The organism is Bacillus sp. 1A (genome assembly GCF_052682215.1).
In genome coordinates this window covers 3177757-3235290 of sequence record NZ_JBQYLZ010000001.1, presented here as the reverse complement: position 1 = coordinate 3235290, position 57534 = coordinate 3177757, and the positions used below count along the sequence as shown (strand labels likewise).

The window sequence follows — 57534 nt, the reverse complement described above, 5'->3', positions numbered from 1 at the left end:
ATTACTCCACCTAAAAATTTTAAAACTGCCATTGCGATTTCCATATTACTTCCTCCTCTTTGCTGTATTAAGATGTGTTGTATATTTATGCTTTCATTATAATAAGCTTTTGCATTTGCATCAATTCATTTTTATATGCAATATTTCATATTGGGGAAAAGCAACTTTTTCTGTCAGGGTGATGGTGATACTACTCTTCTTGACAATATTTCAATCCCTCTAAAAATATCGGAATTTTCTAATTATAAAAGGTTATGAACGAATCAACCTCGAATAATTGTAATACATATACATAAGGAGGTTGATCTATTTTGTTTCGTTCTTTTACTAATGGTTGCGTCGCCTTAGTGCAACGTTTCTTGCCAGAACCGTTTATTTTATCATGTTTATTAACTGTTTTTGTCATTTTCTTCGGCATGTTTGCGACTCACCAAACACCTGTGGAAATGATTAATCACTGGGGTAATGGCATTTGGGGACTACTCGCCTTTTCTATGCAAATGGCACTTGTACTCGTGACAGGATCTGCTTTAGCAAACGCGCCTCTCATTAAAAAAGAATTAACGAAAGCGGCAAAACTACCGAAAACGAATGGACAAGGTATTATTGCCATTTCAATCGTAAGTTTACTAGGAGCATACATAAACTGGGGATTTGGTATTGTTGTATCTGTTTTATATGCAAAAGAAGTGGCCAGGCATCTTGAAGGATTAGATTATAGACTAGCAATTGCTTCTTCTTACTCTGGATTTCTCATTTGGCATGCGGGGCTTTCTGCTTCTATTCCTCTTACGTTAGCAACTGGCGGTGAAACGTTAATTAAAACGACAGCTGGAAGTATTAAAGAAGCGATTCCAATAACAGAAACGTTATTCTCACCATACGCACTTGTACCAGTTATTATTTTTCTCGTTACGATGCCTCTCATTAATAAAGCGATGCATCCAGATGAAAAACATACGATAACTGTAGATCCTAGCGTATTCCATGAAGAAGCTGCCGCTCAAGAAGTAGGAAACAATACGTTCGCTGAAAAAATGGAAAATAGCATCATTATTACACTTTGCGTTGGCTTGTTAGGTCTCATTTATATTTTCAATTACTTTTATACGAAAGGCTTTAACCTTACTCTCGATATCGTTATTTTTATGTTATTAATTGCTGGGCTTATTTTCCATCGTACTCCGATTCAATATATACGCGCTTTTTCAGATTCTACAAAAAGTGCTTCTGGTATTTTACTTCAATTTCCGTTTTATGCAGGAATTATGGGAATGATGATTGGAGCTAATGGTGAAGGACTTTCACTTGGAGGAGCTATTTCGAATTTCTTTATTAGCATTTCAAACGAAACGACTTTCCCTCTCTTTACCTTTTTAAGTGCTGGCATCGTTAATATTTTCGTTCCATCTGGCGGCGGCCAATGGGCTGTACAAGCACCTATTATGATTCCAGCTGGTGCTGAACTTGGTGTACCTGCAGCAAAAACAGCAATGGCAATTGCGTGGGGCGATGCTTGGACGAATTTAATTCAACCATTCTGGGCATTACCGGCATTAGCGATAGCTGGTTTAGGTGCTCGTGATATTATGGGATTTTGCGTTGTGAACTTACTATATGCAGGATTCATCATTAGTCTATGTTTCTTATTTATTTAAACGAAAAGCTAGTTTTATGCTAGCTTTTTTACATAATAAATCACTTATTTCCCGTGCAATTTATCACGGTCTTCCACTCTATCTCCGTAAGATATAACGCCTCACATGCAAAAAAATCTTCACATACTTTTTCAATTAAATGTGGATTTTTCTTAAGGAAATTCCACTGTAACGCTTTAGGAAGAAAATATGTTTCATATTCTTTACTTCCTCTTACCACCTCATCAACTTCTCTTTCACAAATCCCTCTTATTAGATAATCATTTCTTAATTGAATCGTCATTTGTTGAAATGTTTCGCTACATTTTTTCAATTGAAGTAAACACGTAATATACGTTCGCAAAAGTTCGTTATCATACCCACAACAGTTTAGAATACGATCGATTTCATTCATAATGTACGAGCCTTTTCTTCTATTTGTACTAACCATTTTTCCCGCTTCTCTAGTTTACTCGTTTTCACTGATTGGAAAACTGACCGTTTTATATCGCGAATACCGCAAAAACGTAAAATACCTCTCTTCATCATAATCCAATCTGCTGATCGGTATAATAATGCGACGTACCATAAAGGCGAGTCCAACGTATTAATAACCCACGCTTTCTTTCCGTTCAATAATCCTTTCGGCAGGGCACCTTCATATTTATAAGCAAATCCAGCTACGAAAATGCGATCAATAAATCCTTTTAAAATAGCAGGCATCCCCCACCACCATATCGGATAGATGAAGAGAAGCGTATCTGCCTCTTCTACTAATTTTCTATATCGCGCTGTCTCTTCCTCATTTACTAAATCACGTCTTTTCTTCTCTTCATTAAATACAAGGACTGGATCAAATTGTTCCTTATATAAATCAAGTACCGTAACCGAATGATTTGTTTCTTGTAATCCTTTTTGCACATGCTTTAATATCGCCGCATTAAAACTGGAAGGACTAGGATGGGCGTATACAATTAGTGCATTCACTACATAACAACTCCCTCTATAAGTTAAAGTTTCCCCTTCTTTAACATCTTCTCTACAATTTGTACGTTTTTCGAACTTTGTAATAAACGATTTAATACGATAAGTAATTCTTCCTTGTCTAAATCTTTCAGTTTCTCTTTCAACGTACTCTCACCAGCATCTTGAATATCATAAACAACTGCCGCCATATGCTTACAATAATTCTCATATGGACACTCGCAGCTACTTTCTGTAAAATTTTCAAGATCAATCATTACTTCATAGTTTCCTGCATTTCCAGTAACAAAAGCAAAAACTTTCTTATCATGTATTTCAACCTCTTCTACATGTCCATCTTCATAATATTCGTATCCTCTATCTACAATGTATTTCGGAATCCATTTCGTTATATCATTTAGTAAGTAAGCGTACATAACAACACCTCTTCCTTTAATTCCCTTTTGACTTCCACAACCCCTGCATGTTATTCTAATAACTGTCAAATAGCAAGTCTATATGACAAAACGACTGACACCTATTCGGCGGAGGTGTCTCTTTTCATTTGCAGCCGATATGAAGTGCCTCTTTCAGGCACATTCAATCTTTGACACTACACACTCAACACCATTCCCTTGTATCAGGCTGCTTAAGCAGTCTTTTACTCTACATACTTCAAAAAAAAGAGAGCTTAGCTCCCTTTTCCCGCCTTATAAAATACCCCTTTTTCAGTATAGAGATATTCATCAGCTAATGTAATTTTCCCATCCAGTTTCAGTTCATCTAATAGTCTTGATAAATAAAATTGATGTAACATCTTTTTCGTGAATTTTCCTTCATGATGCGAAACGATATGTTCTTGAATATCTAACAATGATATTGGCTTATCTTGCTCTATCATATATTCATAAACTGTACTACGCAGTTTTACGTATTTTTCGAGTGTCACAGTACTTCGCAACCCCTTTCTTCTTAATATAAATTTTCGTAATCGGTTTTTTTGCAACAAAAAAACCTCTCCGATAAGAAGAAGTTACGTATATATCTTCGTCTTATCTCCCAGAACAAATATGTTCTGCTGGAATTAGCACCTGCATCGCGGTTGCTGGGTTTCATCGGGCCAGTCCCTCCACCTCTCTGGATAAGAAAATATTCACTTAATTCTTACTATACGTAATTTCATTCTAATTGTCAAATAAATATAACAAATTATATTTTGTTCCTTACTGTTCATACTATACATATATAAATATGCAAGGAGGATTATGAAATGCACGAAAATGCTCGCGGATATGTCCAAAATTCTTTTCAATCATTACAAGAAGCAAAACATTGTTTAGAAGAAGCGCTACAGACTGTTGAAAAAGATTTTAATCGCGCTCGTATTGAACAATCACTTTATGCGATCGAACAAGCTATTCAACGCTGTGATTACACGGTTCATATTTTAGAACAAGATTGAAAAAACTTCCCATCATAAGGTGGGAAGTTTTTTCAAATGGCATACTTCATAATTATTACCGTTATAATTAAAAAATATACAGAATTAGCAATTTCTAAAACCCCTACTTTTATAATAGAAATTTTTTTGCCATATAACATAATTGCTCGAATGACACTCGGTATAAAAATAAGAGAACACCACGGATTGATAGCAAATACAATGATTGTTAATATAATATGATACCCCCATGATATAAGACGATACTTCGGGTTATTTTTCTCGCGAATCATCGTTTTTACATAAAATGTACTTCCTAAAAAATATAAAAATGAAATAAGCGCAATAAATAATGCTGTTTTATCTATAAGTTTCATTGAAAAATAATAACTAACTAAACCACCAATACAGAAAACAATAATCGCACTAATATCATTTAGTAATGCTCTTTCATTTTTTTGACGAGCGTAATACATATTTACAATAAATAATGGAATCATGAATACTACGAATAAAAGAATGCGCCGTTCATATAATAGAGAAATCATTCCAAATACGAACGCGATGATAAAATATACAATTGCAGCATGTAAGTACTCTTTTTTTCGTTTTTGCTTTATGTACGTAAGAAATGGATACGTAGCTAAATAGATAAAGAACCAAGCTAAAAACAATGGAATATGATACATAGTAGGTTTCCCAAGTATGACACTTAATAGAAATGGTATAACGAGCATGGCCCATGCACCGTGTTGCTTCGGAATAACTAACTTCATTAACTATACACCTCCCTTATGAAAATAGTTCTCACCTACTATTATACAAATAAATTTATATAATAACGGGTATATATTGAATCTATTTTTTGACAATAAAAAATGCTCCTTACAATATGTAAGAAGCATGAAAGAGGCAAACGAATATGTAAGTCGCGACCCTACCTTATATGAGTATGCTTTTCTATGCCGTGTTATGCTTATCTAATATGCCATATTTCTTTTTAAATCTTGTAAGAATCGTAATCCAAGACGTACTAAATAATAGTAAGAAAACAACATTTGAAATTGCATGACTCAAATCGAAATAAAAACTTGCGATATAATACGAAACGACTGCTTCCCACGTTGCCTCACGTATGAAACCGAGAAGCCCCCATAAGTTCATAATCCAGCCAAATAAAAACCCAACAAATAATCCGTATAGAAGTCTTCCCCATAGCTTTTTCATTAAAAATGTATTACGTAATAATCCAGCTATAAAACCAATCATGCCCCAAGAAAACATTTGCCACGGCGTCCACGGACCTTGTCCTAAAAAGATGTTAGATACGATAGCCGCTGTTGCACCGATCATAAAACCAGTTTCACTCCCAAACACAATTGCAGAAACGATAATGACAAATGAAGTCGGTTGTACACTTGGTAAAATAGAAAATGGTACACGGCTAACTGCTGCAATTGCCGCTAACACAGCAACGAGCACAATTTCACGTGAAACAAAAGCCTTTCTTTCAAAGCGGATATAGAAAGGTAACATAATAACAACTAATAAAAACAAACTACTTAACATGTAATAACCGTCCATGATAAGTGTAGTAAAGAGTAATGTGCCTATTATTACTGCAAAAATACATATTATGAATGCAACATATCGTTTAGACACGCTTCGTACACATCCTCCCACGTTAATGCATATGGCAATTCTTTTCGAATGAATCGATTAATAGATGTTGTATAAAAGAAGTTTCCACTAAAAAATTCTTTCGGTGCATCATTCATAATAACTGCTCCGTCAAATAACATCATGCATTGATCAACGTATTTCGCTGCAAACTCAATATCATGCGTTGCCATTACAATTGTTGTACCTTCTTTTTGCAGCTTTCTAAATAGCTCTCCTACTCTTTCTTTTTTCCACGGATCTAATCCCTTTGTCGGTTCATCAAGTAACAATAAAGTCGGCTTTGATAATAACGTTGTACATAACGCAAGTAGTTGTTGCTCTCCCCCGCTACAATCATGCGGATGGCGTTCTTTAAGCGAATACAACCAAAACTTCTTCAACATATCTTCTGCTATTTCTTTTCCTTGTTCTCCGTATAACTCACGTGCACGTTCATACACTTCTTCCCACACTGTATCAAATGTAAAATGATAATACGGATGCTGTGATACATACCCGATCCTTTTAAATCGTTCTTTCGAATCAATTTTATGTATCACTTTCCCATTCCACTTTACTTTCCCTCTTCTCGCTTTTTGCAATCCCGCTAAAATCGTCAAAAGCGTGGACTTCCCGGTACCGTTTTTTCCAACGAGAGCTACCCATTTTCCTTTTTCAATCGATACGGTTAAGTCTTGTAAAATAAGTGGACTATTTTTTTCATATTGAAACGAAATATGCTCTGCACTTAAAATAACTTCGTGTTTTTCACTTTTTGCTACTGGCTCATTCACATATGATATCTCTGAAAAGTTATTCAGTTTCATTTGCGCTTCTCGCACTGTAAACGGAATATCTTCTACATTCCATTCTAAAAACAATCTTGGAATTTGCGGAATAAATGGACGGAACTTTTCAACTTCCCACATGTTCGCTATAACCGTTTTAGGGCTGCCATCATACACGATTTGACCATTATTCATACAAATAACGCGTGTTGCAAGTGGTATCACCTCATCTAAACGATGTTCACTTAAAACGATCGTAATTCCAAGTTCTTCATTAATACGTTTTAACAATCCTAAAAACTCTTTCGCAGCAATGGGATCTAACTGCGCCGTCGGTTCATCTAATAATAATAGTTTTGGCTGCATAACTAATACCGCAGCTAAATTGACGAGCTGCTTTTGCCCGCCAGATAACGTATGAACAGATTGGTGCAATAAATCTTGAAATCCTAAGAAGCTAATAAGCTCTGCTATTCGTTTTTGAATAATCTGTGATGGTAACCCGATATTTTCTAAAGAAAATGCTAATTCTTGAATGACCGTATCCATTACGAGCTGATTTTCTGGATTTTGAAATACCATACCAATTTCTTGTGCAGATAATAAATCAGGTACTTCCCCTAATAAAACGTCATCATAAAAAATTTCTCCTGAACGTGTACCGATTGGAAGTAATTCCTTTTTAAAATGTTTCAATAAAGTCGTCTTTCCAGAGCCTGACCCTCCAGCAAGTGCAATAAACTCTCCTTTTTGAATAGAAAGAGAAATATGCTGTAACGCATATTCGTTTTCATCAGTATATACAAATGATAAATTGTTTATTTCTGCATGCGCCACCATATCCATTCCTTTCCTTCCATTATAATTGGTAGACTAATAAACATCGTAAATACTCCAAACATCATTCCATCGTATTGCTGAAATAGAATAGATTCGACTTTCGGATAAATGATTAACTTTCCTCCGCCATACGTACTACATATAATAGCAATGATAAATAGAATACTTAAATAAATGAGCGTGTACCAATCTCGTCTTTCCATTCTATACCGAATATACGTCGTACGCTTCGTTACACCAAACCCACGCGCTTGCATAGAATCTGCTGTTTGCAGCGCATCTTCTAATGAACAAATTAATAATACTTGCAGCAACTGCATACCATTTTTCACTCTTTCAACAATTGAACCCGCATCTACTTGTACGCCTTTCGTTTTTTGGACGAGTGTTATTTTCTGTAATCGCCTCATAAACAAAGGAACAAACCTCACTGTAATCATCGTTAACAACGCTACTTTCGGTGAAATTCTAGAAAACAAATATAAAAATTTATGACTTGAAATAATATCATTATACGAAGCAAACGTAAACATAATCGCAACTAGTAATAATCCCATTACTACTCCAAACATAATCGCCTCAAGCTTAATACGGCTATCCCCTAACCAAAATAACGTAGTTCGACCTCTATGCGTTAATAATGAATTAAATAAAATGACCATAAAAAAGAAAACGATTGTGCTCGGTAACATCTTTCTTATCTTTTCACTATTCCCTTGCATTATATTGATTATGACGATTAATAGTATTGCCCCAATTAAAAAAAGAGGATGAAGACACATCATACATAGTATCATCACCCCGATATAATAGAAAAAATTCACAAAAGGATGTAAAGAAGAAAAACTTATTGTCATAGTCCTTTACCGAATGCCTTTCTTATTTTAATACAAACACCCACTCAATTGTATCGCCTGGCTTAACTGTTACTACACCAGCACTATGATTTGGAAAAGCACCATTCACACGATATTTCCATCCACTAGTAGCAGTAACATCTTTTTCATATAAATCATTAATCCCTTTTACATAAATATCACCTTTAGAGCCCATTGCATCCACATCTAAACCTGTACGCTGCAATACTTTATAAACAGTATCGCCTTCTTGTACATCCATTTTTTTCGCACCTAATAAGTACCCTTTATCACCTTTTACTGAGATAGTGACTTGTTTTGGTTTTGGTATTACTGGATCTGGCACTGGCACTGGCGGTACTGGATCTGGTACCGGTGTTGGTGGCGTTGGTACAGTTGCTTGTTGCTCTTTATTCGGATCAACCTTCTGCTCCTGCTTCGGTGTTTCTTTCGGCTGATTCACAACCTTCGCTTCTTCTTTTACTTCTGGTGTTTTCGGTTGTTGCTGTTGTTTCTCTTCTTGTGCTTTTTGCTGTTCTGGTTGCTTAGCAGCGGCAGGCTGTTCCTGAGGTTTCTCTTCTTTCTTTACTTCCGGTTGTGCCTGCGGCTTTTCTTCTTTCGGCTTCTCTTCTACTTTTTGTTCTTGCTTCTCTTTCTGCTCGTCTTGCTTATTTTGCTCTTGTTCAGCTTGTTTTTCCTCCGGCTTTTCTTCCGGTTTCGCTTCATCTTTTTTCTCTTCTTGTTTTGCTACCTCTTCTTGCTTTGGTTCTACTTTCTTCTCAGGCTTTACAGCTGCCTCTTCACATCCAGCAAGTAGCCCAAGTGAAAGCATTAAAGAAATGATCCATTTCATCTTACTCATGTTGTCTCTCACCTTTCATATTAAAAATTAGGAGCAAATGATTGCTCCTAATTTTTGTTAAGCTGCTTTACGTCTCCATAATACATATGCAGAAGCAATACATAATACACCCATACCTACTTCTGTAGCTGCACTATGAGAGGATGCTCCTGTTTTTGGTAACGTACTACCGTTTCCTGACTTTTTGCTTTTAACCGGTTCGTTATCAACAACAACTTTTAAATTATCATCTTTCGTTTCTTGTTGTACTTGTTTTTGTTCTTCTGGTTGCTCAGTAACTTCTTTTTCTACTACAACATTTTCTGAATCCACATTTGGTTTCTTATCGATTTCAGGAACAGATACATTTGACCAGTCATAAATCGATTTTTCAAGATCTTTAAACTGAAGTAGTGCTAATAACGCTTGCTCTGTAGCCATTCCGCTACCGTTTTGATCACTTGGTAACCATTTGAATTCACCATTTGGAAGTTGATATGACAGTAGATTTTGCACTGCCTTATGTAGACGGTTTTGATCTACATCTTTCACAAGTGATAGTCCAATAATTGCTTGCGCAACACTATTAGAATTTTCTTGTCCATCAGCAGAAAAACCACCGTTTTCTAGCTGTTCGTTATATAAATAGGCAACAGCCTTTTGCACAGCTGGTTTCACATCTTCTCGTTCTTGATAAGGAGCTAATGCTGATAAAACCATACCTGTTACATCAACGCTACTAGCACTGTCTTTACTACTTGCACTATCGTAAGTCCAGCCGCCATCTGTATGTTGCGCGTTTAAAAGCGCATCAACTAAAGCAACTCGATTCCATTTTGAATTCACTGGAACTTCATATTTCTTCGTATCAAATGCAAGTAATGCAAATGTATAACCTGTAACAGAATTCACTTTATCTGATTGGTACAATTTTTGAACTAAATTATGTTCGCCAACCTTTGTAGGGTCTGCTTGCATTGCATTCATCATAATAATCGTTCTAGCTAAATCTGTCGCTGAAAAACGGTTAATGCGCTTTTCTACTTTTTCAGTTACTGACTTAACATAATTTAATTTCGCCTCAATTGGAACATTCTTTCCAGAACGAGAAAGGCCTAAAGCTACCCAATCACTTTCAATTCCATCTTGTAACATCTTTTCAGATGTCTTAGAGATCGCGTCATTTACTTGCGCCGCTGGAACTTGAATGTTCTCTTGCTTTGGTTGTTCTACTTTTTCATCATTTGTTTTTGGTTCTTCTGGTTTTTCTTGTTTTGGATCATCTGTCTTTGGTTCTTCTGGTTTTTCTTGTTTTGGATCATCCGTTTTTGGTTCTTCTGGTTTTTCTTGTTTTGGATCATCTGTCTTTGGTTCTTCTACAGTTTTACAAGTACCAAATTTATCTAATGTTTGCTGTAATGTTTCCTGGCTCATATTGCTCCAGTCTGCAACAAAACGAAAGACAACAACATCTCCAGCATTTAATTTATAACTATCTGCTCCAACTTCTGCAGATTTATCATTTACATCATACAACCAGCCGCTTGTGTCCCCAGCCATTAAGCCGTCAATGCCTTTGACATACGTTCCAAAAGACATCGTCTCTGCTGTTACTTTGTCCCCCATGACTTTTTGCAGCAAACTTAAAGCTGTTTCCCCATCTGTAATTTGCTCTTCTTTCGGACATAACATAATGCCCTTTTGTGATTCACCAATAATTGCAAGTTTTGCTGTATTGCCTTCAGCAAACGTAATATGTACTGTATTCGCAAAAGAAACAAATACGAGTGTAACTGCCATTAACGACGTAAGCAGCCATTTTTTCAACATTGCCATCCCAAAATTTCCTCCCTTACTACTATTTACACAAAAAAAGGCCCTTCAAGGGCGTGCAATTGACACTCTTTTTTTGTAAGTGTCGAACAAACTGTGCAACACCTCCTACCCGCATCATTCGCGGCTATATTTGTATAGGAAAAATAATTTTGTTTATGAACGTATCATTGTGATAACATTCACTTTTTTAGGCAAAACTGACTTCCATTCAAGTTATCGTAAAACGATAAACCTATACATTCTGTTAATTATAAATTTCTGTATTATTTTACTATTGACAAAGAATTTTGTCCATGCTTTATCGGATTTATTTTCTAAGAATAGTAGTTTACTATCCTTTAACGATGCAAACTCTTCTCACTAATAATGACTCCATCTTCATCCGCATACACATATTCATTCGGCTTCCATTCTACTTGTCCAAATTGCAATGAAATATCACGCTCTCCTTTTCCCTCTTTTACACTTCTATTTGGCATCGTCCCTAACGCTAAAATACCAATATCAATATTCTTTAGTTCACTAGAATCACGAACATATCCATTTACAATAATCCCTGCTAGCTTTCTTTCCTCCGCAATAGCTGCCAAATTATCACCAAGTAACGCACAATTCGTAGATGCTCCGCCATCAACAACTAATACCGTTCCTTCTAGTAATGTTTGCAATCCTTCCTTCACTAATACATTATCATCCTTCACTTTTACCGTTGCAATTTTCCCGTGGAATTGTTCTTTCTTCCCAAAAGACCGAAAAGACTGGCGACATATTTGTAATTCCTTTTCAAACTCATCACATAGATCCGTAGTTTTCCACATCTTTTTCCCCTCTTTTCCCTATTCTTTCTATATAACATATTCTTTGATTATTTTCGTTTCCCTGTCTAACGTTGCAATAATTTGTATGTGCAGAAAAAGGACAGAAAAACTATTGCCTTAAAAAGCCACCTTTATTATAATCTATTTCACGGATAAATTTCAGAATATTAAAAATTAACTAAGTGAAAAAGGAGGGTTTTTATGCAATTACATACCAAGGTAAAAAAGCAGCCGAGTAAACGAAAGTTTAAAATGCCTGACGCGTACGTACTACTATTTTTTATTGCCTTACTTTGTGCCATTGCTACATACTTCGTTCCTGCTGGAGAATTTAAAAGAGTTACAAACGGTACTGTTACAACGACAATACCAGGAAGTTATCATTCTGTTCCACAATCGCCGGTAGGATTTGTTTCTTTTTTTACCGCTATTGAAAAAGGAATGACACTTGCTGCTCCTATCATCTTTTTAATTTTATTTACAGGTGGAGCTATTGCGATTCTTGAAAAAACAGGCGCTCTTGACGGTTTAATCTATCATGTAATTAACAAATTTCGTAATCAGCAATTACTTTTCATTTGCATTGTCGCCGCACTCTTTTCTATTCTCGGAACGACTGGTATTATCGTTAACTCAGTTATTGGCTTTATCCCCATCGGCATCATTGTTGCACGTACATTAAAATGGGACGCTATCGTCGGCGTAGCAATTATTTATTTAGGCACTTATGCTGGTTTTAATGCTACTATATTATCTCCCTCACCTTTAGGCATTTCACAAAAAATCGCAGAACTCCCGATGTTTTCAGGGATTGGTTTACGTACCGCAATCTATATCTCTTTTTTAATTGCCACTATTTTATATATTAATTGGTATGTAAAACGCTTAAAAAAATCGAATAAAGGAAGCATTCTCGGAGATAACTGGTTTCCAAGTAATGCTCTTTCAAGTGAGAAAGAAATAGAGAAAACAGAAGTTCCTTGGACAATACGTCATAAATTAATTTTACTCGTTTCAGCTTTATCATTAATTGTATTTTTAATTGGCGCTTTTCGTCTACATTGGACAGACGCCGAAATGACCGCTACTTTTATTTTCATAGCAATTACAGCGGGAATAATAGGCGGCATGAAAGCAAACGATATCGCTTCTACTTTTCTAGCAGGCTGCCAAAATCTCATATACGGTGCTTTGATCGTCGGAATGGCTCGTTGTATTTCAGTCATTTTAGAACAAGGCAAATTGCTTGATACAATCGTTAACCAACTCGCACAGTCTCTCGAAGGACAAAGCCCTGTATTTGGCGTTATCGGTATGTATGTAAGTAGTGCCGCATTACATTTTCTCATTTCATCAGGGACAGGTGAATCCGTTATTTTCATTCCGATATTAGCTCCATTAGCTGATTTCATGCACATTACACGCCAAGTTACAGTACAAGCTGTTATGCTCGGCGAAGGTGTAGTGAACTGCCTCAACCCAACTTCCGGTGTTTTAATGAGCGTTCTCGCAGCGAGCGGCATTTCTTACGGAAAATGGATTCGCTTCATGGCTCCACTTGCATTCATTTGGTTTATCATTGGACTTATTTTTCTTATTATTGGCGTGAATATTGAGTGGGGACCGTATTAAAAGACTCATATTATACTTTACTTAATAAAATATCGATTCTATTCTCCAATCCTATAAAAATCACTTATTCTAGTATAGATATAAACAGGGATTGATCATAGTGATCAATCCCTTCTCTCAAAGTAAAATACCTTTAAGTATGTTACTTCCAAATTTTATTTACCCATTCCGGATGATCAATAAAAGGATTACGATTATGTTGATATTTCGTAAAAATCACTTCATTACGCTTTCGCTCTAAATCATCTATAGGGTCTTGTTCATTCCATTTTAGTAAAACGGATAGTTTGCCCATGTATGGATCTTTATTGTTATTCACCTTTTCATTTAATTCTAAGTCTATTTCGCCGTTGTCTCCTTCATAACGAACAGCCATGTAAAATAGCATTCTAGCGATATCTCCTTTTACACTATCACGAGGTTCCCAAGAATCACTATCATATTTACATTCTGTCGCTTCCGAATGATTCACACCACCATTATCAAAATCCAGATTTCCACGTGAACTATTTACAGATACATCCGTCGCTCTTAAATGATGCAAATCTGTTCCAGCTCCTGCAGTCGTTCCAAAATCACCGTGAGATTTTGCCCAAACATGCTCTCGGTTCCAATTATCAACTCCTGAACCATTCGTAAGTTTCCCTTGCGAACGCCCAGTATATAAGAGTATCACATTGTTTTTATTATTTGGATCTTCATCAGTATCTCTTAGTGCTTCCCAAACCGCACTGTATGATAACTTTGTATGATCATCAATAATATTATGAAGTTCCTTCTTTAACTCTAAACCCGTTTTTCCTATTGCATTATTATAATATGTATCATCATAGCTTTTTACAGTAATCTCTTGTGGTGATGCAGAAGCTACTTCACCGTGTATGATATTTGTGAATGATAGAGATGCAGTACTTAAAATAAAAAATGAAGATAGTGTAACCATAGCAAGCTTTGTATTTCGAAATTTCATATACCCATTTCCCCTTTAAAATATAATTTAAAGCTATTAACTAAAAAATGCTTTCTAACCCCCAAAAACTTTTAGAAAGCCATACCCATCCTTTTCTTTTTATTTAATACAAAACTCTATTGAGTCTGTATTATTTCCACACTTTTTGTTTATCTACTTCTCAAGGAATATCCTTCTCTAGTAAAGATTATTAAAATATTCTTTTCAATTAAAAAGTAGTTTAATGTTAACTTTTGAACTACCCCCACTTAACACTCTAACGAGCTGTTTGAAGTGAGGGATTCCTACGAACACCAAGGTATCCCTCAGTTTTATGAGTAGGCAATCCCCGTAATCCCTACGGTTAGGAGCCTTATGGCCTCTTTTCTCAAATTTTCCGCTGCATTCACATCTCTATCATGATACATACCACAAGAAGGACACTTCCATTCACGCAGGTTCAGGCTTTTCACATCTTTATTTTTGTAGTCGCAATGCGAACAAGTTTGGGAACTAGCGAATGTTTTCGACACCACAATCACTTGTTTCCCATACCAGCATGCCTTATACAACAACATCGCTTTGAATTGTGACCATGATACTTCTTGAATCACTTTCGCTAGTTTGTGATTCTGTAACATATTCGATACTTGCAAATCTTCTATCCCAATCACATCGTGGTTTTTGATGATCCTTGTAGAGAGTTTTTGCAAGTAATCCGTTCTTGCATTTTTGATTCGTTCATGAATACGAGCGACTTTAATTCGCTGTTTATGCCAGTTCGCTCCGCCTTTTGTACGTCTAGATAGAATACGCTGGGCATGAGCGAGTTTCTTTTCTAATACCCGAGACCATTTTGGATTACCGAATACCTCACCCGTTGAAAGAATAGCAAAGTTTTTCACACCAACATCTATACCAACAGCGGAATCGGTCTTCGGCAATTCTTGTACTTCTGCTTCAGCAAGAATCGAGACAAAATATTTTCCACTTGGATTCCTTCTGACAGTAGCACTCAAAATTCGTCCTTCTACCTCACAACTTTTGACAAATTTGACAAGACCAAGTTTCGGTAACTTCAATTTATTATCTATAATCGCAATGTTTCCATTTGTATGTTTCGTTGTATAGGATTGGACTTTATTGTTCTTCGATTTAAACCGAGGTGCTTTGTTTTGTTTTTTGAAGAATCTTGCATACGAGTCAGCGAGGTTGTGAAGAGAAGATTGAAGAGCGATACTGTCCACTTCTTTTAGCCATACAAATTCTTTTTTGAGAGTAGGTAATTGCGAAGAACAAGTACCATAGGATAACCCTTTTCCTGTTTCTTTATATCTATCATTCCACTTTTCCAAAAAGTAGTTAAATACAAATCGTGAACAACCAATTGTTTTCGTAATAGCTATTTTTTGTTCTAAACTAGGATAGATCCGAAACTGATACGCTTTATGGATAAGCACCGCTTTTCACCTCACTTCCTTTTTTTATTTGTTCACAATCTTTTTCACGATATGTACGAGAACGATATCATGATATAGCAAAAAATACTAATCACGTATTATTTCTTCTTTTTTGTCGAAAGTCCTCTGTCCCTTTCAAAAAAAATATACAAATGAAAGAACTTTTACAATGAAACCATTTCGTAGATGTAAAAATGCCTCGGAGCTATAACATTTTCTTTCTATAGGAACGAACTGATTACGATACCGGTACCTCATACTGATTCTTCACCCAAAAGAACCTTTAGGTTTTTTCCTAACCGTCATTCAGCTCCCACCTACTCATTGGACCATGTCCTACCCATTCCTTGAGGTGGAAGTTTTCTGTCGGGAAATGATAAATTTCAATTTTTTTATACAATTATGCATATTTGATAAATCGTTCAAAAAACATTTTGAATAAAAATTAAGATGATAGTTCGACTTTTCCTTTTTCTATACTTGTCTTTATTTTTTGGTGTAAAACCCTTCTTCCTCTGTAGAATACGTACAAAAATAGATTGGATACCATGTAAGGCACCAATCTATTTTAATTAAAGAAACTGTGTCAATTCTTAGTTCACAACACATTGCGCAGTAATGATAACATTTTTATATTGAGACAGAACTACTACTATTTATTTGGTATCAAATCTATATACTTTTTAACTACTTCATATACATATTCTTGATTTGCCGCCGCTGTATTTGGATTGTATTTTCCGCCGTTTGTTTTATTGTTAGATAACACTCGAATCCCTAAAAATGGTACGTCATAAGCTTTTGCGATTTGCGCTGCGGCAGCACCTTCCATTTCTTCAACAGATGTACCGTATTTTGTATGGAACCATTTAATTCTATCAACTTCATTATTCCAAAGATCTGCTGAACCTATAGTCCCTTCAACCACTTTACCTTTTGTATATTTATCTTTTACCGCATTAGCTGCTGCAAGTAAATCCTTATCTCCCTCGTAGTATCGGATTTTCTCAGCATTTGGATCTTCTCCTGCACTTCCTTCAGAAGCCATTAAATCCATTGAAATCCATTTTGTCGGTTCAATCCCTTGATTCTCATCCATATCTGTTGTTTTTAATGAACCTATGTTTGCTACTTGTTTTCCTAAAACAATATCAAATACGTTTAAATTTGCATCGTGTCCACCTGATGTTCCTTGGTTAATAATCGCCTTAGGCTTATATTTTTCAATAGCCACTGCTGTAGCAGCTGCTGTATTTTCCATTCCTTTACCTGTTTTCGCTACGATTACAGGATAATTGTCGACAGTGCCTTTATAAAATACGAAAGTTCCAGACTTTTCTTCTTTCACATTTTTTAACCTTTTTGCAAACTTCTCAGCCTCTATCGGCATTGGCCCTTGAATTAAGATAGGTTGTTGATTACTTTTTGCCTCTACTACTTGTTTTGGACCCGCATTACACCCCGCAAGTATTGAGAATGACAATGCAACAGTAGTTACTAGGGCAGCACATTTTTTCAACGTATTCTTCTTCATAAATAATCTCCTCTTTCTCTTGTTGTTTTCTATACTCGATGCTTTTGGTCCAAACAAAAAAGTTCTAGAAATTGTAGAAGAATCTCTACTTTCTAGAACTACGGTAGTCAAAGTTAATTAAGCACATGCAAAATTATAAATCGGTAGCGTACATTACATAGCACGGCCGAATACTTTAACCCGTAGTCCAGTTCTTTCATTGGGAACTAGGTAGAAACGCTCGGACCATATTACCGAGTATATACGAGTGGTGATGTGTAAAATTATTATATTGGTAATATATCAAACTTTTAGTGTGTACGCAATCTAAAAGTGAACGTTTTAATTAAAAATATTTTTAATGTTCGTTTTTAAAAGACAAATTATTTTTTTCGTCCATTTCGAAGTGAAAAATACCGTCAAAAAATTATATTCTGAATACTCAACTAAATCCACCTACAACATTGGATTTCTCATCTTCGCTAGTCGCGTACAATTCAGCCATTGCGAAGTCTAACCCAACAACTGTTTCTACTTCTTTTCGTTCAGCCAGCATTTTATTATAAACAAAGCGTACACATCCGAACGTTTTACGTATGAGATGTGCTTGTTCTTCTGTTGGATACAAACGGAATTTGTACGCCTTATTATGGCTTTATCATATCCGTTCACCTCATTTTCCGCTTCATTTCCCATAAGCTATGACTGTGATCACACAACCTGAACATTACACAATTATTATCTACTTTCATTGTTATACCAAACTTTACCTCTTATAAGAATGATTATATCAAGGGCGAAATAAATAGGAAAACCCAATGTTTGGCTACACCAAACCGAAATTCATCTCCCACCTACCTCTAGACTATCGCCTTTCACACGCCCCAGGAAGGAGATTTCTTTCGGATAATACGTTAAAACTATGCAACTCTCTACCTAGTATTTCATCGTTATTTTATAATAATGACAAAAAGGATTGATTATAGTAATCAATCCTTTTCATTTTCATCTCTCAAAACTAAATCTCTGCATCTAATAAATTGTACTCATTGTCAAAAGAAGCATGGATTCTATGTCCACCAAATACATCTCCACCATTATATTCGCAATATATATCATTTTCTCTAATTACAATGTCCATAAGAGTAATAGATTGCTCAAATGTTTCTTTCGTCATATCATATTCTCCTGCATCTACAGCATCCCAATCTAAATGTTCATCATTCTCATCATATTCAGGCCAAAAATCATTTTTATATTCTATTAATTCTTCCGCTATAGCGACCTTAGCTTTTTTATCAAATTCCTCTAAACATACATAAAGCTTTTCTGCTCTTTTCATCATTTCATGTACATGTACAAGCTCTTTTCCAATATCCAATCCCCAATGTACTTTTCCTTCGTTTTGTTCATATGTATGAAAAGTTTCATTAAAGATAAACATTCCAATCAATTCACTTTTTATTGATTTTTCCATAATCTCAATTCCTTTCTATGCGAAAAAAAGAAACGATTATATTATAAGTAGTTATAGCCGTTGACTTTCATATTATATAAAACCTGCATTATAGAGAAAGTAAAACTTTAGTTGGATTGAAGTAAAGTGAATTAAGTATCCTATATTTCCCGCCTCTGCCAATAAAAACAACAAGCCCCTCCCGTTTGAAGAGAGGGTCAATCTTTATTTTGTTCTTCTAACAATTGAATAATCCTATCTAACTTTTGCTCAACTGGATCTTGCTTTTTACGATTACTAGTATGCCGAATTATGCGTATAATCCCGCCAATCAATACACCGATAATCAATGCAGTAATGGCATAATAAATACTGGTTCCTAAAGACATTATTCAGAACTCCTTTTTCCTTATTATACCATCAAAAAAAGTCATATGTTGCGTAATTTCGGTTGTATATGTTATTCATGTTAATACATTTCCACGCCTATTATTAACCCACAACGATCAATCGCTCTCCCTACTACATTCCTCTTATTCATCATATTTTGCTTAGAGAGTCTTACTTCCTGCATATTGCGAGATAAAACGCGTATCCATCCAATTTACAATTATTCCTTCTAACTCTAGATGAAGCGGCTTATGTGCACCTTCCGCATAAATCTTTTTAAATTCCAACGCTTTAAAATCACCTTCAAAATATTTTAAGGTATGATCCATATTTTTTATTACATGTACTTCAGAATCACCTTGCACATAATCACCAATTCGCTTCGCTTTTTCAGGATTCGCCTGAAAATCTTTATCACCAGCAATTGCTAGTACTGGACATGTTACTTGTTGTAAATCTTTATAAATATCATGCTGAAAATGCTCTCTATACCATTTTGCGTTCATCGGTTTAAAACCAATTTTAACAATATCTTTTTTTGAGTTTATCATTTTCTCTGTTGCTTTTTGTGCCTGCTTTTCTCCTCGTTTCTCAATATTGAGAAGACGCATTAACTTTCCTTTTATTCCTTTTTGCTCTTTTAACTCTTTATAAATAATCTCTCTTTGTCTTTTCGTAGCCTCTTCTAATGATTCCGCAGCTCCTGTAAGAAGTATGAGTCCATCAACTGGCGTTCTTGCGTTTACTACAGTTGCCAACATACCCCCTTCACTATGACCAACTAAAATGATATTTTCCGGATCAACAAATGGCTGTTCTTTTACATACGTAATCATAGCCTCTATGTCATTAACTAAATCCCACATTCCAGTCTTCTGAAATTCCCCTTCACTCTTTCCTACCCCGCGCTTATCAAAATGGAGGGTTACTACTCCATGCCTCGACATTACATGCGCTAAATCTTTATAAATATTCGATTCAAGCTTTAACGGTACAATCATTCCATCACGATCAATTTCTCCAGATCCAGCAATAATGACAACCGCAGCATACTTCCCGTCAGCTTTCGGTTTAGTAATCGTACCGCGCAAAGTAAATTCACTATTTATCGCTACTTCATATTCGTCAAAGGTCATTATTTTGTCACCCCTCTATTCTTTTATATCCAATTTAAATTTTAAACTTGCTATTATATTTTTGTACTCTCTTACATCTTTCATCGGAGCGAAAACTGGATTCTCAACAATACTTTGTAACATGCTTCGCTTTATAATCTCTTCATTTCTAACTGTTTTAGCACCGAGTGGAAATTCTGCAAACCATTCATTAATCGCATCAAAATAGGAATCGCCATGTAAATGCAGGCTATTTACTGTGAAACTAGCTGCACAAACTGTTGCGTATTTCTGCAACATTTCTAATGCTCTTTCAAAATTTCCTTGCATGCAATATACTTGTGCAGCAGCATAGTATACTTTCAAGGTCATATTGGGGTGTAATGTTTCTATTTCATATATATCTATTAACATGAAAGCTCTATTTAAGATTATCTCTACCTTTTCAGCGTTTGAAGCATTTACTACTACATAATTCGGTATTGTCGCAACGAGGTGTATTAAATGTTGGTACATACTAATTTGCATCATTTCATTCGCCTTCTCAGCATTTCCAAGCATTTGATACGCTTGTGCGATTAAATCCTCTTCTGGAAAGTTAGGTCGTATCGTTTCGCCAAGTAATTGAAGCACCTCATTTGGTCTATTGAGTATAAGATAGCAAGTTGCTTGAAACGATACCGCCTCTTTCACAAGAGAAACATCATCACTTTCTTCCTGCACCCTGCTAAAAAGAGACATTGCCTCTTCTAAAATTTTAATTCTTTTATCCGTATCCTTTGTTAACATATGGTGGTTAATAAAAAGTAGTCCCATTTGAAGTAATAATGGAAAACAAGAATAATATTTTTTAATTATTCCCCTGCACTCCATCATTACTTCATCAAATGGTTCTTCACTAAAAGCTTCCGCTAGTCTATGATATAAATCCCTAATATCTCCCTGTTCCATTTGTGGTGTATAACAGATTAGTTCATCTATACTTATATTAAAGTACGATGCTAACAGTGGTAAAAATGTAATATCCGGATAACTCTGCCCTGTCTCCCATTTGGAAACAGACGCCTTCGTAATACCGATATACGCTGCTAACTCTTCCTGCGTAATTCCCTTTTCTTTTCTCTTATCCGCAATTATTTTATGAATATGAATCTCTCTCACTGTATCACCTCTTACTTTTATTATATGTACTATATTCTATACAAAATATGGATTTAAAGTCGACTTTCGTTAACAAAATCAACTGTTAGGAAACATTTCTCTAAAATTAAAGGCAGGAACATATTTGTGATATGTTCCTGCCTTTTTATTGTGGGATACCGATACATAGCCATCTAGCTAAGAGTTTGAAGTGCTTCAAATCAAACATTTCATCTCACCACAGTTTTCTATGGGAATCCAGTAAACAGCTTATTTATATAGTTTTCGAAAGCGGAAGTTATTTTAAAATTCTATGTTTCGATTTTTTCTTTACCCTTACGGATAAACCACCATATCAAAGCCACAAATAGCACGAAAGACGGTATTATTTGAATAAAGAAAAATCCTTTCCAAAAATAAAGTGGATTATTATATGTAAATTCTGTTGACGCCTCATGTTTATAAGAAACAAACGAACCTTCCAAACAAGAAATTGGAATTGTAAGTACATTTATCGCTAAACAGATTATTATCAATGATAAATTTTTAGCCTTAATTTTTGGTGAAACAGATAAGAAAAATAAAAATATTGAAATACCGGATATAAGAAACAATGGTATTACATAAAAAATCAACATAATATCCCTCCATGATTTTAATTGTACCATCAGCAAAGACAATTTTGATAACCTCACATGAATAGGGTATTCATGTGAGGTTATCAAAACGTCTCATTATCGGTATCAATGGAAAGAGGAAACCATATTCTCACAAAGGAACCTTCTTTTTTTACATGGATCCATGTATTTTTTATACACTCCTATCCTATCTCAGTTTTAAAATTCTCGTTTGTTACTGAATTAGCTGAAAATCCACATAAAAATTTGCATACTCTTAACCTGGGAATTTTCTAAAAACCTGACGATATCCCTCTCATAAAATCTCCTTTTGTACAGAAATAATAGAGTTGCTATAAAATACCGTTCATGTTATTCAGCAATTGGTCCAGATTGCAGAGTGATTTTATTAATTGTTTCTTTAATACTGTGAAGAAATGTATTCAAGTCAACGTAGCAGTTTAGTTCAATGGAAAATGTTGTAATATTAATAAAATTTTAGAAATGTAGGGAGAAAAATGAATAGTATTAAAAGATTGATTCAAGTTATCTTAGTAAGTACATCATTCCTAATTCTTAGTGGCTGTTATTTCTCTAAAGATAAACTAAATCAACCCATAAAAGAGTATTTAAAAACGAACTATGAAATGCAAGGGGAGTTTTCTGTTATTCAGACAGATAATAATTGGTTTGGAGGGATTGGCCATCAAACTTATGTAGAAATTAAAAAGCCATATCGTGCTTATCCATTCCTAATGATTGAAAGAGATACTTTAAAAATTTCAGAAGATGATAGTGATGATATCTATCATGAACAATTCAAGGGTGCATATATTGAGCAACATCCAGAAGTAGTTCAAGTAATTGAACAGATCATAAAAAAAATATGGATTAGTGAAATATCCTAATAAATTTATTTCGGTAGAAAATGGTCCTGTTTATATATTTCCTTACGACAACCTTGAGTTTAATATAATTTATTCTCAAGAGCTACTTGATGATTTTAAAAAGACCCAAAAGATAGATACTACTAAACTTTTACCTACATTAATACCAAGTGACCCCCGACGTGAAAATTATAATGTCAGGTATTTAGGTGTAGTAAATTTTCTATTTAAATTCGACATGTCTAAAAATAAACATCCTATTCCAAAGGCCCAAGACCTAATTGAGGACTTTCAAAAAAGTGGAGTATTAACAAAAGGGATATACAACTTAGATATGTTAGTAGATGATTCAAATGGGGGATCGGAATATAATAATGTAGCTTTGTTTGAAGTCGATGAAGATGGTAAATACACTATAATTGCTACTCCTAAATACGGTGAGTTAGAGGATACTTACTTTTATGGTGATTATGCGGCAAAAAAAATATAAAATAGAACTTTAGGTTGAATTACTTAATTGGAATTGACTAAAAATACATGTGGTTCCACCCATATTAAATGTAGTGTAACGCTTTTAGAAAACCAGCAAATGTTTTTCTATGTAAAAAACCCCTATTTTGATTTTATAAAAAGGGGTGTTGGACTTTTTAAAAGACTTGGAGAAATGTATAGAATATACAATTCTCCAAATCCTAGCTAGTTGCATAAGAAAAATGAATTTTATTAACTTTTAAAGTGAAAGAGTTACAATAAAAATACTTCTAATAGGGGCACTATACCCTTATAGGAAAATTGAGGAGGTTTCTATTTGTGAAAAGATTTCTATTGTTTCTGAAAGGTTGTTTGTGGTTAAATATTTGCTTGCTACCTCTCTCTTTTTTTATAGGTGGGATGGCAACAGATTCTCCTGACAGTACTGAATTTGATTTTTGGAAAGGATTTCTCTTTATTCAAGGAATCCCCCTTATAGTATTTATTATTGGCTTCTTTATCTTAGTTGTAATAAATAATAAAAAATGTTAATTGATGTGCGCTCTAATCCGATTTTCCTAGTATTTGTTTTTGGCATCTGACATCGTAGATTTCATTGTTCGTAACAGTTCTTCTTTTGTTATCTTTTCTTGCACATTTTTAAAAGGACCACCTAAAGATTTACCATTTTGATCCTTAATCTCTAGTTCTGTTATCTTTTTATTATTCTCCTGAATGAGTTGAAATAGAGCATATAAACGATCTAATTCTACTGAATCCAATTGACTAAAGTCAATCTCGTTACTCATTTGCAAAGTTAATAATAATTCATTAGTTGGTTTTCCCTCATCTGGATTTTTATTATCTAAAATATATTGAAGAGGATTTTCCGTTTCAGATTCCACGTAGCCTAATTTTTTTATTTCTTCTAGAGTTGGTGTGAATTTCTTATATTCCTCAAATGTTTTTTTCCCATATTGGTATTCATCACCTACTAGATACGAATAGAGGAGACCTTGTACCTTTACTCGGAATTTTAGATATTTGTTATTTTTTTCTTGTACAGTATGGTAGGTATTACCACCATTACTTTCATTTATCAGGCTCCAATCTGTTACAACAACATCAATACCGTGTTTTTCTTTTATATATTCTTGTACCTCAGCTTCATTTTCTTGATTACAACCACTTAGACATAAGAAACATAAAACTAGCAATATTACATGTTTCAAACTTTTCATATAAGCACTCCCTACGTAAGAATTAATTCTTGAATGTGCAGCACACTACTAAACCTTCTTTTCCTTAGTCGTATACTTTAACTTTTATATAGTTTGAATCTTAAATCATTTAAGTTACTTAATCCCCTAAATATACCACTTAAAGTATTACCGTCTTAAAATATATAACTTATTTGTTTTTAGGTCTTTCTCAATTCTATAAGCCTATATTTCATTGGGCTCATATCTAAAACGTACATTTATACCATGATATCTATTTTACTATAAAATTCGATTAAATTGTTAAAATATCCCTTTTTGTTTTTTCATTTCCTAGTATAGGTGTTCCTTCTACTCAATGAGGGAATATTTATGGAAAGACATTATACAATTTCAAGTTATGCACCATCTATAAGCAGAGAAAACATAGATATAAACATAACACAACCAAAGTAGCATATACGAATAATCGCATTTAGAATCACTAATGATAATGTTATACTACTATCAACCAAGAAGAACCCAATAAACTATGATTAATCACTACATCCTCTTTCAAGGGTAGCACCCCATGCCCATCTAGCTAAGATTGGGTATTTCTTGAACCCCTATCAAACACTCTCCCGTCACTTGTCTATCTTTAAGAGTAACTCTGCTTGTTTATTTAAAGTCCTCGCACCGAGGCTTTGTCGTCCCCCCAAAGCCAAACAAATGATTCAATTTATCCAGTATGTAAATAAAAAGGATAATCAGCCCCATAATGGACTAACTATCCTATAACTTCTTATCTAAACTTAATAAAACTAAAACTTCTTTCCCTATGTATCATTATTTCGTTACCTCACCAAACTGCGCTCTCGTTACTTTCGCTAAGTCATCCACTTTCAGCTCAATTTGTATACCAATTTTCCCGCCACTTACAATCATCGTTTCAAGTAATTGGGCACTTTCATCGATACATGTAGAAAATAACTTTTTCATTCCGACTGGTGAACAACCACCGCGAATATATCCTGACACTTTCGTAATATCTTTAACAGGAATCATTTCAATCTTTTTTTCACTTACTGCTTTTGCGGCAGCTTTTAAATTTAGTTCCTCATCCACCGGAATAATAAACACATGATAATTTTTACTATTCCCTTGAGCGATTAACGTTTTATATACTTCTCTCACTTCTCGTCCAATTTTCTCGGCTACTGATACACCATCAATTTTTCCATCGTCTGGATCATATGTCATCATCGAATATTCAATTTTTTCTTTATCTAATATTCGCATCGCATTTGTTTTATCCTTTTTCATAGTGGTCTCCTTAAACGGTTATTTCATATTATTAAGTTTTATTATACACCCTTTTCCATTTCTCCTACATAACTTCACGTATATTTCAAAACTAAAAATATTGATAATTCAAAAATCATCTGATATAATTTGGAAAAACTTATGTTAAGGAGAGATTTGTCATGCGAAATGTTAATACTTCTTTCCAACTTCATCATCATACGTAACGCCGTGTATCCGAAGAAAAATTTTTCTTCATGGGTACAGGGCTTTTCCTGTTGACCCACGAAGCGTTCATAAAGCTATGTGGGTATTTTTATACCCGCATAGCTTTTTTTAATTTAAAAAAGGAGTGATTATAATGGAAATGAAAAATGTAAAAGGAACGAAAGACTATTTACCAGAGGAACAAGTGTTGCGAAATAAAATTAAAAGAGCTTGTGAAGACACGTTCGAACGATACGGATGTAAACCGTTAGAAACACCAACGTTAAATATGTATGAGCTTATGTCTTACAAGTACGGCGGTGGCGATGAAATTTTAAAAGAAATATATACGCTTAAAGATCAAGGAAAGCGCGACCTTGCCTTACGCTACGATTTAACCATTCCATTCGCAAAAGTCGTGGCAATGAACCCGAACATCCGCCTCCCTTTTAAACGGTATGAAATTGGAAAAGTATTTCGAGATGGGCCAATTAAACAAGGTAGATTTCGTGAGTTCATACAATGCGACGTTGATATAGTTGGTGTAGAATCTGTCATGGCAGAAGCGGAACTTATGAGTATGGCGTTTGAACTGTTCCGAACGTTAAACTTAGAAGTAACGATCCAATATAATAACCGAAAATTGTTAAACGGCATTCTCGAATCTATTAACATCCCTACTGAACGAACGAGTGACGTCATTTTATCATTAGACAAAATCGAAAAGATTGGGATTGATGGTGTACGAAAAGATGTACTAGAGCGCGGAATTACTGAAGAAATGGCTGATACGATATGTAATACCGTTTTATCTTGTCTAAAGCTTTCAATTAATGACTTTAAAGACGCTTTCAATACTCCACTCGTTGCCGATGGAGTAAACGAACTACAACAATTACAGCAATATTTAATCGCTCTTGGAATAAATGAAAATGCTATATTCAATCCATTTTTAGCACGAGGACTTACAATGTATACAGGTACCGTGTATGAAATCTTTTTAAAAGATGGCTCGATTACATCTAGCATCGGTAGCGGTGGTCGATACGATAATATTATCGGAGCATTCCGTGGTGATAATATGAGCTATCCAACAGTCGGTATTTCATTCGGTTTAGACGTTATTTATACAGCGCTATCTCAGAAAGAAACAATATCATCTACAGCGGATGTATTTATCATCCCACTCGGGACAGAATTACAATGTTTACAAATTGCCCAGCAATTACGTTCTACAACTTCCTTAAAAGTCGAACTCGAACTAGCAGGACGCAAATTAAAACGGGCCCTTAATTATGCCAATAAGGAAAACATCCCTTATGTGCTTATTATTGGGGAAGAAGAACTTAGTACAGAAACCGTTATGCTGCGGAATATGAAGGAAGGTAGTGAGGTGAAGGTTCCCCTTTCTTCTTTAAATAGTTATTTATAATACGAACCACCCTCGCTTGGGTGGTTTTTCTATTTTATAGATAACGAAACCATTAGTTAACATAAAACAATTATATTCTACTAAAAATCACAAGTATTTAATATCCAATTACCTATTATTTTTGGCAATATATAGATATTAATTATTTTAGGAGGATTTACTTTGAAAACTTACATACAAGCACTAAAGTGGACTACAGGGATCTCTCACCTATTATTACTTCCTTGTTATTATTTATCTCCAAGTTTTATTAACCTAGACGTGATACCTTTACTACTATTGATTGCTTTACATATTACTACTATTTTATTAGCTAACAAAGCAGGCATGAATACATACGCTCATTATATAGGTATTATCGTTACTCTAGTTGCCTTCTTTCCTTATATAGACGTCGTTCTACATATTATAGCAGCTGTTTTCCTTTTATTAGATGCTGCTTCTACTACTAAAAAGGAAGTTTTTAATTCATAGCAAAATCAACAGCACATCCCCAGAATAGATTCACATGCATTTTAATTACAACCAAAATTTAAGAAAGTAAAAAATAAAAGGTGTCTTCACATATGGAAAACACCTTTTATTTCTACAACTCTTAACTATTATTTTTCGTATTTCTACTCTCCAAAACTTTCTCCATATTATGAGTTGCCCACTCCATCATTAATAGAATCATTGGACGTAGTGATTCACCAAGCTCCGTTAAGGAATATTCTACTTTTGGCGGCACTTCACGGTATACTTCACGATGTATAATGCCATCTGCTTCAAGTTCTCTCAGCTGCAGTGTTAACATTCTTTGTGTGATATTAGGTTTTAATCTTTTTAATTCATTAAATCTCTTTGTACCATCTAATAAATGATACAAAATAACCCCTTTCCATTTTCCGCCAATAACCTCAACCATAGCTTCCACTGGACAAGAATATTTATTTAAAAATGGGTAATTTATATTATTTTCGTTTGAACAATCCATCATAAGTCCCTTCCCTTACCAATAGTATCTTTTTTGATACTATAACACATAAATGTGCGTACTTGTATCTATGTTACTTTAAAAATATAATTTACTTACAAAAATAAATTAATGAAAAGAGGAACTTTTATGACAAATACAAAACAAATTACAAAAGAGAAAATTATGGAGGCTTTCCATTTCAGACATGCATGTAAAGAGTTCGATCCTATGCACAAAATTTCAGAAGAGGATTTTCATTTCATTTTAGAAACAGGCAGATTATCTCCTTCTTCTTTTGGTTATGAACCTTGGAAATTTATTGTCGTACAAAATAAAGAATTAAGAGAAAAACTACAACCGTATTCATGGGGCGCTGGTGGGCAACTGGCAACAGCTAGTCACTTTGTCATTATTCTTTCAAGAAATATTAAAGATATGCATTATGATGCAGAGTATATTAAACATATGATGAACGATATTATTGGATTACCTGAAGACACTCAAAAAATTAGATATGAATTCTTCAAAAAATTCCAGGAAACAGATTTTAACTTATTACAATCCGATCGTGCTGTATTTGATTGGGCATCTAAGCAAACTTATATTGCTTTAGGTAATATGATGACGAGTGCAGCTCAAATCGGCATTGATTCTTGTCCAATAGAAGGATTTGATAAAGAGAAAATAGATTCTTTACTTCGTCAAGAAGGCATTATAAAAGACGATAATCTTGAAGTATCTGTTATGGTTGCCTTTGGTTACCGTAAAGAAGAGCCAAAGCGTGATAAAACAAGACAAACTATGGATACAATTGTTGAATGGATTAAGTAATATAGCACTCACAAATAAAACTCCTTCTAGCTAAATACTTATTCTATTGAAGAATCAGTTGTTTTTCTAATGTATGAAATTGATTTTTCATGGAAAGATATGTTAGTATGTATACAGTTTGAGCGCTCTATTTTTTAGAGTCGAACAGGAGGAGAATGGATATGTCTGATATTGAAGTTGGCGAAGTGTTTACTCTCAGTGATGAGAATAATGAGGATCAGGAAGTAGAAGTACTCGGAGCGATGGATGTCGAGGGCGCAGAATATATTGCAGTTGCCTTCGTAGAAGACATTCAAACAGAATCTGAGGAAGACATTGATATTTTCTTTTTAAAAGTAGAAGAAGATAATGAGTTTTCATACATTGAAAATGATGAAGAGTTTGATAAAGTATCTGCTGCTTTTGATAAAATTTTGGACGAGCAAGAGCAAGAATAATATGAATGAAAAACACGAGGGTGGATGCATATCCGCCCTCTTTTTATTTATCACTCATCCAAAGACTTATGCAACAATTCCAGTACATCTTTCATCACAAAAGGCCCGTCTTTTTTCACATGCTCAGCGAATTCAGAAACGAGACGTAATGTTCTTACACTTTCAATTGGATGCTCGCCTGATGCACTTTCAGCAGAAAGCATAACTGCGTTCGTTCCGTCCAGTACAGCTTGAAACACATCAGTTACCTCAGCCCTTGTTGGAATAGAATGATCTACCATAGATTGCAGCATTTGTGTTGCTGTAATAACATATGTATTCGTTCGATTACATTCCTGAATCATCATTTTCTGCAAGAGCGGAATAAATTGATACGGTAACTCTACTCCTAAATCACCCCTTGCAATCATAATTCCGTCTGCTTCTTTACATATACCTTGAAAATTCTCGATCGCTTCCATCGTTTCTATTTTGGCAATTACATTAGGTGAAGTTTCTTTGTACTGTTGTATAAAATCTCGTATTTCTTTTATATGACTAGGTTTTCTTACGAAAGAACATGCGATAAAATCAACATCCTCCTCTAGAAGAAACTGAATGTCTTTTTTATCTTTCTCTGTAATAGCTGGCAAACTAACGATTGCCCCTGGTAAATTCACCCCTTTATGAGATGAGATATTACCACCTGTTTTTACCTTTGTTTCTATTTTTTCCGTACTTATCTTTTCAACGATTAACTCAACTTCACCATCATTAATTAAAATTCTACTTCCAACTTTCACATCATTCGCGATTCCTTCATAATCAACATTTGCTTCTCTATTGCTTCCTGTAACTGGTTGCGTATGTAAAATAAAAGAATCTCCCGCCTGAAGTGTAATTTGTTCTCCTTTTACTTCACCTAACCTTATTTTAGGACCTTGTACATCGCCTAAAATTTTAATAGCATCGTCTAACGATTTGACTAAACGAATGATGTCTTTATGAGTTTCATGCGTGCCATGTGATAAATTCAAGCGCACTATTTTCATACCATTGTTTATTAACTGCGCTAACGTTTCTTTATTATTACTTGCTGGCCCAATTGTACAAACTCGATCGATTGTCATTTTTATTACCCTCCTTTTTCGTTAGGATTCCCATAAACTTTACTTACACTCTCAACATAAAAAAGCCTACTCACACAAGTAGGCCTTTGAAACTACGAAAGTTTCGTTAATAACTGATTTAAATCTTTTTTCGTTTTCGTCGTTAATGATTTCATTTTATTAATATCTATCTTTTCTTTCTCCGCTCTTATAATTAATGGATACAAACTTTGTTCAATTGTTTTGTATTCAGTTGGATGTGATGCTTCTATATCTTTTTCAATTACATCCCACTTCTCATTAATTTGTTTTCCAAGTTTATTTACTGTTTCTAATTTAGGATTTGCAGCTAATTGCTTATCTAGGCTTTCAATTAATGTAACGACTTCTTTTACATTTGCTTTCACAGCGACGTTTTTCTTCGGATCTTTCGTTGTCTTTCCGTTATTGTTTGTACTTGTACTTTGATCTGTTGTTTTTCCGCTAGTCGTTTGATCATTCGTTTTTCCCGTCGTTTCTTTTTCTTTTGTTTTCACATTTTCATTTTGAGTTGACGTTTTGCCGTTACTTTCTGTTCCTGATGATTCTTTCGTATTTTTTGCATCCTTATCTGTTTTTTCATTTGAAGAAGTATTTGTATCTTTTTCAGTATCTTTCGTTGTTTTTGACGTCTCATCTGCACTTGTCGTTTTTGATTCTCCTTCATTTTGCGCTGTTACTTGCTCTTTCTTTTCTGTCTCTTTCTCTGCTGAAGGACTACAAGCTGCCATAGTAAGCATTGTACCAATTGTTATCGATGCGATAGCGACCTTTTTCATTTTCATATAAATCCCCCTATGTTTACTTTATTTATCCTCCCCTTTACGATTCGATTTCCCCTTAAAAAATCCCTTTTCATATGAATCACCATCTTTCCGACAGTAATCTTCATAATAATACGTACAAAAACTGATAAAACAATTCAAACATTCGAGTTTCTTCTACTTCATTTTTCTTCTCTGTAGCAAAAGAAAAAGAGTATATTGTCACATGAAGAATTACTATCTTCATATGACGATATACTCCCCTATCAAATTTTTATCTTTCTTGACATTTTATTTATAAAAAAAATAATATTTTCTTTTATTTTTTTGTTTCTCAACAATTGTTAACATAATATATTTATGAGTAACCACCATTCGAATGAATGACTTGCCCCGTAATCCATTTTGCTTCTTCACTTACTAAAAAAGAGATTACGCGCGCTGCATCCGCTGGTTCTCCTACTTTACCTTGCGGGAACTTCCATACTAAATGATGCTTCAGCTCCTCTGTAATCCATCCTGTATTCGTCGGCCCTGGATCAACAGCATTCACTGTAATCCCCTTCTCCATCGCAACTGGTGCTACTGATTTTGTAAATGCTTCAATTGCTCCTTTCGTTGCTGCGTATGCTAGTTCATCAGGCATTGGCCCTAATGACTGCCCTGAAGTAAGGTTAATAATACTGCCACTCGTTTTCAGTTCATAATGTTTTATAAATAATGAACTTAATAACATAGTAGCGCGGACATTCACTGTATAATGTTTATCTAACTGTTCTACATTTAATTCTTCAATTCTCGTATGTGTAGAATACGCTGCATTATTAATTAAAATAGATGGATCACCTAAACGTTCTGAGACCATATAAAATAAACGATTTGGCGAATACGACTGCGATAAATTGATTTCTGCCATTTCACATCGAACACCTAAACTTTCAATCTCCTCTTTCAACAAAAAGGGCTCTTTGTCATGCATTCCCCACGGCATCGCTTTATCATACTGAGACCAGTACGTGAAAAAAATGTCTATCCCTTTTTGAGCAAGCACCTTGCATACAGCTGCACCAATTCCATTCAGACGAGTTGCCCCTGTTACAATTGCTATTTTCTTCACCTTTTCTCCTCCATCTATGGATAAATCCCCTGCACGAATACAGAGGATCTATCTTTTTATTCAATATTTGACAATATACGTTCTGCACCTAATTTTAAAATTTTAATGAAGATATAATTTACAACCGTAAACATTACAAATAAAACGATAAACATAACCCACAGTCCTACTTGAAGGAAGAAGTATAATAGACTTACTCCCGCTACAATAACTAAAGCTATAAAGATATTAGCTAAAAAATTCCACAATGTTGTATATCGGCTCTTAAATAATTTCTGTTCTGTATCCCAATGTATATCTGCAGTTTGTGCATCCCAACGTGTACCGATTAAATTAATTAACAATAACCCGTTCGCACTTAGTAAAAACCACAGTAACATGAAAACAGGAGAAATCCCTGCTACAACTGCCATCGTAATAACGAATACTGCTAAAATAATTACATTAATTAACCAAGCAGTGATCGCTTTCGCAAAAAAGATGTCCGAAGCTTTTACAGGTAAATAACGATTCACAAACCATGAACTTCCATCTCGTGAAAATGATGTTGTTGCGATAACGTTACTTCCCATTAAAAATAACGATGCACAAAGTCCTACACCAATCGCCAATCCTGCTGATTTTGGGTTATCAATATACCCTGTAATCCACTTTAAATTCCCATCTTGCACGAATAAAACAAAGAATAACATAATCGGCATAACGAAAGTTTGTACGATACAATTTAAGAAAAATTGCGGTGTACGGAATAACGTTTTAAATTCTTTTTTCACATACGCTTTTAAATGTGAACTTTGTACCGTTGATTTTTGTAAACCTTCTGCTGAAATGACCTCTTTTTTTGCTGTACTCGTTGAAAGTCCAATAACCCCTTTTAAATATGTACGCTCTGCAATGTAATAAAACAACACAAAGAATACAAATGAAATAAGTGCAAAGATTATTACGTATAAAGGTCCCTTCCAATTTGCATTTTCTACTAACGCCACTGCTCCAAAATATGTAGTTGGAAAATAGTTTGTCATTTGTACTAAAAGAGAAGATTCGTTGCTCGCAAGATAATTCGTAAGTGCATCTTCAGAAAACGAACTTTTATTTTTCCACTGTAAAAATACATTAATTCCTACAATAAATAGTATACTTACGATTCCAATAAATATATTGCCTCGGTCTTTATTTTTCGCTATATTTGTATACCTCATAATAACTGTCATCAGTAATGAAGCTAATACTAACGGCACAATCGGGAAGAGTAAGTAAATAAAAATCATGTATATGTAATATGTAATAAATGCACTACTTTTTAACCCGTACGTAATAAAGATTGGTAATAAAATAAATGAACTCATTACGTATTGTGTAATTAATACCGTTAGAAACTTTGCCGAAATAATCTGCGCTGGTTTCAATGGTAACGGCAATAACATTTCAATGTCATTACTATAGTAAAATACAGTTAAAATGTTCGTTATACTCATTAAAAATACCCATATACTCGCAATCGCAAGTCCCATTGCGATAATCATTCCTGGATCTTGCCCCAAATGTTTCATACCTTCATACATTCCGTGCGTCATCGAACCAAATATTAAAAAGCCGACAAATAAAATGGCTGCAAATGAAAATACATACGCCCATCGCTTCTTCTTATCTGTTATAAAATCTGCATAATTTAATTTCAATAATACTTTCGTTAACGTCCAAATTTTACTCATTACCCGTCATCTCCAAGAACATTTTTTCAAGTGATTCATTGGATTTAAAATGATCTCTCATTTCATTTAAATTCCCTTTAAACTGTAAATTCCCCTTATTAATAATAGCAACGCGGTCACATATTTTTTCAGCTACTTCTAACACATGTGTAGAGAAAAATACAATCTTTCCTTTATCCGCATGTTCTCTCATCATTTCTTTTAAAATATATGCAGATTTCGGATCAAGCCCCGTTAACGGTTCATCTAAAATCCATACATCTGGCTCATGCACGAGCACACCAATAATAACGATTTTTTGTCTCATACCGTGTGAGTAACTTTGAATTTGATCCGATAAGGCATTATACAGATCAAATTTCTTCGCTAAAGACTCGATTCGTTCTTGGCGTACTTCTTTCGGCACTTCATACATATCTGCCATAAAGTTTAAATATTCAATTCCCTTTAATCGCAAAAACATATCTGGGCTATCTGGAACATAACCAAACGTCCTTTTCGCTTCCATCGGATTTTTCATAATATCTTTACCGTTAATCGTAATCGTCCCTTTGTCCACTCCATGAATACCAGTAATCATCTTAATTGTCGTTGATTTACCAGCACCATTCGGTCCTAAAAATCCAAAAATTTCTCCGCTAGGCACAGATAAACTTAAATCTTTTACTGCATAGCTAGACCCATTATAACTTTTTGACACATTCGTAATTTCAATCATTCCATCCAATCCTTTCCTTAATTACCAAATAACTATATTGATATTATAGCATACTTCTATTTTTAGATTTTTATATTTTTTCAGTTTTTTTAACCTTTAAAATAAATATACACGCCTAATCCAACGATTAAAACGACAGCTAGTATAATATAAATCATCGTCAGCCGTTTAATATTCCCTTTTGTCGCCTTACTATAATTCGCATCACCATTCCGTCCAATTAACACCGTCGCCACTACAGTAATCACTACAAGTAATACAACGATCATGATCCAAGTTAGCATCTCTTCCTCCCCCTCCTTACAACCATTTTACAATATTATCCTCTTTATTTCGCAGTATATTTCCTCTTTTTACTATTATTATGAAAAGAATTGGAAAACTATTATTACTATACATTTCCACATGTGATATATTTATAACATAACGTGAATTATTTCTAACATTGTAAGGAGGACCTACCATGAAAACAACTTGGATAAAATATTTAGGATTTCTCGGTTTCTTCGGTTTCCTCGGCTTTTTTTACGAAAAAGGATTGTTTACTATGTTTTGTTTTTTCTCCTTTTTCACAACGTATAGAACAGTTCAACACGATGAACTGTTTGAACAAATCGTCAATAAATCGTGTCGCAATGCCTTTATCATTACATTACTAACTACCGCTATCATTATGTTTATTGAAATGTTATTTCCAAACCCTACACTACAAGAGATTGATATCGCTCTTATTTTCAGCACACTCATTCTTACATTCGGTTTCTCTATGTTCTTTTACGATAAACCTGTTGACGAAATGGAAGATGCACCATGGCGTTCGTAACGAAAATAAAAGAATATCGCGCCAAATTGAATATGACACAAGAAGATTTAGCGAAAACTGTTGGTGTACGTCGTGAAACAATAAGCCATCTCGAAAAAGGAAAATACAACCCTTCCTTGCAACTTGCTCACGATATTGCGAAGGCACTTCATAGTACAATTAGTGAGGTTTTTATTTTCAAGGATTAATTGAAGACAAAAAATCATATAAAAATACCGGCATTCTTTCCATGAAGAATACCGGTACTTCTCATTTATCACCCATACAAAACAGCATGAAATACGCCTAACAGTAAGTATTGATCTTCTATATAGCCCTCATCATATACATTCATCTCAATGTAATACATATCTTCCTCAAGACGAATATTCCAATCTGCAATTACATAGCCGTTTCGTAATAACTTTCCAAGCCCAATTGTAGTTTTGTGAACAACATATTCTTCTCCCTTATATGTAAAAGTAAATAAGAAATTTGCATCTAATAACTTTCCGTCACATACAAGTATTTCATGCTCTGCATCATTATTATCGATGTACGTTACTAAAATCCTTCTTTGACGCTGCCTACTTACATCCTTTGCAATGACACGAATATTGTCTTTACTATCCTTTATTTCATAAATGATATTACTACCGACTTTCGGAATGAAGTCTAGCACTTTCATCAACGCATTTTTATAATAGCCCCGTACTACGCCTACTCCTTCGCTTCCATTGTAAACCTCTATTGAAGTCGTATCCGCTTTACTATCACACAGTCGTTTGTAAGAAAGCTGCATCACTCGCTCTCCTCTTAAGTACTGGTCAAACGTCACAGGATATTCTACCATGCGCAGTTCCTTATTTAGCTCATACAAATAGCGTTGAACACTCTCTACTAATGTTGTCGTAGATATACGCTCTTGAAGTTCAAATTGTTGCCAACCGGAAGAAACCCTCCACTGATTGTCCTCTTCATAGAAGAAACTAAGAATTACCTCTTCACGGTCAGCCGTTTCATAATTCATCTGTATGTTCTGCCCGTGTTGCACTTGTTCCATCCACTGTCCTAAATAAATGCCGAGTTCTGCGACCTTCATACATGACTTCTGTAAAAATACTCTGTCACTCGCGCGAATCGTTACATCTCCTTCAATAAAGCCCTTTGAATAAGCATCATACCGTGGATTATCCTTCTTCGGGAGACTTTTGTCTAACTCAAATAAAAATGTTAACATCCTTTATTCACCTCTAGTTGTTACACAGCTCTTTCCTATATTGACCGGAGCAATTTAAAATATATCAACGATTTTTCCAATATATCTATCGTAACTTAAATTATATCAACGATTTTTTCGATATATCGACGATTCGACAAAGAATATCGACTTATCAACAAATCTCGACAACACTACTATACGGTCACCTTTTCTCGTGCTTCTTCCACAATCTCCATAATACGAAGCAGGTTCTCCACTTCATAAGTCGGCTTAACATCTGTCGTATTTTCTTTCAAACTCGGATTATACCAACACGTATCAATGCCGTAATCTTCTCCGCCTTTCATATCAGAAGTTAAGGAATCTCCAACCATTAGTACGCTTGATTTATCCGTAATCCCAAACTTTTCAAATGCATAATCAAAAATCTCACGTGCTGGTTTTTGATGACCAACCTCTTCTGAAATAATAATATGCTCAAAGAAATTACATAAAGGCGAATTTCCAATTCTAGATTGTTGCACCCTCGTATATCCATTCGTAATAATACCTAACTTGCAATCTTGTAGTTTCTCACATAATTGTACTGCACCTTCTATAAGATGTACTTCTTTCCCTAAGTTTTCAAGGTATACATCACTAAATTGCTGCGCATCTACTTCTATATTATGCAGTGCAAATAATTGTCTAAATCGATCTACCGCTAATTCACTTAGTGTAATCATTTTATTTTCTAAATCTCTCCATAATCCATTACTAATCTCTTTATAACTTGCAAGATAATCATCATACCCTGTAGGCATGCCAAACTGTACAAACGCGTTATGTAATGCGTTTCTTTCCGTCTCAGGAAAATCTAATAATGTATCATCTACGTCGAATAATATAACTTTGTATTTCATGATGTTCTCCTTAATTCCTATTTTAAAAGCTTCGTTCTCATTGCTTATAAGTTTTTATATATTTCTTGATGAAGAGCTTTAACCCGCTCTTTATAGAATACACCTTTATCTTTTATTTTCAAATGTGCTATAAATAAGTTTGCTAGCATGACAGCTGTATCTAGTCTATAAAATAAACTAACGATATGAGGGGTAACATTAAAGATACTATCATTCTTATATCCATCTTTAAATTCATCCCAACTAATCTCATTAGTTTCAGCTATTCTCATTAACTCCAGCAATGGATGACCAATTAAAGCGTTATCCCAATCAACTATTGCTTTAACTTCTCCATTATACCCGATTAAATTGGCTGGTCGAATGTCCATATGTAATAAGCATTTTACATGATCTGCTGTACTAAGAATATGTTCAATTGGTTTTGTATCTGGAAGTTTAATTCCACAGTTCGTAATTGTATTAAACCCTTCTATCCGTTTCACAATTCTTTCTGCTATATACTTACTAATCGGCTCTTTAATATTTTGCTCGTAATGCAAACCATCAATTGGCATGCTATGAAGCTTGCTCACTAACTCTCCTATTTTGTGCGCAGAAATTGGCATATGATCCGTATACACACAATCCGAAATTAAAAAATCAAGTTCGGCAGAAAAATGCAATCCGTGTATCTTTGGCACCGAAATACCTTTTGAATGACAATACTTAGAAAGCTCTGCTTCCTTTTCCAATGAAATTCGACTATTAAATAAATCTTCATTTATATTTTCTACTTCTCTTTCCCACGGAACTCGAAATGCCAAAGACCCCTTTTCTGAATCTCCTCGAAAAACAATATTTTGCACTCCCGTTCCAATCACCTTTAAATCCTGAACAGCTAATTCCTTATAATCTTGACTTAGTATTGTTGCTAGCTTTTCTCTTAACCCCTCTGCTTTTCCACGTGTATGAATCATTTTATCCCCCGATTCGTAAGTTCTTTTCATCCATTCTCTCTTCGTTGCACAACATTCTCATTAGCAAAATTATAACAACAATAAGAAAAGGAGGCTAATCCAATCAGCCTCCCTCTTCTTTATTTATCTTCTAACAATAAAACTTTCATTTCTTCTAACGACTCTTTCGTAAAGCCAAGTGCTTTTTCAGCATACGCTTCAACTGAACCATATTGCTTCTTAATTTCATCAATCGCAGCTTGTAAATACTCAGCACGTGCTTCGAACATCGCACCTAATATCGCTCTACTCTCATCGTTTTGTAGTTTTGCACCTAAAAAGTCCATCATTTTCTCGTTTAACTTTTCACGGAAACCGTTACTTAGTAAATAATCTTCCATTACTGTTTTCTCTGGTACACCTAGTAAAAGTAATAATAATGCTGATCCAAATCCAGTACGGTCTTTTCCAGCTGTACAGTGGTTTACTAACGGTAAGTTTTCCGGGTTTTGCGCTAAGTTTAAGAAGCTTACGAATGCCTCATTACCACTTACGAAATCTTGATTCATTTTCACAAGGTATTCACCTGGTTTCCCTAACATAGAAAGGTCACCAACTTGGAAAAACTCATTTATGTTCAAGTCTTTTGCTAAGTCTTGCATAACTGGTAAGCACACTTGACGAGCTCCTGTAATCTCAGGGTTTGGCTTATGCTTCACTTCAAAGTCTGTACGGTAATCGCAAATTAACTTTAAGCCAGACTTTTGTAAATACTCAATATCCCACTCTGTTAATCCTGCTAATTCTTCAGAACGGTATAATTTACCCCATTTCACTTTACGGCCTTCTGTCGTTTCATATCCTCCCATGTCACGGAAGTTAAACGCGCCTTGTAATGGCAATCTACGCTCAGCTACTGTCACTGCTTGTCCATTACTACCTACTAGTCTAAAATATGGACGCTCATTTTCGCTCGGGTTTTCAATTGTATATGATGATTCTCCATTTACCGTTGCAAGTAATTCGCCAGTTTCTTCAATATGATCTGGTGAAGTACTCCAATAAATACGAACTTCTTCTATATTATTTCCCCATTTTATTTGTAACGTATTATCTTCATTTCTTTCTACAGTTGCTTGTAACCAATTTCTTTGCTGCTCCATTCTTTCACCAACACTTTCTCATATAATCGAATCTTTCTTTATTGTATTATAGGAATATCTAATTTGTCGTTCTCATTTTTCTTTTTATCTTACAAACAGGTAAAAAGTTCTTTTACTTGTTCATAAGTTGTACATGGATTCCCTCGAAATACATATGCGATTTGTTCATTACCTAAATCTTCATATACAACTGTTCCACGATTTGGGTGCGAATAAATCTCTAACCCGTTTATAATTTGTTTTGGGCCATAGTTCATCGTCCATGAAGAAACAGGATAATACGCTTTGTTTTTATGTCTACAAACCCAAAGTGCATATAGTTTATTAACTTCGTCCCAGTATATATACTGCGTTTCGTCATTTCCGAAACCGACCGATTCAAGTTTCCAACTTAGCTTTTTATGAATTGATAACTTTACATAGAGTATGTTATCTGGATCATTCCACTCACGACATCTTCCTATCTCGCCCATTTCACCTCTCTTCGCTTGAAAGCTTAATAAGTGAAATGGTGTATGTAATATCGTTTTCGCAAACTCTGTATGTACCGGTTGTAATCCGAATAGAAACCTTTCCATTTCGCCTTGGTTTACATATCCATGATCAACAGAAATTTCAACTTGTGTTTTCCATGTAGATGTAACGTAACTTTCTTTTCCTTTATAATTTACACCTTTCCAATACACAAGCTTTTTATATTGAAAACAATCCCTTTTGCTTGAGAAATACAGGTATCTGGAAATACTGGCTCCATTATATCGAGAAAAAACTCTTTTACCCGAAACATTCCAGTTGGAGTAACAACTTGAAACCAAAAAGTTTCCCACTTTTCACCTTCATAACGTTCTGAAACCTTTTCAACTTTCCAACCTTCTAACAATACATGTGGATACAGTAAAACGAATGAATGCATGGATTGTTTTAACATATATATCCCTCCCGCTAAATGAGTTCGAGAGAGTACGTCATTCATCCTCCTAAAACTTCCTCACATACCGCTCAGTACAACTAAGCAGCTGACATCCGTTCTTTTCAAAAATATCCTTCATCCACTCATTTTGCACATTTGTCTCACCGATATAATAAGATGCTCCTATTTCTTTTAATACAAACATTGCTCCTGTAAAGAATGCTGCTTCGTATCCTTTATTTCGCATATTTGGAGCGACTGCGAAATACATAAGTTTTCCTTCTTCTAACGTCCCCTTTTCAATATGTGGGATTACAATTCCGATCGGCTCTTCATTAATACTCGCAGTTAAACAATGTTCTTTCCATTGCTCTCCAATTTCTTGTAGCATCATATTTACAAATTGATCATAAGTGACTTGCTCTTCTGTCATCTCGTTCCAAAGTGAATAAAAAGCATCTTCACCAACTTCTTCAATCAACTTAAAATCAATTTCACTTTCTACATCTTCTACTTCATATATATCCTTACATACGATCATGTTTTCCGTAACATATTCAAAAGAATACGTTTCGAAACATTTCTTATACACATCATAATTTGGGCTTTTCGAAGAAATCTCAAAATGTACGTTTTCAATTCCCTCTTTTTCAGCCTCAGCAACGCAATATTGCATTATCTCCTTTAATTGCTCTTCTGTAAAAACTTCTGCATTATTTTCTTTTATCATGATTGAAGAATCATTTCTTCTTATTTTAAAATGTTTTTCTAACTGTTCTATCGTCGTCATATACTTCCCTCATCTATGTCATACTTGAATTTGTAATTGTTCTCCTTGCATGAGCAGGATTGTCCTTGAATATATAGAATACTAGAAAACATCGCATCTTTAAAGTGCGGAGGAGGTTCTCCATTGGATATTACAGAGCTGCAACAACAGTTAGAGCTTATACAACAAAATGACTATACGCAACTGCGACATATAGATATGAATGAGCTAACGCTCCATATGCTTCAGTATATCGGAACGACTGATAGTTACGTTCGTTACCAGCTTATATATAAATGTTTTGTACATTTTATTCATCATGAATTTCTTATGGATGATCAGCTGAAATTGCTTTTACATACTTGTTTAAGTGATGAGTATTTATATTGTGACATTTACTCCCCGCATTCAGATGGGGTTTTCACACGTTCTTACACTGTTTCGTTAATTGCGTTAATACTCCAATTCGCTAACTCGCACTACTTTTTTACAGAGGAGGATATCGAGGAAATAAAAAATAAACTCATTACATATACAAACTTAGAAACGGATTTTCGAGGCTATATTGAAAATAAAGGATGGGCTCATTGTCTTGCTCACGTATCTGATGCCTTTACGGAAATTGTTCATAATACGTATACAACTTTTGAATGGTACGAAGAGTTAATTCATTGTTTATTAAATAAAATCTTCATTCCATCTGACCTTTTTCATAATAACGAAGATGAACGAATTGTTACGCCATTACTAGCGATGTTGTATCATGACTTTCCGCAAGACGAGTTAATTTCTATTATTCATAAAAAAATAAAAAGGCTTCCTCAAATTAGAAAACGCCTTTCGTTAAATGAGTATTGTATTTTATGTGCCAACATTAAAACCTTTTTACGCACTTTATTTTTCAGAACGAAAGATGATCATAACTTAGCCTTTACAGCACGGAAAACAGAAAGAATGTTAAAAGAACTTCCTAATTATTACTAGATATAAGGAGAACAACTATGGGTTATATTGAAGATATGAGAAATTTAGTAGGAAACCAGCCACTGATTTTAATAGGATCACACGCTATTATATTAAATGAGAAAAATCAAATATTAATGCAGCTCCGTACAGATTTTAACCGCTGGGGTATTATTGGCGGCGCCTTAGAATATAACGAAACGCTAGAAGACGCTTTAAAACGAGAAGTATATGAAGAAACTGGACTTAATATCAAAAATCCAGAACTATTCCGTACATACTCAGGACCAGATTTCTTTCAAATCTATCCAAACGGCGATCAAGTACACGGTGTACTCGTTGTTTATATTTGCCGAGAATTCAACGGTGAGCTTGTATGCGACCAAACGGAATCGAAAGAACTACGCTTCTTTCCACTTGATGAGTTACCTAGTAACCTTCCTCCTGTTATTGAAAGAATTATTCAGGAGTTTCAGCAATCCAATTTATACGTGAAATAGAACGGCCCTTCCTTTCATTTTATATAGTAATATAAAAACCTCATTTCTCGTCATTACAACGTGAAATGAGGTTTTTATCGTTCACCGTAACTCCCTATTTCCCCAAAATAATATTAACGTTCTCTTTCTACAACTTTATATCCCTTTATAAAAAGTATAGTTATATAAGAAACAATAAATGAAAGAATCGTATACATGCCAACCCAAAAGAAAAATACTGGATCGTGCACTGTAACATTTAGCAAAAGAAAAATAAGAAATGTTACCATTGGCATCACGTAAAATGTACCTACTTTATATGTCACAGCTATTGAAAAAATACAAATAAGCAATGGATATATACAGAAAATCAAAATTGACTCACTCAATGTTATGTCCCCCTTTCTGCAGAAATAATAGGTTTCTTGTAAACATTTTGGGGAACAACAAAGTTTTATATTTCCATTCGTTTTTAGTAAATAAAACGTTAAATTGTTATCTCAATCTGATTTCCTTCTGGGTCACTTACTACACTTTCATAATAACCATCACCTGTAGTGCGTGGACCATTTAACACAGGGTATCCCGCTTCTTTTAACATATCAGTTAATTCGTTCACCTTCTCCTTACTACCTACAGAAAAAGCAATATGCGCATATCCTACTGTTTGTGTTTGTAATGCATCATCTATCCCTACTTGTCTCATCAGTTCTAGACGCGCTCCACCTTCAAAAGTTATAAAATACGATTCAAACTGCTTTTTCGGATTATGATATAAGCGATTTTCTTCACCACCGAAGTACTGTTTATAAAAATCACGCATTCCTTCTAAATCATTCACCCAAATTGCTACATGTTCAATTTTCATAATAGACACCTTTTCTTTTATGATATTCAACTGACAATTGAATGCTTCATTGCCAGCACATTTAATTTTCTTTATTCGTTCTAGTAATCATAAGATCAAGTCCAAGACTTTTTAATCCATATAAATAATCTTCTTTCCAATTACTCACTGTTATTTTCGGAATATGTTCTGCCGGAATGTACTGCGGACAACTTTTTACAATTTGCTCTATTACAAATTGATTCACTTCATCATCACAGAAGATAAAGGCATGAGGGTTAATAATAGCTATACATGTAGCTATTAAACGAGTAATAGCATCTATATTATATTCCTCTGGATTATTCGAACCTTCACTTCTCAAAGCTTGTAAGAAATTTTTATTATCATACTGCGGAACGAAAGATATCTCTCCTGAGAAAAATGTACTTCCTCGTACTACATCTCCATTTATCATAATACCTGCACCTGGTCCATTTTGACCTGAATACAAATATACAAGAGAGGAATTGTCATAGTTTCCAGTGTTTTTATAATAACCAAGCACCGCGGCATTCATATCGTTTTCTATTACTACTGGTATAGAAAACAGATTCTCCAAATGACTTTTCAAATTAAAATTTTGGAACTTTTCGTATCCAGGAATATAAAAAATACGACCATTATCAACCGAACCAGGCACGCCAATTGATATAGAGCTTATTTTCGGAAATGTAGCGATAAAACTTTCAATGTGTTTAGATAATAAAGTTAAGCCCGTATCAATTAATACACTTGAAGTACTTCCTTGTTCTTTTACTTCTCCTAAACAGTTGAAAATTGTATAGTTTGTCTCATTTTTTTCTAAAAATATTGCTAAACCTAACATATACTCCGGATTATACGCATATCGTTTCGCTCTTCTTCCGCCACTTGAATCATCTAAACCGACTAAAGTGACTTCACCGTCTTGTTTCATATTTTCTATAAATTTACTTATCGTTGGAAAACTAATTTCTAATGCATTACTAAGTTCAACTTTCGTTGCACTACCTCGCTCTAGTAGAGCTGTACGAATGCCACGAAGGATCGTCTCTTTAATCGATTTTTGAGTAACAAATTGCTCACTCAAATCGCTCACCACCTTAATCAACATACTTATTAAACACTTTTAATAAGTTGCGTTGACAATATATCATACATCATTTTCTAAAGCAATATAGATGATATATTTCTACTAGCGGCATTCCGTATTTAACTCGATGTATTCTCTCTCGTAACAGACGATACAATTCCAGACAAGATAACAAATAATAAAACTGCTAGCAAAGCATTACGTATTCCGAATGCTTCTCCAAGTATCCCTAAAAATGGTGGTCCGACTAAAAACGCTGTAAAACCGATTATAGAAACTGTCGCAACATTAGAAGTCGCATTTTCTCCGCCATCTCCAGCAGCAGAAAGACCAATTGGGAAACCTAGTGCGGCACCAATCCCCCATAGTACTACACCAAATGCTAGAAAATATGAGTTACTCCCAAATATGACAATTGTCATTCCTATACTAGCCATCATAATAGTAGCACGTACGACAGCGACACGACCGAATCGATCAAGAAAATAACTACTGCACATTCGAGCCAATGTCATTGCCAATACAAAAATAGTGTACATAATAGAACCTGTCACTACACTTTGCTGATGTCCGTCTACCATCACGATAGGTAGCCAATCATTCGCACTCCCTTCTGCAAATGCCATTCCAAGCACAAAAAGACCAAGTAAAAGCACCTTTTTTTCCATACGTAAAGGATTATGCTTCGCTCGCTTTTTGTTCCGTGATTTCTCCTTCTTTCCTGTTCCATGCGGAAGAAAGCGATACAACATACATACAAGTAATACAAACACGACCGAAATCGCAAGGAATTGATACAAAATTGGGATATGAAGAGAGATGGCGGCAGAACCACTGAGAGCGCCTACTAAAGTTCCTACACTAAAAAAGCCATGGAATTTCGGAAGAAGAGTTGTTCCTAGTTTCTGCTCAATAGAAGAACCCTCTACATTCAATGCAACTTCTGCTAATCCATATCCTACTCCAAATACTAGTAAGCTACCAAAAGCCCCCATACTAGAAGCAAAATAAATAGTAATACCTAAACAGAATAATCCAACGATCATAAAAAACATACTACCTATAATAACGTCTCTAGCTCCCTTACCATCAATAAAGTGACTTGCACTCAGTAAACCAATTATTGAACCGACAGATAATCCGAACAAAATCCAGCCCATTTCTGCATTTGACACTGCTAAAATATCTCGCGCCGCTGCCGTTCTAGAAATCCATGTAGCAAACGAGAAACCCGGCAAAACAAATAAGAGAAAAAGAACGTTTCAAGAAGCAAGTAATGTCTTTGTACAATTGTTCGTACTATCTTTCTTCATAATAAAACACCTTTCACATTGTCTATACGATACGACACCAGTTTATTCATATACCCATGAAAAATGATTTCTATACGTCTATCGTTTTAATAACTTTAGCTGGATTACCACCAACTACTACATTATTAGGTACATCTTTTGTCACAACTGCCCCTGAAGCAATTACAGCGTTGTCTCCAATTGAAATACCAGGGTTAATAATAGCTCCCCCGCCAACCCAAACGTTGTTACCAATCTTTACAGGCTTCCCATATTCTTTACCAGAATTCCGCTCTACCGGATGTAAAGGATGCGTAGCAGTATAAATGTGAACACCAGGTGCAAACATACAATGATCACCGATTCGAACTTCACAAACGTCTAAAATCACACAATTGAAATTTGCAAAAAAGCTCTTTCCAACATGGATATTGTAGCCATAATCACAACGAAAATCAGGATTAATTTGGGCTTTCCCATCAGCTGAAGAACCTAAAAGCTGATTTAATAACGTAAAACGTCTCTCATCTCCTGTCTCCATCGCCTCGTTATAAAGGCGTGTTAAACGTTTTGCCTCCACCCTATCAGCCACTAATTCTTCGTCATCCGCAATATACATTTCTCCCGCTAACATCTTTTCTTTTTCTGTTTTCATAGAATCATCTCCTTTGTTATCGAATGAACCGCACTTATTAAACACCTTTAATAAGTGATTTTAATTATACTTATTAAACAAGTTTAATAAGTAACCCTATAGTAGCATACTTTTTAAAATGTGCAATTAATAAATTTCGAAAGAAGATGCGATTTCCTCATTTTACAGGTGGATATAACGAATAAATAATTAAAATTCATATAGAAAAACAAGGGAACGCTCAGCGTCCCCTCTCAAATCCAATCCGTTTTTTAATTCCCACCAAATTTGCCTTCGCGATTTCTCTTGCCCGCTTAGCACCTTTTTCCAACGCTTCATATAATAAATTCGGTTCATTCATATACATAGCATATTTCTCACGAGGCCCAGCCAATTCGCGGTCTACAACGCGAAACAACTCTTTTTTCACATCCCCCCATCCGATTCCAGTCTCATATTTTTCACGTAATGACTGCATTTCATCTTCTTTTGCAAATTCTTTATAAATCGTAAATAACGTTTCTAATTCTTTCGGTTCATTTGGAAGTGAAGAATCTGTTTTGATTTTAAATATTAACTTTCGTAGTTTTTCTTGCTCTGCAAATAATGGGATCACATTCCCATAACTTTTACTCATCTTTCTTCCATCAAGCCCTTGTAATATTGCACCCTCTTCTTGTATGACATACTCCGGAAGTGTAAATGTCCTGCCAAAAGTATGATTAAAATACGTTGCAATATCACGCGCGATTTCAATATGCTGAATTTGGTCTTTTCCGACTAGCACATGCGTAGCCTGAAATAGCAATATGTCAGCTGCCATTAAGATCGGATACGTATATAATCCCATATTCACTCCTGCATCGACCTCTAAACCCGCTTCTTTATTTTGCTCCACCTTCGCTTTATACGCATGAGCACGGTTCATAAGCCCTTTCGGAGTTAGGCAAGCTAATATCCAAGCTAATTCTAGAATCTCCGGCACTTCTGTTTGTCGGTAAAATATAACATCTTCTCCAAGTCCAAGCGATAACCAAGTAGCAGCTACCTCTTTCGTATAGCTACTAAACTGGCTCGGATTATGCACAGCATTTAACGCGTGATAATCTGCTATAAAATACAATGCTTTTCCTTCATTCTTCTTTGACATTTGTAATGCAGGTTTAATCGCACCAATATAATTTCCTAAATGCGGATAACCTGTCGGCTTAATTCCTGTTAACATTATTTTCTCACTCATCCTAACTCCTCCTTTCTCAAAATAAAAAGAGCCCCTCATCCTTAAAAAAGGACGAGAGACTCCCGCGGTACCACCTTAATTAGCTATTGTTAGCTCACTTCATACTTCGATAACGTGAAGCAACCGTCTTTGCCTACTCATTTCAGCTAGAAGCTCCGGAGCCCATTCCATATTCATCCCTTACTGATTTCCACCACTCATCAGCTCTCTGAAAAGTTTCGAATATGTACTCTTCTCTTTCATTGCTTTTTCATTATTTTTTACAGTTTATCACATTCCCTTTCCAATTAACCCCTAATTTTCTGTTTTATATAGCAGGAATTTCCACTTCAATTGTCTAATATTATATAGGTTTGCAGAAATACTCGAAACAACTTTGGAGGTTTTTTCATGGTAAAATATATATCCATTTTAGGTTCAACAGGATCCATCGGCACATCTGCATTAGATGTCGTTTCAGCTCATCCTGAACATTTTAAAATCATCGGTTTAACCGCAAATTATAATATCGATCTTCTTGAGCAACAAATCAAAACGTTTCAACCTTGCATTGTAAGCGTTGCGACAAAAGAATTAGCAGACACGCTTCGTACGCGTATTTCAACCAACACAAAAATTACATACGGAACGGATGGCTTAATTGCGGTAGCTACTCACCCTCATTCAAATCTTGTATTAAGTTCCGTCGTTGGTGTTTCAGGATTACTCCCAACAATTGAAGCATTAAAAGCGAAGAAAGATATTGCCATCGCTAATAAAGAAACGTTAGTTGCAGCTGGTCATATCGTAACTGAACTGGCCAAACAAAACGGATGTCGTTTAATTCCAGTCGATAGCGAACATTCAGCTATTTTCCAATGTTTAAACGGAGAAAATAATAAAGAAATAGACAAATTAATCGTTACAGCTTCTGGCGGTGCATTCCGTGATAAAACACGTGAAGAAATGAAAACATTACAAGCGAAGGATGCTTTAAAACACCCAAACTGGTTAATGGGGGCAAAACTAACGATAGATTCTGCCACGTTAATGAATAAAGGGTTTGAAGTGATGGAAGCTAAGTGGCTATTCGATATTCCTTATGAAAAAATTGATGTTATGATTCATAAAGAAAGTATCATTCACTCTTTAGTAGAGTTTATTGATGGATCAGTCATGGCACAGCTCGGTGCTCCTGATATGAGAATGCCGATTCAATATGCATTTCACTACCCTACTCGACTACTTTCATCCTATGAAAAATTAAATTTATTAGAAATTGGTAGTTTGCATTTTGAAAAACCAAATTTAGAGAAGTTCCCCTGTCTACAATACGCATTTGAATGTGGCAAAATTGGCGGTACAACTCCAGCTGTATTAAATGCAGCGAACGAAATTGCAAATGCACTATTTCTTAAAAATGAAATTGCATTTTTCGATATCGAAAAAACAATTTACAATACAGTTGAAGCTCATCATAATGTAAAAGATCCTTCACTCGATGCTATATTAGAAGCTGATCAATGGGCACGCCAATACGCAAATCAATTATTAATAAAAAAGGGCTAAAACAGTTTTATCTGTTTTAGCTCTTTTTTTACGTATTCAGCTTAACAAATCTATAACTATGCGTTACTAACACTTTTAATATCGCATATCCTGGAATTGCTAAAATAATCCCCATAATACCAAATAAGTTTCCGGCAGTTAAAATGATAAATATGATTGTAATTGGATGAATATCTAGCTTTTTCCCCATGACTTGCGGAGAAATAAATTTACCTTCTGCTAATTGTACGACCATCATTACAATAATTACTTTTAACACCATTGATGGCGAGTCAATAAATGCGATAATTAATGCTGGTGTAATTGCAATGATTGGTCCTACGTACGGAACGATATTTACAATCATTGCTAAAATAGCGAGTAATACCGCATATTTAATACCAATAATAAGGTAACCGATTAATAGCATAATACCGATAAACAAGCTAACGATAATTTGCCCTCTAATATACGAGCTAATCGCATAATGCATATCATCTAGTATTCTCATCGCTGCTGGTTGTCTTTGCTCTGAAATAAACTTTAAAAAGTGGTTCGGTAATTGTTCACCATCTTTTAAAAGATAGAACAATATAAATGGAACCATTACAAACGTTAAAACGACCTCTGTAACAGTACTTAAAAATCCAGTTACATTTCCAGTTACTGATGATAGCGACTTCGTAAAATCAACTGTATAGTCTTTTACCATACTCGCTACATCAATATTTAAATTCTCTTGAATTTTGCCTAGTAAATTACTTTCCCCGAATCTACGTGCTGCTCGTTCAATTTCATGACCGAAATACGGTAAGTTATCTATTAATGCATCAATTTGATCTTTAATAATCGGGATTACTGTTACAACTAAAAATACAAATAATCCTAGTACTATTATATATATAGAAGCGATTGATACGATTCTGGAAACACCTTTCTTTTCTAAAAGCGAAACGAATGGATGCAAAATATAAAATAGCACACCGGCTAATAATACGGGGAAGAAAATTGTTTTTAAAAAGACGATAAACGGAGTAAAAACAAAAGAAATTTTCGTTAGCAGTAATATGTTAATAAACAATAACGCAAAGCCGAGTAACACCGCTAAATAATTTTGTTCTCTAAAAAACTTTTTCAACTTATCTCTTTTTCTAATATTTAATTTCTCCAATGAAACCACCTCTTCGAATGATGAAAAGCCCTTATTCAGGGCTTTTCATCATGATCTATATCTTTATTTTCTTGCAGCTTTCACTACAAATGATACAATAAGAATTAATACGATTGCACCTAATAATGCTGGCACGACATGAATCCCACCAAATGATGGCCCAAAAGATCCAAATAATCTACCACCTAATGAAGCACCTAACAAACCTGCGATAATATTTCCAAACATACCACCCGGAAAATTTTTACCCGTTATAGAACCTGCAATTGCACCTATAATAGCACCAACTATTAATGTGATAATCCATCCCATTTTTAGTCCTCCATTTCTATTATAGTGTATTTCTTTTTCATACTAAATTGTTATGTAACTATTATAATTATTATATCCAATAAAGAAAAATCTTGTCAAATCTATGAAAATAAAGCCTATAAGGAGGTTTTACCCTATGATTCAAAAATTAGTAACAACTTCTCACAACACCGCTACTTCTATTTTAAACATTCAAATACCCGCTTATGAAATTGAAGCAAAATATATAAATAGTACGGCTATTCCTCGTCTTTATGATACTGTAGCCGATATTCAATTATGTGATGAAATTTTTTACGGCTATTTTTATGAAGATACACTTGCTGGGTTTATTTCTTTTAAAATGGATGAAGAGGAAGTTGATATTCATCGTTTAGTAGTATCCCCCGATCATTTTCATAAAGGAATCGCCACAAAACTACTACTTTATGTATTTGACATGTTCTCCCCTTCACAAACATATATTGTACAAACAGGGAAAGAAAATACACCTGCTCTGTCTTTATATAAAAAACATGGATTTATTAAAATAAATGATATTATATTACCCGATGGAGTGGTTTTAACCTCACTCAAAAAAATCAGAAAACATAAAATAGTTTGACTCATCAATTTATTTATGTTATCCTTTACTTTATAAATCCTTTTGCTGAGTCCAAATTTTGGAGCGGGGGAACCATTTTTGTAGCCATGCTACTTGGGGCGAATCTTATTTAAGTAGGGAAACTCTCACTTCCCGAGTCCGACAGCTAACCTCGTAAGCGTAATGGGAGAGGAAGGTGCTTTTTGCCTATGTTACACAGTGTACCTCCTTAATTATAAATATGGGATCGATACCAATAGACACCTATATTTATAGAAAAGGAGACATGTATAATGTTACGTTTATCTGATCACGCAATAAAAATGATGGAGCAAAGACTTCGACTCGAACAACACCGCACATATCAAGCAAATAAAGTGGTAGATAACTTACATCACAAATACTTCTTTCAGCATATTTTTCAACCGAAAAGATAAGGAGAAAAACACAAGGTGTGTCTATACAGACATTCCTTGTGTTTTTTATATTCCTTATAATATTCTCACTACATTTAAACTTGCCGTAATCGCACCTGCTATAGTGGTCACATGCCTTACACCTAACGGGCCATTTTATAATACTAATGTTGAATTGGCGCTCGTTACATTCACAAGAAGTGTATTTGAAATGATAGGCTTCTTTTTATAAAGCACTTTACTTTCTTGCCTTAATAATAAAAGTAGTTGGCACCATTCTAGCTTTATATAAAGAATAATATTTCGTAGACGGCTCAGCTCGTTCTTCATCAAATGAACTAGATGGTTCAGGCTCTTCTATTCTCTCAATTGTAAATCCCGCTCTATTTAACTCATTTATGTATGTACTTATTTTTCTCTTATATAATGTCGCTTGTACATTTTCCCCTTTAAATGTTTCAAACGTAATAGGTGTTTCCTCATGGTAAGAAGACTTTAAAGCAATTTCTTCTGTACCATACTGTAAATTTGAATATATTGGATGCTCCCAACTAAAGATAAAACTTCCTCCTGGCTTTACATATGAATAAATCAGTTCCAACGTTTTTCGTAAATTCGAAGTCCAACCTAATGCATAAATGGAATATACAATATCAAAATATCCTTTTGGAATATCCGATTCTTCTTCCATTGCTCCGCATATTAACTTTGGATTCCAACACTTTAACGTTTCATTCGCTGTTTTAATTTGTTCACTTGAAAGATCAAGCCCCCATAACTCTTCCGCACCATGCTCTCCCATATATTGCAGCGAATGCCCACTTCCACATCCAATATCAAGAACCTTTTTATCTCTAATTGAATCAAACAAACGAATCTCATCTTCAGACGCTGTATACGGGCCATATTTCGGTAAACAATCCACTTGAAAGAAATAAGATGCAACTGTATCCCAACACTTTTTATTTAACGCTAACATTTTTGTATCTTTCATACTCTACATTCCCCCATCCAATTTTCTTCCCCTAATATAAATTACACATTATAACCCGATCTCCCTTTTCTCTTCGCCCGGTAATTTTTCACTTTCGCAATCGTACCGCACGCTCTTCCTCCTTCTTCTCCAGCGTACATACCGCACCATCTTTTACTTCCATTTCGTGAATTGTCATAAAATACCCAGCAGCAATCTGGACATGCTTTTAACCTCCCCCACAAATTTTCTTGAACCGCCATTAAAACAATACTTAATACTTTTGTATATATATTCTCTTCGTGCACAGGCTCATATGTAATACCTTTCATATCTTCCATTACATATACATGAAATGGATATTTCTCTAACCACTTTTGCAATGATCCTTCACCTTCAATTGCCGCCCGAATATCTTCTCGAAAACTTTTTAATTCCTCTATCGTATGAAATGGAACCTCTTCATGAAAATATTTTTTCATAAAGAGCTTTATATCCTCTTCTATTTGCAGCATATCAATTGGCTCTCTCGTATCGTTTGGTATTTTCCATGTATTTAAAAATTCCCGAATATATTCTAATTCATTTGGTGCATTTTGATTCAATTCCATCCACCTTCTTCTTAAAATTTACTTTTTTCTGACTTTATGTATAATTATAATATAAAATAGTTAACCATTAAATAATTTTACTGGTTACAATATTAGGAGGAGTTCTATGAAAAGTTTCTCAATACCGATACGCTTCATGCTTATTTCTTCATTCTTTATGTCTTTTGGGTATTTTGCAGTATACGCATTTTTAACTATTTATCTATTAACCTTTCTTCATTTTTCTGCTGTCCAAGTAGGAACAGTGTTGACGGTTATGACAATCACATCACGAATTATCCCATTATTCTCAGGGTTAATTGCTGACAAAATAGGCTATATCATTATGATGATAGCCGGATTATTTTTGAGAGGAATCGGATTTATCGCTTTAGGAATATGCTCTGATTTCTATACAATTTCTATTTCTTCTGCACTTATTGGCTTCGGAACTGCATTTTACGAACCTGCCGCTCGCGCTATATTTGGCTCACAGCCAGCTCATTTGAGAAAAAATTTATTTACATATTTAAACCTTAGCTTTAATTGCGGTGCAATAATCGGACCAATTGCAGGAGGTTTTTTACTCTTACTCAATCCCATCTATGCTTTCTCTCTAACAGGATCTCTTATGCTGTTATTCGCTTTTATCTTTTACTTACTTAAAAATCACTTCCAAGTCACTACTGAAAACACGTCTATTACATTAGGGCTACAGGCTATTTTACAAAACAAATCTTTCCTTTTGTTTTCATTTATTATGATTTTCTTCTATATTATGTTTACTCAGCTTACTGTCGCACTTCCACTTCATATGAAAAACATTAGTAATAGCAATCAGCTTGCTACACTCGTTATTACGATAAATGCAATAACAGGCGTCATATTTATGGTATTATTTCGTAAACTATTTCATAAATACAATACACTTTCGATTATTAAATACGGTGTTTTATTAATGAGTTTTTCTTTTTTACTCATTCCTTTATTTCCACACCCGTATTGGCTATTTATTTGTGTAATTTTATTTACAATTGGCGAAACACTCGTATTACCTAACGCTGATATCGCTATTGCAAATTACAGTAACGAATCCTATACAGCTACTTACTTCGGATTTTATCAACTATCACTCGCATTTGGTTTTATCATCGGTAATTATACCGGTACATCTTTTACATCCAACTTAGGCGGAATGTATACACCATGGCTTATTTTCGGTGGAATAGGACTTATTGGTTTTATTTCACTACATATTTTAAATATTAAAAAAGGATTCCCTAAAGAAGATATATACCTATGTAATAATACGAAACACCTTTAACACATTACAATTGAGATGGTACCTTTAGACAAGCAGCCTATAATAAAAAATTCGACCATCATATGTGACAGTCGAATTTTTTTATTCTTCATATTCAAGATGATTATGTCTTTTACAACCAAACAAATAGCAAGCCCCTATATGATAAGTTTCAAATTCTAACCCTGGAACGTATCCAGATTTGATACGTTCTATCATTGTTTTATAACAATTATTCTCTTCTGTATATTCCTCAATTAACTCTTTCTTATCTTTTTCTGTCCAGTTTTCTTCTACTTCTTCATTCTGAACGTCTTCTATTTCTTCTGTTTTCGCTTCAATAGATTCCCGTATAACTTCATTCATACGGGAGAAATTATTAGCTTTATATAGAGCATACACAAATCTACTAATCCAATTGGGACTTTTCCAGCATTCTTTGTATCCCTTTTCGAACCATTCAATTGCTTCTTTATAGCAATTCAACTCAACATATAAATCTGCTACATGAATTTCTCCTACAAAATCATCAGATTTCCTGTTAAAAGCATCTAACTTCTCTTTCGCTTCTGCCCACTTTTCTTGTTTCAAGTAAATGTCCCCTAAGATGTTATAAGGAAAGTATGAGGAAGGATTCAACTTAATAACTTCCTTTATTAATTCCAGAGCTTTATCAACATTCTCTTCCTCATAAAAGTACATCCAAGCAAGATTATTGAGAGATTGTACACCTCTAGATTCCTGTACTGCTTGGTGAAACAGTTCCATTGCTTTCTCATATTCATTTTGTTCAAACATTTCAATTGCCTTCTCGTTAATATTCAAATAACTACCTCCGAAGTGAATGAATTCATCTATTCCATATCGTTATTTTAATATGAAAAAAATTGTAATTTCCATAAAAATAAGTTCTTTCGCCTGTCTACATGTCATCATATAGTTGGATATCCAATTCGTAATGATTTTAACAACACTGCTTTCTACAGAAAATATATACCTACTGGAAAAATACTGATTTAAAACAATAAGTAAACTTTTCAACCCCCTTAAATTGGATATACAGCCTGTTTTAATTTACATATTATGGTACAATCAAGAAGAGTGCTAACTAAACATTTACGTTTCGCACTAGCAGTCTAGCAATGCCAAAATCAAAAATCACTTGAAATTGGGGGATGTTATGAGAAAGAAATTAAGTGCTCTTCTATTCATCGTAATCATATTATCTGGATGTTCAACTATAGTAGAAAATTCTTTAGAAACTGGAAATGGCAGTATTGAATTATTAACACCGACGATTACAGCAAAAGATAACGAATTAGAATTTAAGACTGAAGGCATTGATGAAAATAAAGTAACTTTTATTTATGTTGCCAATAAAAAAGTATTCGAACAAAAAATAAAGAATGGTGAATCCTACAAACTTGATATTACAGATATCGAGGATGCTCATAGGACAGACTACAAGCCACGAGTTCAACTTTTACAGAATAAGGATGATGATAAAGACGGAGAAATGGTAACGTTTAAACAAGTTAGATATACAGTTAAAAAAAATTAATTTTATAGGTATTTCATTATAAATGTAACGAACGAAAATTCACTTTTAACAGAGGGTAAATGTAAGGGGTGCTAGCATGAGAAGAAGATGGATTTATTGGTGGATTGGTAACATATTTTGGATTATAACTTTCGGGATATTGACAGCTATCATTTGGCTAAGAGAGGTTGATGGGACTGGTGTTACTCAAACACCTGAGCTGAAATTAATAGCCTTTATCGTTTTATTAATTGCATTTATATTACCACTAATTATTCAAGTTGTATGGTTACTTGTTAATCTGAGAAAAAGTAGAAAAAAATAACGCAGAAAAAAGAGAGGAATCTTTTTCAATATAGATTCCTCTCTTTTTTATATGGGGATTATGCCGTGCTTTTAAAGCTGCACAACTCCCTTTTCTTTACGATACATGTTCATCTTTCTTCTTCATTAATGCTCTTTTCTTCATCGCCTTCGTTAAATATCCGCCTTTAAATGAACGGATTTCATAAGAAGACATAAACGCTTTTGGTGCAATTTCATTAATAATTTCTAACAGTTCTTTTTCTCTAGAACGCTTTGCAACGATATCTAAGCGATAACGTATTGAATTAATTCCTTCGCCTTCAAATACTGTAACACCAAATCCAGAGTGACGTAGTTCATCTACTAATTCATTACAACGGTCTAGCAAACTAACTTGATACGTAATATATCCAAT

Annotated in this window: 62 protein-coding genes, 5 pseudogenes, 3 riboswitches and 1 other annotated feature (1 of these 71 only partly in view); of the genes and pseudogenes, 19 read left to right on the top strand and 48 right to left on the bottom strand. The window is 34.5% G+C overall.

Annotated elements, in window-relative coordinates:
* The first annotated feature begins 311 nt into the window (after positions 1-311).
* Positions 312-1658 carry a short-chain fatty acid transporter gene (locus tag ACUN0F_RS16460; RefSeq protein WP_264461027.1) on the top strand — a complete coding sequence of 449 codons (1347 nt, stop codon included), beginning with the start codon at positions 312-314 and terminating at the stop codon, positions 1656-1658.
* 40 nt (positions 1659-1698) lie between these two features.
* Here ACUN0F_RS16460 and ACUN0F_RS16455 read toward each other — a convergent pair whose 3' ends face one another.
* The 4 genes from ACUN0F_RS16455 to ACUN0F_RS16440 form a co-directional block, all read right to left on the bottom strand.
* Entirely contained in the window at positions 1699-2052 is a 354-nt protein-coding gene (locus ACUN0F_RS16455) for a group-specific protein (protein ID WP_445539723.1), read from the bottom strand.
* Positions 2049-2624: an NAD(P)H-dependent oxidoreductase gene (locus tag ACUN0F_RS16450; RefSeq protein WP_445539722.1), complete on the bottom strand. Its 576-nt coding sequence runs from the start codon at positions 2622-2624 to the stop codon at positions 2049-2051. Before ACUN0F_RS16450 ends, ACUN0F_RS16455 begins: the two co-directional genes overlap by 4 nt.
* Positions 2625-2647: 23 nt before the next feature.
* Positions 2648-3037 carry an SWIM zinc finger family protein gene (locus ACUN0F_RS16445; protein ID WP_445539721.1) on the bottom strand — a complete coding sequence of 130 codons (390 nt, stop codon included), beginning with the start codon at positions 3035-3037 and terminating at the stop codon, positions 2648-2650.
* 254 nt (positions 3038-3291) lie between these two features.
* Positions 3292-3609: a hypothetical protein gene (locus tag ACUN0F_RS16440; RefSeq protein WP_002096439.1), complete on the bottom strand. Its 318-nt coding sequence runs from the start codon at positions 3607-3609 to the stop codon at positions 3292-3294.
* Between the two features lie 40 nt (positions 3610-3649).
* Positions 3650-3748: riboswitch (SAM riboswitch) on the bottom strand.
* 122 nt (positions 3749-3870) lie between these two features.
* Between ACUN0F_RS16440 and ACUN0F_RS16435 the strand changes: the two genes are divergently transcribed.
* On the top strand, positions 3871-4062 hold the full coding sequence (locus ACUN0F_RS16435; protein ID WP_000545003.1) for a hypothetical protein: 192 nt from the start codon (positions 3871-3873) through the stop codon (positions 4060-4062).
* Positions 4063-4094: 32 nt separating this feature from the next.
* On the opposite strand, the gene ACUN0F_RS16430 is transcribed toward ACUN0F_RS16435, so the two are convergent.
* The 7 genes from ACUN0F_RS16430 to rraA form a co-directional block, all read right to left on the bottom strand.
* Positions 4095-4817: a YwiC-like family protein gene (locus ACUN0F_RS16430; protein ID WP_445539720.1), complete on the bottom strand. Its 723-nt coding sequence runs from the start codon at positions 4815-4817 to the stop codon at positions 4095-4097.
* Positions 4818-5001: 184 nt separating this feature from the next.
* A complete protein-coding gene (locus tag ACUN0F_RS16425) occupies positions 5002-5703 on the bottom strand; it encodes an ECF transporter S component (RefSeq protein ID WP_445539719.1) in 702 nt (233 codons plus the stop codon).
* The gene (locus ACUN0F_RS16420) at positions 5676-7337 is read right to left on the bottom strand and encodes an ABC transporter ATP-binding protein (protein WP_445539718.1); all 1662 of its coding nucleotides are present in this window, start codon (positions 7335-7337) and stop codon (positions 5676-5678) included. Before ACUN0F_RS16420 ends, ACUN0F_RS16425 begins: the two co-directional genes overlap by 28 nt.
* Positions 7310-8188 carry an energy-coupling factor transporter transmembrane component T gene (locus ACUN0F_RS16415; protein ID WP_445539717.1) on the bottom strand — a complete coding sequence of 293 codons (879 nt, stop codon included), beginning with the start codon at positions 8186-8188 and terminating at the stop codon, positions 7310-7312. Before ACUN0F_RS16415 ends, ACUN0F_RS16420 begins: the two co-directional genes overlap by 28 nt.
* A gap of 22 nt (positions 8189-8210) precedes the next feature.
* Positions 8211-9050 (bottom strand): DUF4430 domain-containing protein, encoded by an 840-nt coding sequence (locus ACUN0F_RS16410; protein WP_445539716.1) that lies wholly within the window; start codon positions 9048-9050, stop codon positions 8211-8213.
* Between the two features lie 57 nt (positions 9051-9107).
* Entirely contained in the window at positions 9108-10865 is a 1758-nt protein-coding gene (locus ACUN0F_RS16405; protein WP_445539715.1) for a DUF4430 domain-containing protein, read from the bottom strand.
* A 338-nt stretch (positions 10866-11203) separates the two neighbouring features.
* A complete protein-coding gene (gene rraA / locus ACUN0F_RS16400; RefSeq protein WP_264461018.1) occupies positions 11204-11683 on the bottom strand; it encodes a ribonuclease E activity regulator RraA in 480 nt (159 codons plus the stop codon).
* Between the two features lie 201 nt (positions 11684-11884).
* Between rraA and ACUN0F_RS16395 the strand changes: the two genes are divergently transcribed.
* A complete protein-coding gene (locus tag ACUN0F_RS16395) occupies positions 11885-13315 on the top strand; it encodes a YfcC family protein (protein WP_445539714.1) in 1431 nt (476 codons plus the stop codon).
* A 142-nt stretch (positions 13316-13457) separates the two neighbouring features.
* Here the strand turns inward: ACUN0F_RS16395 and ACUN0F_RS16390 are convergent, their stop codons facing one another.
* From ACUN0F_RS16390 to ACUN0F_RS16350, 9 genes and pseudogenes are all read right to left on the bottom strand, one after another.
* On the bottom strand, positions 13458-14285 hold the full coding sequence (locus ACUN0F_RS16390) for an endonuclease I family protein (RefSeq protein ID WP_445539713.1): 828 nt from the start codon (positions 14283-14285) through the stop codon (positions 13458-13460).
* 311 nt (positions 14286-14596) lie between these two features.
* The gene (gene tnpB / locus ACUN0F_RS16385) at positions 14597-15724 is read right to left on the bottom strand and encodes an IS200/IS605 family element RNA-guided endonuclease TnpB (protein ID WP_445539712.1); all 1128 of its coding nucleotides are present in this window, start codon (positions 15722-15724) and stop codon (positions 14597-14599) included.
* A gap of 652 nt (positions 15725-16376) precedes the next feature.
* Positions 16377-17258: a 5'-methylthioadenosine/S-adenosylhomocysteine nucleosidase gene (locus ACUN0F_RS16380; protein ID WP_445539711.1), complete on the bottom strand. Its 882-nt coding sequence runs from the start codon at positions 17256-17258 to the stop codon at positions 16377-16379.
* Positions 17259-17421: 163 nt separating this feature from the next.
* Positions 17422-17525, bottom strand: a riboswitch (purine riboswitch).
* Between the two features lie 244 nt (positions 17526-17769).
* Positions 17770-17886: pseudogene (locus tag ACUN0F_RS16375) on the bottom strand (helix-turn-helix domain-containing protein); the annotation flags it as partial.
* 369 nt (positions 17887-18255) lie between these two features.
* Positions 18256-18714: a DUF2262 domain-containing protein gene (locus ACUN0F_RS16370; protein ID WP_097858601.1), complete on the bottom strand. Its 459-nt coding sequence runs from the start codon at positions 18712-18714 to the stop codon at positions 18256-18258.
* 197 nt (positions 18715-18911) lie between these two features.
* Positions 18912-19082, bottom strand: a complete 171-nt coding sequence (locus ACUN0F_RS16365) for a DUF4083 family protein (protein ID WP_000052060.1) — start codon at positions 19080-19082, stop codon at positions 18912-18914.
* 162 nt (positions 19083-19244) lie between these two features.
* Positions 19245-20219: an alpha/beta hydrolase family protein gene (locus ACUN0F_RS16360; RefSeq protein ID WP_445539710.1), complete on the bottom strand. Its 975-nt coding sequence runs from the start codon at positions 20217-20219 to the stop codon at positions 19245-19247.
* 15 nt (positions 20220-20234) lie between these two features.
* On the bottom strand, positions 20235-21359 hold the full coding sequence (locus tag ACUN0F_RS16355; RefSeq protein ID WP_445539709.1) for a helix-turn-helix domain-containing protein: 1125 nt from the start codon (positions 21357-21359) through the stop codon (positions 20235-20237).
* Positions 21360-21649: 290 nt separating this feature from the next.
* Entirely contained in the window at positions 21650-21976 is a 327-nt protein-coding gene (locus ACUN0F_RS16350; RefSeq protein ID WP_264461011.1) for a hypothetical protein, read from the bottom strand.
* A 497-nt stretch (positions 21977-22473) separates the two neighbouring features.
* On the opposite strand from ACUN0F_RS16350, the pseudogene ACUN0F_RS16345 reads away from it, so the two are divergent.
* Both ACUN0F_RS16345 and ACUN0F_RS16340 read left to right on the top strand, forming a co-directional pair.
* A pseudogene (locus ACUN0F_RS16345) lies at positions 22474-23332 on the top strand (hypothetical protein).
* Between the two features lie 320 nt (positions 23333-23652).
* Positions 23653-23865 carry a hypothetical protein gene (locus ACUN0F_RS16340; RefSeq protein ID WP_264461009.1) on the top strand — a complete coding sequence of 71 codons (213 nt, stop codon included), beginning with the start codon at positions 23653-23655 and terminating at the stop codon, positions 23863-23865.
* 29 nt (positions 23866-23894) lie between these two features.
* Here the strand turns inward: ACUN0F_RS16340 and ACUN0F_RS16335 are convergent.
* Together ACUN0F_RS16335 and ybaK are read right to left on the bottom strand one after the other, a co-directional pair.
* A pseudogene (locus tag ACUN0F_RS16335) lies at positions 23895-24554 on the bottom strand (hypothetical protein); the annotation flags it as partial.
* 807 nt (positions 24555-25361) lie between these two features.
* A complete protein-coding gene (ybaK, locus tag ACUN0F_RS16330; protein ID WP_445539708.1) occupies positions 25362-25838 on the bottom strand; it encodes a Cys-tRNA(Pro) deacylase in 477 nt (158 codons plus the stop codon).
* A 340-nt stretch (positions 25839-26178) separates the two neighbouring features.
* Here ybaK and ACUN0F_RS16325 point away from each other — a divergent pair, with 340 nt between their 5' ends.
* Both ACUN0F_RS16325 and ACUN0F_RS16320 read left to right on the top strand, forming a co-directional pair.
* Positions 26179-27456: a histidine--tRNA ligase gene (locus tag ACUN0F_RS16325; RefSeq protein WP_087984160.1), complete on the top strand. Its 1278-nt coding sequence runs from the start codon at positions 26179-26181 to the stop codon at positions 27454-27456.
* A 162-nt stretch (positions 27457-27618) separates the two neighbouring features.
* Positions 27619-27930, top strand: coding sequence for a hypothetical protein (locus ACUN0F_RS16320; RefSeq protein WP_264461006.1), 312 nt, complete (start codon positions 27619-27621; stop codon positions 27928-27930).
* 121 nt (positions 27931-28051) lie between these two features.
* On the opposite strand, the gene ACUN0F_RS16315 is transcribed toward ACUN0F_RS16320, so the two are convergent.
* Positions 28052-28432, bottom strand: coding sequence for a winged helix-turn-helix transcriptional regulator (locus tag ACUN0F_RS16315; protein ID WP_000340656.1), 381 nt, complete (start codon positions 28430-28432; stop codon positions 28052-28054).
* A gap of 129 nt (positions 28433-28561) precedes the next feature.
* Between ACUN0F_RS16315 and ACUN0F_RS16310 the strand changes: the two genes are divergently transcribed.
* Positions 28562-29245 carry an NAD(P)H-dependent oxidoreductase gene (locus ACUN0F_RS16310; RefSeq protein WP_445539707.1) on the top strand — a complete coding sequence of 228 codons (684 nt, stop codon included), beginning with the start codon at positions 28562-28564 and terminating at the stop codon, positions 29243-29245.
* A 155-nt stretch (positions 29246-29400) separates the two neighbouring features.
* Complete coding sequence (locus tag ACUN0F_RS16305) at positions 29401-29682, top strand: DUF1292 domain-containing protein (protein ID WP_002008111.1); 282 nt, start codon at positions 29401-29403, stop codon at positions 29680-29682.
* 50 nt (positions 29683-29732) lie between these two features.
* On the opposite strand, the gene ACUN0F_RS16300 is transcribed toward ACUN0F_RS16305, so the two are convergent.
* From ACUN0F_RS16300 to ACUN0F_RS16270, 7 genes are all read right to left on the bottom strand, one after another.
* Positions 29733-30791, bottom strand: a complete 1059-nt coding sequence (locus ACUN0F_RS16300; protein ID WP_264461005.1) for a pyruvate kinase — start codon at positions 30789-30791, stop codon at positions 29733-29735.
* A gap of 92 nt (positions 30792-30883) precedes the next feature.
* Complete coding sequence (locus ACUN0F_RS16295; RefSeq protein ID WP_264461004.1) at positions 30884-31594, bottom strand: hypothetical protein; 711 nt, start codon at positions 31592-31594, stop codon at positions 30884-30886.
* 103 nt (positions 31595-31697) lie between these two features.
* The gene (locus ACUN0F_RS16290) at positions 31698-31820 is read right to left on the bottom strand and encodes a hypothetical protein (RefSeq protein ID WP_264461003.1); all 123 of its coding nucleotides are present in this window, start codon (positions 31818-31820) and stop codon (positions 31698-31700) included.
* Positions 31821-31931: 111 nt separating this feature from the next.
* Positions 31932-32690 (bottom strand): SDR family oxidoreductase, encoded by a 759-nt coding sequence (locus ACUN0F_RS16285; protein WP_060487745.1) that lies wholly within the window; start codon positions 32688-32690, stop codon positions 31932-31934.
* A gap of 56 nt (positions 32691-32746) precedes the next feature.
* The gene (locus ACUN0F_RS16280; protein ID WP_445539706.1) at positions 32747-34405 is read right to left on the bottom strand and encodes a putative ABC transporter permease subunit; all 1659 of its coding nucleotides are present in this window, start codon (positions 34403-34405) and stop codon (positions 32747-32749) included.
* Positions 34398-35123, bottom strand: a complete 726-nt coding sequence (locus tag ACUN0F_RS16275; protein ID WP_445539705.1) for an ABC transporter ATP-binding protein — start codon at positions 35121-35123, stop codon at positions 34398-34400. Before ACUN0F_RS16275 ends, ACUN0F_RS16280 begins: the two co-directional genes overlap by 8 nt.
* A gap of 89 nt (positions 35124-35212) precedes the next feature.
* Positions 35213-35407, bottom strand: coding sequence for a hypothetical protein (locus ACUN0F_RS16270; RefSeq protein WP_000958865.1), 195 nt, complete (start codon positions 35405-35407; stop codon positions 35213-35215).
* A gap of 179 nt (positions 35408-35586) precedes the next feature.
* Between ACUN0F_RS16270 and ACUN0F_RS16265 the strand changes: the two genes are divergently transcribed.
* Positions 35587-35946: a DUF3796 domain-containing protein gene (locus ACUN0F_RS16265; protein WP_016135009.1), complete on the top strand. Its 360-nt coding sequence runs from the start codon at positions 35587-35589 to the stop codon at positions 35944-35946.
* Positions 35934-36134: a helix-turn-helix transcriptional regulator gene (locus tag ACUN0F_RS16260; protein ID WP_327963993.1), complete on the top strand. Its 201-nt coding sequence runs from the start codon at positions 35934-35936 to the stop codon at positions 36132-36134. The genes ACUN0F_RS16265 and ACUN0F_RS16260 overlap by 13 nt, the downstream gene beginning before the upstream one ends.
* A 68-nt stretch (positions 36135-36202) precedes the next feature.
* Here the strand turns inward: ACUN0F_RS16260 and ACUN0F_RS16255 are convergent, their stop codons facing one another.
* The 6 genes and pseudogenes from ACUN0F_RS16255 to ACUN0F_RS16230 form a co-directional block, all read right to left on the bottom strand.
* Entirely contained in the window at positions 36203-37165 is a 963-nt protein-coding gene (locus tag ACUN0F_RS16255) for a tubby C-terminal domain-like protein (RefSeq protein WP_445539704.1), read from the bottom strand.
* 176 nt (positions 37166-37341) lie between these two features.
* Positions 37342-38049: a YjjG family noncanonical pyrimidine nucleotidase gene (locus tag ACUN0F_RS16250; RefSeq protein ID WP_445539703.1), complete on the bottom strand. Its 708-nt coding sequence runs from the start codon at positions 38047-38049 to the stop codon at positions 37342-37344.
* A 44-nt stretch (positions 38050-38093) separates the two neighbouring features.
* Positions 38094-39038, bottom strand: a complete 945-nt coding sequence (locus tag ACUN0F_RS16245) for a phosphotransferase family protein (protein WP_445539702.1) — start codon at positions 39036-39038, stop codon at positions 38094-38096.
* 89 nt (positions 39039-39127) lie between these two features.
* Entirely contained in the window at positions 39128-40150 is a 1023-nt protein-coding gene (locus ACUN0F_RS16240) for a tyrosine-protein phosphatase (RefSeq protein ID WP_000437823.1), read from the bottom strand.
* A gap of 89 nt (positions 40151-40239) precedes the next feature.
* Positions 40240-41078: pseudogene (locus ACUN0F_RS16235) on the bottom strand (hypothetical protein).
* Positions 41079-41127: 49 nt separating this feature from the next.
* Positions 41128-41850, bottom strand: a complete 723-nt coding sequence (locus ACUN0F_RS16230) for a GNAT family N-acetyltransferase (protein ID WP_445539701.1) — start codon at positions 41848-41850, stop codon at positions 41128-41130.
* Between the two features lie 123 nt (positions 41851-41973).
* On the opposite strand from ACUN0F_RS16230, the gene ACUN0F_RS16225 reads away from it, so the two are divergent.
* Positions 41974-42813, top strand: coding sequence for a DUF2785 domain-containing protein (locus ACUN0F_RS16225; RefSeq protein WP_000355494.1), 840 nt, complete (start codon positions 41974-41976; stop codon positions 42811-42813).
* 17 nt (positions 42814-42830) lie between these two features.
* Positions 42831-43292, top strand: a complete 462-nt coding sequence (locus ACUN0F_RS16220; protein WP_000540483.1) for an NUDIX hydrolase — start codon at positions 42831-42833, stop codon at positions 43290-43292.
* Between the two features lie 113 nt (positions 43293-43405).
* On the opposite strand, the gene ACUN0F_RS16215 is transcribed toward ACUN0F_RS16220, so the two are convergent.
* The 6 genes and pseudogenes from ACUN0F_RS16215 to ACUN0F_RS16190 form a co-directional block, all read right to left on the bottom strand.
* Positions 43406-43660, bottom strand: coding sequence for a YbeF family protein (locus ACUN0F_RS16215; protein ID WP_264460994.1), 255 nt, complete (start codon positions 43658-43660; stop codon positions 43406-43408).
* A 98-nt stretch (positions 43661-43758) separates the two neighbouring features.
* Entirely contained in the window at positions 43759-44139 is a 381-nt protein-coding gene (locus ACUN0F_RS16210) for a VOC family protein (RefSeq protein WP_264460993.1), read from the bottom strand.
* A gap of 61 nt (positions 44140-44200) precedes the next feature.
* Positions 44201-45229 (bottom strand): ROK family transcriptional regulator, encoded by a 1029-nt coding sequence (locus ACUN0F_RS16205; RefSeq protein WP_264460992.1) that lies wholly within the window; start codon positions 45227-45229, stop codon positions 44201-44203.
* A gap of 122 nt (positions 45230-45351) precedes the next feature.
* A pseudogene (locus tag ACUN0F_RS16200) lies at positions 45352-46545 on the bottom strand (MFS transporter).
* 70 nt (positions 46546-46615) lie between these two features.
* A complete protein-coding gene (locus tag ACUN0F_RS16195) occupies positions 46616-47179 on the bottom strand; it encodes a maltose O-acetyltransferase (RefSeq protein WP_445539700.1) in 564 nt (187 codons plus the stop codon).
* A gap of 220 nt (positions 47180-47399) precedes the next feature.
* The gene (locus ACUN0F_RS16190) at positions 47400-48437 is read right to left on the bottom strand and encodes a tryptophan--tRNA ligase (RefSeq protein ID WP_445539699.1); all 1038 of its coding nucleotides are present in this window, start codon (positions 48435-48437) and stop codon (positions 47400-47402) included.
* 5 nt (positions 48438-48442) lie between these two features.
* Positions 48443-48650: a binding site (T-box leader), on the bottom strand.
* Positions 48651-48788: 138 nt separating this feature from the next.
* Here ACUN0F_RS16190 and ACUN0F_RS16185 point away from each other — a divergent pair.
* Positions 48789-49946 (top strand): 1-deoxy-D-xylulose-5-phosphate reductoisomerase, encoded by a 1158-nt coding sequence (locus ACUN0F_RS16185; RefSeq protein ID WP_445539698.1) that lies wholly within the window; start codon positions 48789-48791, stop codon positions 49944-49946.
* A 28-nt stretch (positions 49947-49974) separates the two neighbouring features.
* Here the strand turns inward: ACUN0F_RS16185 and ACUN0F_RS16180 are convergent, their stop codons facing one another.
* Together ACUN0F_RS16180 and ACUN0F_RS16175 are read right to left on the bottom strand one after the other, a co-directional pair.
* Positions 49975-51096: an AI-2E family transporter gene (locus tag ACUN0F_RS16180; protein ID WP_000413408.1), complete on the bottom strand. Its 1122-nt coding sequence runs from the start codon at positions 51094-51096 to the stop codon at positions 49975-49977.
* A 63-nt stretch (positions 51097-51159) separates the two neighbouring features.
* Positions 51160-51408, bottom strand: a complete 249-nt coding sequence (locus ACUN0F_RS16175; RefSeq protein ID WP_000539721.1) for a GlsB/YeaQ/YmgE family stress response membrane protein — start codon at positions 51406-51408, stop codon at positions 51160-51162.
* A 136-nt stretch (positions 51409-51544) separates the two neighbouring features.
* On the opposite strand from ACUN0F_RS16175, the gene ACUN0F_RS16170 reads away from it, so the two are divergent.
* Both ACUN0F_RS16170 and ACUN0F_RS16165 read left to right on the top strand, forming a co-directional pair.
* A complete protein-coding gene (locus ACUN0F_RS16170) occupies positions 51545-52012 on the top strand; it encodes a GNAT family N-acetyltransferase (RefSeq protein ID WP_046957921.1) in 468 nt (155 codons plus the stop codon).
* 33 nt (positions 52013-52045) lie between these two features.
* Positions 52046-52188, top strand: a riboswitch (cyclic di-AMP (ydaO/yuaA leader).
* A gap of 96 nt (positions 52189-52284) precedes the next feature.
* Complete coding sequence (locus tag ACUN0F_RS16165; protein WP_000945246.1) at positions 52285-52428, top strand: hypothetical protein; 144 nt, start codon at positions 52285-52287, stop codon at positions 52426-52428.
* Positions 52429-52645: 217 nt separating this feature from the next.
* On the opposite strand, the gene ACUN0F_RS16160 is transcribed toward ACUN0F_RS16165, so the two are convergent.
* A complete protein-coding gene (locus ACUN0F_RS16160) occupies positions 52646-53401 on the bottom strand; it encodes a class I SAM-dependent methyltransferase (protein ID WP_264460988.1) in 756 nt (251 codons plus the stop codon).
* Between the two features lie 41 nt (positions 53402-53442).
* Positions 53443-53985 carry a CGNR zinc finger domain-containing protein gene (locus ACUN0F_RS16155; protein ID WP_445539697.1) on the bottom strand — a complete coding sequence of 181 codons (543 nt, stop codon included), beginning with the start codon at positions 53983-53985 and terminating at the stop codon, positions 53443-53445.
* A 112-nt stretch (positions 53986-54097) separates the two neighbouring features.
* Between ACUN0F_RS16155 and ACUN0F_RS16150 the strand changes: the two genes are divergently transcribed.
* Positions 54098-55294: an MDR family MFS transporter gene (locus ACUN0F_RS16150; RefSeq protein ID WP_445539696.1), complete on the top strand. Its 1197-nt coding sequence runs from the start codon at positions 54098-54100 to the stop codon at positions 55292-55294.
* 81 nt (positions 55295-55375) lie between these two features.
* Here ACUN0F_RS16150 and ACUN0F_RS16145 read toward each other — a convergent pair whose 3' ends face one another.
* Positions 55376-56098, bottom strand: a complete 723-nt coding sequence (locus tag ACUN0F_RS16145) for a tetratricopeptide repeat protein (protein ID WP_445539695.1) — start codon at positions 56096-56098, stop codon at positions 55376-55378.
* Between the two features lie 355 nt (positions 56099-56453).
* Between ACUN0F_RS16145 and ACUN0F_RS16140 the strand changes: the two genes are divergently transcribed.
* On the top strand, positions 56454-56834 hold the full coding sequence (locus ACUN0F_RS16140; RefSeq protein WP_264460984.1) for a hypothetical protein: 381 nt from the start codon (positions 56454-56456) through the stop codon (positions 56832-56834).
* A gap of 76 nt (positions 56835-56910) precedes the next feature.
* Entirely contained in the window at positions 56911-57138 is a 228-nt protein-coding gene (locus tag ACUN0F_RS16135) for a DUF3923 family protein (RefSeq protein WP_445539694.1), read from the top strand.
* A 96-nt stretch (positions 57139-57234) separates the two neighbouring features.
* Here ACUN0F_RS16135 and ACUN0F_RS16130 read toward each other — a convergent pair whose 3' ends face one another.
* On the bottom strand, positions 57235-57534 hold the 3' portion of the coding sequence (locus tag ACUN0F_RS16130) for a DUF2179 domain-containing protein (protein WP_000938437.1). The gene runs 249 nt beyond the window's last position; the window shows 300 of its 549 coding nt (coding positions 250-549); its start codon lies off the right edge, out of view; it ends in the stop codon at positions 57235-57237.

Bases quoted from the DNA above. Each gene is read 5' to 3' on its own strand.
- ACUN0F_RS16230 (WP_445539701.1), bottom strand. From the start codon at position 41,850: ATGACGACGATAGAACAGTTAGAAAAACATTTTAAAATAAGAAGAAAT.
- ACUN0F_RS16390 (WP_445539713.1), bottom strand. From the start codon at position 14,285: ATGAAATTTCGAAATACAAAGCTTGCTATGGTTACACTATCTTCATTT.
- ACUN0F_RS16260 (WP_327963993.1), top strand. From the start codon at position 35,934: ATGGCGTTCGTAACGAAAATAAAAGAATATCGCGCCAAATTGAATATG.
- ACUN0F_RS16360 (WP_445539710.1), bottom strand. From the start codon at position 20,219: ATGACCTTTGACGAATATGAAGTAGCGATAAATAGTGAATTTACTTTG.
- ACUN0F_RS16325 (WP_087984160.1), top strand. From the start codon at position 26,179: ATGGAAATGAAAAATGTAAAAGGAACGAAAGACTATTTACCAGAGGAA.
- ACUN0F_RS16420 (WP_445539718.1), bottom strand. From the start codon at position 7,337: ATGGATATGGTGGCGCATGCAGAAATAAACAATTTATCATTTGTATAT.
- ACUN0F_RS16305 (WP_002008111.1), top strand. From the start codon at position 29,401: ATGGATATGTCTGATATTGAAGTTGGCGAAGTGTTTACTCTCAGTGAT.
- ACUN0F_RS16140 (WP_264460984.1), top strand. From the start codon at position 56,454: ATGAGAAAGAAATTAAGTGCTCTTCTATTCATCGTAATCATATTATCT.
- ACUN0F_RS16295 (WP_264461004.1), bottom strand. From the start codon at position 31,594: ATGAAAATGAAAAAGGTCGCTATCGCATCGATAACAATTGGTACAATG.
- ACUN0F_RS16245 (WP_445539702.1), bottom strand. From the start codon at position 39,038: ATGAAAAGAACTTACGAATCGGGGGATAAAATGATTCATACACGTGGA.
- ybaK (WP_445539708.1), bottom strand. From the start codon at position 25,838: ATGAAAAAGGATAAAACAAATGCGATGCGAATATTAGATAAAGAAAAA.
- ACUN0F_RS16175 (WP_000539721.1), bottom strand. From the start codon at position 51,408: ATGGGATGGATTATCACATTAATAGTTGGTGCTATTATAGGTGCAATT.
- ACUN0F_RS16220 (WP_000540483.1), top strand. From the start codon at position 42,831: ATGGGTTATATTGAAGATATGAGAAATTTAGTAGGAAACCAGCCACTG.
- ACUN0F_RS16270 (WP_000958865.1), bottom strand. From the start codon at position 35,407: ATGCTAACTTGGATCATGATCGTTGTATTACTTGTAGTGATTACTGTA.
- ACUN0F_RS16190 (WP_445539699.1), bottom strand. From the start codon at position 48,437: ATGAGGGGCTCTTTTTATTTTGAGAAAGGAGGAGTTAGGATGAGTGAG.
- rraA (WP_264461018.1), bottom strand. From the start codon at position 11,683: ATGTGGAAAACTACGGATCTATGTGATGAGTTTGAAAAGGAATTACAA.
- ACUN0F_RS16410 (WP_445539716.1), bottom strand. From the start codon at position 9,050: ATGAGTAAGATGAAATGGATCATTTCTTTAATGCTTTCACTTGGGCTA.
- ACUN0F_RS16315 (WP_000340656.1), bottom strand. From the start codon at position 28,432: ATGGATTGTTCAAACGAAAATAATATAAATTACCCATTTTTAAATAAA.
- ACUN0F_RS16195 (WP_445539700.1), bottom strand. From the start codon at position 47,179: ATGAAAACAGAAAAAGAAAAGATGTTAGCGGGAGAAATGTATATTGCG.
- ACUN0F_RS16160 (WP_264460988.1), bottom strand. From the start codon at position 53,401: ATGAAAGATACAAAAATGTTAGCGTTAAATAAAAAGTGTTGGGATACA.
- ACUN0F_RS16415 (WP_445539717.1), bottom strand. From the start codon at position 8,188: ATGACAATAAGTTTTTCTTCTTTACATCCTTTTGTGAATTTTTTCTAT.
- ACUN0F_RS16255 (WP_445539704.1), bottom strand. From the start codon at position 37,165: ATGTTAACATTTTTATTTGAGTTAGACAAAAGTCTCCCGAAGAAGGAT.
- ACUN0F_RS16430 (WP_445539720.1), bottom strand. From the start codon at position 4,817: ATGAAGTTAGTTATTCCGAAGCAACACGGTGCATGGGCCATGCTCGTT.
- ACUN0F_RS16380 (WP_445539711.1), bottom strand. From the start codon at position 17,258: ATGAAGAAGAATACGTTGAAAAAATGTGCTGCCCTAGTAACTACTGTT.
- ACUN0F_RS16135 (WP_445539694.1), top strand. From the start codon at position 56,911: ATGAGAAGAAGATGGATTTATTGGTGGATTGGTAACATATTTTGGATT.
- ACUN0F_RS16445 (WP_445539721.1), bottom strand. From the start codon at position 3,037: ATGTACGCTTACTTACTAAATGATATAACGAAATGGATTCCGAAATAC.
- ACUN0F_RS16370 (WP_097858601.1), bottom strand. From the start codon at position 18,714: ATGGAAAAATCAATAAAAAGTGAATTGATTGGAATGTTTATCTTTAAT.
- ACUN0F_RS16300 (WP_264461005.1), bottom strand. From the start codon at position 30,791: ATGACAATCGATCGAGTTTGTACAATTGGGCCAGCAAGTAATAATAAA.
- ACUN0F_RS16275 (WP_445539705.1), bottom strand. From the start codon at position 35,123: ATGATTGAAATTACGAATGTGTCAAAAAGTTATAATGGGTCTAGCTAT.
- ACUN0F_RS16170 (WP_046957921.1), top strand. From the start codon at position 51,545: ATGATTCAAAAATTAGTAACAACTTCTCACAACACCGCTACTTCTATT.
- ACUN0F_RS16395 (WP_445539714.1), top strand. From the start codon at position 11,885: ATGCAATTACATACCAAGGTAAAAAAGCAGCCGAGTAAACGAAAGTTT.
- ACUN0F_RS16455 (WP_445539723.1), bottom strand. From the start codon at position 2,052: ATGAATGAAATCGATCGTATTCTAAACTGTTGTGGGTATGATAACGAA.
- ACUN0F_RS16290 (WP_264461003.1), bottom strand. From the start codon at position 31,820: ATGAAGATAGTAATTCTTCATGTGACAATATACTCTTTTTCTTTTGCT.
- ACUN0F_RS16405 (WP_445539715.1), bottom strand. From the start codon at position 10,865: ATGGCAATGTTGAAAAAATGGCTGCTTACGTCGTTAATGGCAGTTACA.
- ACUN0F_RS16435 (WP_000545003.1), top strand. From the start codon at position 3,871: ATGCACGAAAATGCTCGCGGATATGTCCAAAATTCTTTTCAATCATTA.
- ACUN0F_RS16280 (WP_445539706.1), bottom strand. From the start codon at position 34,405: ATGAGTAAAATTTGGACGTTAACGAAAGTATTATTGAAATTAAATTAT.
- ACUN0F_RS16240 (WP_000437823.1), bottom strand. From the start codon at position 40,150: ATGGAGCAGCAAAGAAATTGGTTACAAGCAACTGTAGAAAGAAATGAA.
- ACUN0F_RS16165 (WP_000945246.1), top strand. From the start codon at position 52,285: ATGTTACGTTTATCTGATCACGCAATAAAAATGATGGAGCAAAGACTT.
- ACUN0F_RS16210 (WP_264460993.1), bottom strand. From the start codon at position 44,139: ATGAAAATTGAACATGTAGCAATTTGGGTGAATGATTTAGAAGGAATG.
- ACUN0F_RS16250 (WP_445539703.1), bottom strand. From the start codon at position 38,049: ATGAAATACAAAGTTATATTATTCGACGTAGATGATACATTATTAGAT.
- ACUN0F_RS16365 (WP_000052060.1), bottom strand. From the start codon at position 19,082: ATGTCTTTAGGAACCAGTATTTATTATGCCATTACTGCATTGATTATC.
- ACUN0F_RS16265 (WP_016135009.1), top strand. From the start codon at position 35,587: ATGAAAACAACTTGGATAAAATATTTAGGATTTCTCGGTTTCTTCGGT.
- ACUN0F_RS16185 (WP_445539698.1), top strand. From the start codon at position 48,789: ATGGTAAAATATATATCCATTTTAGGTTCAACAGGATCCATCGGCACA.
- ACUN0F_RS16150 (WP_445539696.1), top strand. From the start codon at position 54,098: ATGAAAAGTTTCTCAATACCGATACGCTTCATGCTTATTTCTTCATTC.
- ACUN0F_RS16350 (WP_264461011.1), bottom strand. From the start codon at position 21,976: ATGTTGATTTTTTATGTAATACCATTGTTTCTTATATCCGGTATTTCA.
- ACUN0F_RS16310 (WP_445539707.1), top strand. From the start codon at position 28,562: ATGACAAATACAAAACAAATTACAAAAGAGAAAATTATGGAGGCTTTC.